Below are 56852 nucleotides of genomic sequence, written 5' to 3'. Positions count from 1 at the left end.
CGGCGTTCCCTACTGCAAACCGCCGATGTACAAGCTGATCGCGGCGATGGCCAAGCCCGGATTCTCATGGCCGATTTGCCCCAGCTCCGGAACCGGCAGACCCGGCCGAGAAAATTATGAAGACTGCCCTGCGGGCTTCAAAGTGGCCTATTCCGAATCCGGACATGACGGCAATCGCTCGGAACCGAACCGTTGCGAAAAAATGGTCAATGTTTGCCAGGATAGGAATGCTTTGAAGAACTTCAAAAGGATCCAGTATCGCACTACCGCCGGCGCCGGGGAAAACAGTTGCCTGCAGACGATTTTCCAGCCGCGCAAACGCCGCGCGGAACCCTACTTCTTTGATATCAAGAATGGCCAAGGCGTGAAAAAACGCTACTGGTTCAATCTAGACCATTAACCATCAGCCGGTCGGGAAATTCAAGGTGCGGCGCAAGGTATTGTCGCGGCATTCTTATTTGCCCGTTATGAGATTGAGAATTGACTACCAGTCAGTATTCTGTGCCAGGTTCGCCCTTCTTTCCTTCCGCGCATCTTCAAATTGTAGCAGGGATACGGCCATTGTGACCGATGGCTGACACAGGTCCTGCACAGTTTTTCGCAAGTTCTCGTGCTCGGGATTTAAGACGTTCAGTCCCATTTCAGCAAGATGGACATTGACCGCGCTACGCGCCCGCAAAAAGGATAACCGCCATGTCGCCATGATCTCGCGGTGGGCGTCTTCGACCTTTTCCCAGCGCTCGCTTTGTTCAGCCAGACTTTCAGCGGCCCTATAGTCATCGAGACGTCGTTGAAGCTCGTCAGACAGGTCGATAAGCGGCCCCAGCTCTTTTCGGAATGCAGCGTCGGCGCCAGTGAACAGACCGTTGTGGTTTCTAAAATCCATGAAAGTCCACTTCGGTACCACATGTCACCGTTTTTTGCGTCGGAGCGCCAGCGATTGCAACAGGGCATCGAGTTCGTGCCTGTCCAGTGCCTCGTCGCCATCTGAGAGAAGGAACCGGACGTGCTTCACCTTGAGAGCCACATCTTCAAGCGTCGTCGCCGGATGATGCAAAAATTCCGATCGTGCCAGCTGTTCAGCATCTGTCGCGGCGTTTAGCCGTCTTTCGAGTTCCAGGCACCGATCGCTCAATTCATCACAATCAGCCCATTCCCCATAGAGCCGATCGATCTCTTGTCTCGTCAGGGTGTGCCGGCGGATGACCATCAACACCGGCTGTTCTTCACCTTCCACAAGGACACCATCTGAGGCCAGGATCGATAACGTCACGCTTAGCCTTCCCCGAACAGCCATTCATGGGTTAAGACTAATCCAAACGGATTATGCGTAAAAGGGGACACGACTGTCCCGAAGGGGGACACGAATGTCCCCTAGCTTTCTCTTTCGAAAGGCCACAAAACGTCTGTTGGAGACATCGACGGTACAAATTGTTGCGGCACCGAGGGCAATGCAATGATGGAAATGACGACAGAATACGTGCAAAATGTGCTGGTTGTTGAGGATCAGCACCTTATGCGCACAATTCTCGTTGACGAGTTGAAAGCTGCTTTGGCCACTTGTTTTGTACAAGGTGCCGCCAATATGTCTCAAGCCATGGATATGCTGGAGACTAATCAATTCGATTTAGTCGTCATTGACCCCGGTTTGCCCGGGTTTGACCCGAGGTCACAGGCGGACCGCATTGCAGTGGTTCAAACAATTATGGAAGCATCGCCCGACGCGATGCATTTTGTCATTACCGGATCCGACACCGACGAAGAATGGCAAGCCCTGCAGAAACTCGGTGTTCTGGCCTATCTTGCCAAGAATGTCATAAGGCCCGGATCTATGGTGGATGTTCTGGATGATGTTGCCAATCATGGCGAAAGCGTTCGTTTTTCCGACGAAACAACTGGGCCACCCGAATTTGTCTATTCCGAACTAACCCCACGGGAACAGGAAATCCTGAATTGGGTGCGGCAGCGACCAGATGGCAAGACCCGGAGGCAAATCTACGACGAACTGGGCAATCGCTTCGGCATCAATGGAGAATCGGCCGAGAGGCATTACAAACGCGCCCGCGCCAAACTTCTCAAGCAAGGCGCACTACCGAAAGGATTGTAATGCCGAGCACTTTCAGGCTGCATGGGCTTCACGTCCCGATTTCACCCGATGATGTATCCGACGTTATATGGTCAGCTCTAAAAGACGGATCCTACGAAGCGAAGGAAGCCCGGTGGGCGCTGAAAGCCGCAAAACCAAATGACCGCATTCTCGAACTCGGAAGCGGAATAGGGGTCATCACCTCCCTTCTCGCGGGGGTTGAGGGCGCCCACGTCATGGCTTTCGAAGCCAATCCCCACACTGTCCGTTTGGCCAAGAGAGTCATCCGTGCCAACAACCGGAACAATGTGGAATTGGAGCATGGCTTGCTAACGGCAGGACCGTCGCGCGATTTTACCTTCTATGTGCGTGAAGACTTATGGATGTCGTCACTGATCAAGCATCAAGGACCCTACATCGACTCGATCCAGGTCAAGTCCTCCAACATCGACGAGGTTATCACGCGCGCTGATATTGACCTCGTCGTCATGGATATAGAAGGGGCAGAGCTGGATTTGCTTACCCGTGCCAGATTGCCCGGCGTTGAACGCGTTTTTCTGGAATTTCACGACCATCTATATGGCCTGGAGGGTGTCAGGGCAGTCACAAGCGCGATGGCCGACAAAGGCTTTGCCTACGATCCACGCGGATCAAGCGGTCCTTGTGTGCTGTTTTCTCGCAATACCGACCCGCGAGAGTATCAACCGGAGGACATCCATGCAATTGCCTAAACTGATCCCGGCCAGCTTATGTGCGATCGCAATTATTTCCGCCCCTGCATTGTCTGCCGGGCATGATCCAGCCGCCATCAGCATCGAAAACAAAGCCGGCGACAAACTTGCGACCTACGCGTTTGATCAGCTGAAACAGGATTTCCCTCAACACGAGATCGATACAGAGACGCCCTGGAGCAAGGCCGGCGAAAAATTCACATTCCGCGGTCCGTTCCTGAAAGATGTCGTCGCCAAGAACAAGATCGACGGACGCGACGGCGTTGAGGTAACAGCATTCGATAATTTCATTACCAAAATCACAAACGAAGAAATCACTGCCTACGCGCCGATCGTGGCGATCGAAAGATCCTGCAGCGATGCGGATCGATCAAGTGGCGCTTGCACTGAAGGCCAAGATTTCAAGCCGCTTTCGCTTGATGATGGCGGGCCTTACTACATCGTTTGGCCGCTCGATCAGCTTCCGAAATCCTATGTTCCCGCCCGCAACTCGATTTGGGTCTGGTTCGCCGTTAAGCTGAGGCCTGCTGACTGATGATGAAATGGGGCAAATACCTCACGACCATCGTCTACGTTGTGCTGGTCGTTGCGGCCGGACTGTGTTTCTGGTCGTTTTTGCGCGCTGACCTCTACCGCGTGCAGACCGATGAGATCATGAGCCAAACCTTCGAGATTCAAGACCGCGCATCGCAGGCACGCGAGAAGCTCGCCACGATCAAGGGATATCTCTATATCGCTAACGCCACCAATAAACCGCAACCACGCCTCCTGCCTGAAGTCATGTTGCTGGCCTTCAACCTGAAGGCATTGTTGCAACTGGAATATGTAGACCGCTTTCTCGACACTTCAGAAATAGATATGCTTGAGCGGACTGTGGCGCAGATCAATGAAACGCTTTTGCCTCATATCAAAGCAAATGATGAGTTGGATGAAGCCCTGCAATCCATTGCAAAATTTGAAACCGACGTCTTCCGCATCTCCGGCGTAACGCTCGCCCACAGCCTCACGTTGCGTGCCACTGCCGCCATTGAAGCCAGGGCAATCAGAAACAAGCTGTTCTTCGCCGTGGCCATTCTGGTTTTGAGCATTGCGCTGCTTTTTATACTGCAGCAGAGTTCCGTTGCGCGGCGAAAGGATCATCATATCCGATCGTTTGCGTCGCTGTTCGCGCATATGACGCGATCGCGCATTGCAGCGCTGCGCGTATTCCTGAACCGCGATTGTCCTCAATCGCCGGATGCCTTGGCCGCCGCCCGCAGCACGATCGCTGAACTTGATGAGATCAACGAAGGCATGATGACCATGGGCCATGCGCGGACGCGGTCCAAAATCGCTGCACTTGGCGATCTGCTCGGCGATATCGAGAAAAACTGCCCGGTCAGATTGCAAATGGAAATTGAAGATGACGCGGGTGCTGTCATCGTCCCCGCATACCAATTTCATCTGCTTATTGACGAACTGGTTCGAAATTCCGTCAACGCCGTTGCACGGAAATCGGATCCGTTGATCATGATTAAAGCACAAGTCCGGCATCGGTTCTGGCGACGCGCGCAGCTCGTTCTTACCGTCATCGACAACGGGGTTGGCATGCCCGCTTCCATTCTCGCCAAGGCCCGGGAGCCGTTCTTCTCGACAAAGGCAGGGGTTCATGTTGGGCTTGGGCTGACCAATTGCGTGGAGCTCGTCAGGACAATGGCCGGCAAATTAAAAATTACCTCGGCGCCCGAAAAGGGCACGGTCGTGCGCATCGTTTATGTGCTGTAACCGCCAAGGCGATTACCTCAATAAAGGACTGGATCATAATCTTTCCGGCCCGAATCCCGGCGATCATCCTCCTTTACGCTCTCCGGGATTTCGGTCGACCCGTCGGCCCACTTTCCAATCAGGTCGGTCACTGGAATATCAAGTTCCTTGCAAAAACAGTAAAGCAGGCTCAGGGAGATATTCGCCTGGCCTCGCATTATTTTCGTCATATGGGTACTTGATATGCCGACGCGTCTGGCCAAGTCCTTCATCTTGATGCGGTCACGTTTGCGCATTGCCTTCAAGGCGGCGGCCATGCGCGTTGCGAAGATTGCCAGCTCCACACTTTTCTCCAGCTGGCCTTTGTATATTGGCATCTAGTTATCCTCTAGCTCACAGCTGATACTGGTCTATTTATTGAACGCCGCCATGAGTGGCGGATGATGACTCGTAACTAACGGAAAAGAAAGAGATTGGGACCGTCACAAATGCCGCATTTTCCAATCTGCGCTTTTTCGAAAAAAACATACTCTAGTTGGATTTAGTGGTCACTTGTGGCAGGATGATTTTTATGCGCCTGTCCGCTTCGTGCGATACGCGGCCACCTTGGCTTCGCTGAAAAACGTGGACGAGACCCTATGAAAGTCGTTCTTCGCCAGCACCCGACCTACACCATCGCCGATATTGACGATTTCGACGCGTTGTCCTTGCGGCGATGGTATGACAATTCCTCCAGCGACAAGGACGATGAAGCGGCCCTCGGTGTGATCAAGAGTGCGCACAGCAACGACGGCTGGATCGCCTGTGACTGCCTGCAGGGAGACCATAGACCGCTCCTCGCTCCCGTTCGCCAGTCCCACACCTACACGCTTAAGCGGCTGTCGCGCGCCGTTGGTGATCCGCTTGCTCGTTCAGACAGACCCAACCACGCTGAAGGTTGTCCGTTTCGGTTCGACAGGGAATACGGAGCAACGAAGGCCGATATAAGGTTCTTTCTGCGGCCGGTAATCCCGAAAAACACATCATATTTCGATGGACTGCCTGCGGTTGCCGACAAAATTGCAGATCGCGATGCCTCAATCGCTCCGGTTGCACCGACGCGCAGCGACAGACCGTCAGCGCTTGGCATACAGCTGTGGCGGCTGCTCGACGGTGCGGGCCTCAACAGGATACCGCCAATTCAGGATCAGGAACAAATCCCTAAACTCACCGATCAGGCCAAGCGCATCAAGGCGCACGCAAAATCGCTGAAGGCGCTGCGGACATGGCGGCTTTCCAGCCTGCTCTCGACCTGGGCGACCGATTACTTTGACGAAACGAGCTTCTGGCAACGGAACTTTAAAAAGTCCAAGCCCGATTGGCCGTCAACGCAGCGGCCCACTGCTTTCATGACAGTTTCTGCGACGGGCATCACGGAAAGCAAGATCTATCCAGCTTCCCTTGCTGGCCACATCGATGTCGCGACTCGGGTTCGCCGTCCCTTGCGCGGCGATCCAAAAAATCGCGGGCCGTTCCTCACGATCATCAATTTCGACGACGGCGACGACAACGAAGGGCCAATGCGGGCGGTCCAGGCCTATGCACAGCCCGTCTATAGCGGCGATACACTCTATCCCGTCGAAAGTGGTTTCGAGCGCTCGGTTCTCGATTTTCTGATCTGGGCGCAGGCCGCCCTCGCCAAAGCCGCCCCGTTCATGAAGATTGCCATTCACAAGCCACTCTTTGCTGTCTCGACGGAAGATGGTCCCTGCCGGCCGGATTTCATTCTCGATATCAGCATCCGTGATCGGCCGGCACCGCGGTTGATCATAGAGGCCATGGGATTTGACACCGATGACTATGAAGCGGCAAAGGCCGCCACGGTGCCGCGCATGCGACGAATTGGTCCTGTCTTCGAGATCAGACCGCCTCAGATCAGCGAGAAGAACGCAGCGGCGACAAGCAAGCTGTTGCTCGACTGGATCCTCGCCAACACCAGCCTCGCCTGACCGCCTCATTGCCCCCTTCCCGCAGCGTTCGACCGTCATGGTTCTTTGATCGTGAGCGAAAGCGACCCAAGGGGGCCTTTCCCCCTTGCCGTCGCAAAGCGCCTGCTCAGGGCTTGCGATGCAGCAAGTCGGTCGCACCCCGGAAGGCGCAACCGCGTTGCGCACCGCGCCCCCTCCTCGGGCGCTTTTAGCCATCCCCCGCGTCCCTTCGACAGGCGGGAGCAGGCCAGGAGCCTGCCCACGCCCAATTGAGGAGAGACAATTCATGACCAAAGAACAGGATTTTTTCACCACCCTCGACAAACTGGTGATGAGCAAGAATAACGTTCGCGCCGATGATGAAAGCCCCGTTGATACCCTCGCCGCATCGCTGCTCAATCACGGCCAGATCAGCGCGCTTGTGGTCGAGCCGGACGGCAAAAGGTATGGCGTTGTCGCTGGCGGCAGACGCTATCGCGCCTTTCGTGACCTTCTCAAGCGCAAGCTCATCACCAAAGATTTCCCCATCAAGGTCATGTTCCGCAGGCAAGGAATTGACGCGGCTGAAATCTCGCTGGCCGAAAATGTCGAGCGCAAGCAGATGCATCCCGCCGAGGAGGCCGAGATTTTCCGCCGCCTGATCGAGGAAGAACAGGCGAGCCGCGACCAACTGGCCGAGCGCTTCGGCGTTCCGTTGCATCACATCAACCGCCGCTTGAAACTGGCGAAGGTCGCCCCGCAGATCATCGCGGCCTACAAGGGCGGCGAACTGACGCTGATGCAAACCGAAGCCTTTGCGATCACCGATGATCATCAGCGGCAGGTGGATTATTTCGAGCGAAGTCAGGACTGGAACCTGCGTCCCGATCTCATCCGCAAGGCACTGACGGACAGCGCCGCGAGCCTTGACGGCAGCAATATTGCGAAATTCGTTGGCCGCGCGGATTACGAAAGCGCTGGCGGAGAGATTGTGACCGACCTTTTCAATGAGGACGTGTTCTTCAAGGATAACGCCCTTTTAACCCGACTGGCCGAGGAAAAACTTGACCGTGCTGCAAAAGCAGTTGCGCGGCAGGAAGGCTGGAAATGGGGCCTTGCCTGTCTCGATTACGACTATCGGGTGATGGAGCGTTTCGGCAACATTCACGGCGAACTGGTTCCTGTCGAAACGCCGGAAGCGCTCGAGCTTAAAGGCAAGCAGGATGAACTTAACGCGCAGATCGACGCACAGGAAAGGGCACTTGCAGCCCCCTATACGAATGATGACGGCGAATTTCTCTCCGATGAGGCCGAGGAAGCCTATTCCATGGTGTATGAGAACGACGAAAAATTGTCGGAACTCTATGATGAGCGTGACACCATCGCCCAACTGATCGGGCGGGCTGCCACCATCCGGCGCTACAAACCCGACGAAATAGCGCTTGCGGGGATTGTCTGCACAATCGGGCATGACGGCTCGGTCGAGGTACGGCGCGGATTGGTTGAGCCGGAAGACAAACCACGACTGGCCGAATTGCAGGAACGCGCGCGTATCCGCAACAACATCATTGCGGACCGGCAAACGGCTGGCGAAGAGGAGGCAGCGGACAGCGGCAGCGCCGAAGCGCCGGATGAAAGCGAGATAACCGCCGAAATCGAGCGCCGCAAGGCCGAACGTGCGGCCACGGAAGAAGCGGAAAAGGAACAGCAGCGGGAGTTGACCGCCGACCTCAGCCAAGCCCTTCTTGGCAGCTTGTCCTTGGCGCGTACTGCGGCGCTGCGCGCAACCCTTGCGGACAATCAGGATGTGGCCCTGCGGTTTGGTGCCTATGAGTTTGCCTTGCACATGCGCACGGCGCCGATGCGCGAGCATTGCCCGATCACGGAAATGCACATCGGCACGTCCCATCTTGGGGAACAGGCGGAAAGCCTGGCCGGTCGGGCTTACGAGGCGCATGTCGAACGTCTGCGTGGCGGCTTGCCCTGCGACGAGCAAGCCCTTTGGGACACCCTCATGGACGCATCAACCGACGAGATCATGGATATCATTGCCGTTGGTGTTGCCGGAACCATCGACGCCCACACCCCGCAGATCGACACTTTTGCTCGCAGCCGCAAAAAGTGGGCGGACAATCTGGCAGACCGCCTGAACCTCGATATGCGCGAATGGTGGACGGCAGACGCCGCGTTTTTCGGGCGCGTTTCGAAAGGCGTTCTCGTCAATGCCATGGCGGAAGCTGCACCGGAAATCACCGGCATCCAGAATCCGCAAAAGCGTGACATTGCGCTCGCAGCGCTCGCCAAGCTGCCGAAAAAAGAACTGGTCGACAAGGCAGCAGAGGCCATGAGCGGGTCCGGGTGGCTTCCCGCGCCGCTGCGCACACCGAAGCTCGAAAGCCAGGTTGCGACGGCGGCTTCTCTCCCCGCCGCCAACGAGGAAGCCGCCTGACAAGCGGCCCAAGAACCGCGCCCTTCGGCGCGGTTCCCTCCTCCTCCGTTCACCTGGCTAAAGGTTCATCATCATGTCCGTTCGTCTTTTTTCGCTGGGCGAGCTCGCGCGGCTCGGCGCACTCGTCATTACTCAATCAGGTACCGGCTTCAACGACCGCGCACTTGTTCAAAGCATGGCCTACGTTTTGCACCGCATCAGCGTCCACAACTATATGGCCCACCGAAAACATTATCAGGAGCGAAGCGCCAGATACTGTGACAACAGCGGCGCCCCGCGATCCGCGTTTTCCGAAACAGAAATCGCCGACTATTTGTCGACGATCAGCGCGTCCGGCATCCACACCGACGAAGCCCGCTATGATGCGGACTTTGTTCCCTACCACTGTGCCGATTTCCCCGAGGCCGATGAAGCTGCAATCCGCCGCTTCCTTGGCTTGGTGCACGCTGCTGTAAGAATGGTGGAAGAGCAGCGGCAGCGCGCCGACACCAGAGCAAAGTTGACTGTGATCGAGGGAGGACGCCATGCCACCCCGCGATCCTGACGGCTTTGCGGCCCGCGTCAACTACGCCGCGCGTATCATCGCCGAGGGCCGCAAACCGCAACGTGCGTTTGACGCTTGCTTTGAACAACATGACGGTGATGAAGTCGTAACGGCTTTGGTTCGTAGAGCAAGACGCAATCCAAAACTGTCAGCAAATCTCTATCGCTACCTCAACGAGACATCGGTACAGGAGGCGGCCGAGAGATTGCAGGCTGTCAAGTCGCGCCAACTGGCACGCATCGCGCGAAAGAAGCGCGAGGCGGCTCAGGCCGCCTTTGATGAGTGGTTTTTGCAGATCAAGGACCCTTCCAAGGATGGTCAGTCATGAACCAGACGATCAATTGACTAGCGCGACCTTAGCCATGCACCTGGCCACCTTGCCGTGCGATACGCTACTGACTTCGCCGGCTGCGCGACGATTATCCTACTCTCGCACCGCATTCAGCTCCTTTTCAAGCCCCCCTTTCTTCCCTTCCAGTGGAAGCAGGGCAGGCCTCGTCCTGCCCCTGCCCGTCAGGCGAGGACCGGGAGAACGGGGGACAAGCTGAGAACCGGAAGGGGGATCACACCCACCCGTAGGGCCGACTGGTGTCCGCAACGAGGACGGTGCTGCAGGCAAGGTCGAAGCATGGGGAAGGCCGGCTTTCTGCTTGTGGGGGAGAGAGGGCAGAGCCCTTTCTTCCCTCTCAGTGAGTTGAAATTTGGTTGAACCTGTTCTGCCGCCGCATGTGGGCTCACGTGCAGCGCGCGACGAGTACTGCGTGTCACCTGCGCGCTTCTAATTCTGATTCATGCTTTGGCATTCAATACGTGGCTATCTCACTTTCGCTGGCTTAGGTTGCATTTTATTAGCACCTCGATTGGGCGTTTAGGGTTTCATTACTTACGCTGCAACGATGTTCTGCCCAAACACGTTTGACCTGGCTTTCGCTGCATCCCGCCAGTTTGGCGGTGCGAGCAATGCTATTTCTGCCCGTTCAATAATATCTGACATCCCAATTGTTCATTTGACCTGTGTGCCTGTTGGGAAAACGCCGCCCTTGGCAAAATTTTATCCAATTAAATCAATCACTTAATTGCATAAGCCTTATTATGGAACTATCCGGTTCTGTCGCGGTCGCTCTTGCCATTTATAGCGGCGCCATCACATGAGCTCGAACCGCTTCCTTCCAAAGCCAAAGCTCGCCATGCGCAGAGAGCGCGTCGGCTCTCTCTTCTACATATCGCGTCGCGACCTCAACGAAGACTTCATCTCCGAACTTGGAGCGAAACGCCGCGATCTGATCGAGGTCGAAATGCATCGAGATGGTATCTCCGTCTTTGACAACGGAGATACCGAAGTCCGGTCGGTCTGAATTGGCGCGAGTAAACCGCATGAGTGGCTACCTATCTTAAAAACCGCTTTTCCTGTTTCTTGACCTGGTCCATCTTTTGAAGCCGGAAGATTTCTTCGACGGGCACGATGTCCTTATGGACGTTCTGGACGCCGCCATCGGCGATGATCCGCCGGAATGCATCCTGCATTGCTGTCGTGGCGGCACGGATACCATAATTGCCGTAGATCGTCATCTTGATGTTGCCGAGCGAGCGGACGCGAGTAGCGTCGAGTTCCGGATAAGCATTGGGGACGATGACCAGCGGGACAGGCCCGTCCCACGCGCGCGAGAAGCTCTCGATTTCGGCCGGGTCCTTCTTCTTGGAGTGGATCAGGACCATGTCCGCGCCGGCCTCGGCATAGGCCAGGCCGCGCTTCAGCGCCTCGTCTTCGCCGAGGCCCGCGATCAAAGCTTCCGTGCGGGCGATGACGAGGAAATCCGGATCGCTGCGAGCGGAGACCGCAGCTTCGATCTTGCCCTGGAACTCCTCAATTCGCAGTAGCTCTTGCCTCCCATCAGCGGCAAGGCTGGTGACTTTGGGGAAGGTCTTGTCCTCGATCACGACGGCGGCCGTGCCCGCCTTTTCGTATTCGCGGATGGCATGGATGACGTTCAAGGCATTGCCATAACCGGTATCGATATCCGCAACGATGGGCAGCGACGACTGACCGGCGATCGCCCGCAGCATATCGAGATGCTGGGTCATCGTGATCAGGCTCATATCGGCAAGACCGTAAAGCGCCGAAAGCTCGAAGCCGGACGCCCAGAGACCGTCGAAGCCGGCCTCCTCGGCAAGGATCGCCGACAGTGGGCTGTGGGCGGCCATGATGTGGACGAGGCCGCGTTCGGCCATGCGGTCACGCAGTTTTCTTGCTTTGCTCATAGATCTTCTCACTTTCGGATAGGGCTTCGCAGGCGGCAAGGATACGGCCGCAGGCGTGCTGCAGGTCCTCGATCGACGCGGCATAGGAAATACGGATATAGGGTGAGGCCATGAAGCCGCTGCCCGGCACCACGGCAACGCCGAACTGCTCCAGCAGGTACATGGCGAAATCCATGTCGGTCTCGATCACCTTGCCCTGCGGCGTGAGCTTGCCGAGCACGCCGGCGCAATTGACGAAGACATAGAAGGCGCCATCCGGGGTGCGGCATTTGAGGCCTTCTGCCTCGTTGATTTTCTCGACCACCAGGTCCCGGCGCTTGCGGAAGCTCGAGACGAAATCGCCGATGTAGTCCTGGTTGCCGCCGATCGCCTCGATCGCCGCATATTGCGAGATCGAGCTGGTGTGGGACGAGGTCTGCCCCTGGATCGTATTCATCGCCTTGATCAGATGCTTCGGCCCGGCGCCATAGCCGAGGCGCCATCCGGTCATGGCGCTGGACTTGGAAACGCCGTTGACGGTGAGCGTCCGATCGATCAGGTCCGGCGCGGCCTCGGCCATCGTGGCAAACGTCACACCATAAACGAGCTTCTCGTAGATATCGTCGGCAAGCACGTGTACCTGATCATAGCGACGGAGGACACCGGCCAGTGCGGCAAGTTCAGCCTTCGAATAGACCGCACCGGTCGGATTGTTGGGTGAATTCAGCATCAGCCACTTTGTGCGCGGCGTAATCGCCGCCTCCAGCTCTTGCGGCTTCAGCTTGAAACCGAAACGTTCGTGGCAGGCAACGAGAACCGGCTCGCCGCCGGCAAGCCGCACCATATCGGGATAGGACACCCAGCAAGGCGTCGGAATGATGACCTCGTCGCCCGGATCGAGACTTGCGAAGAGCGCATTGAAGACGACCTGCTTGGCGCCGCAGCCGACGGTGATCGCGTCGATGTCGTAGTCGAGGCTGTTGTCGTGGAGCAGTTTTTCCCTAATCGCTTCGCGCAGTGGCTTGACGCCGGCAACAGGGGTGTAACGTGTCCTGCCATTGCGAATGGCGGCGATACCTGCATTGCGAACCGCTTCCGGGGTGTCGAAATCCGGCTCGCCCTGGCTAAGCGTGATGACATTGATGCCCTTTTCCTTCAGGGCGGCGGCAGCTGCAGTCATAGCCTTGGTTTGAGAGGGACGGACGGCTTGTAGTCTTTTGGCGATGAGTGACAATGCAACTCTCCTCGAAACACTGGGTTTGACCCAGAATTAGCCAAGGTAGCCGCAACCTGCCAATTGCAGCATCGCGTAAAACGTGTCTGATGATCGCATTTCCCGATGAAACCGGCTGCCACCTATTTGATCGGGACTTCTTCCTCTGTCATTTTGCGGCAAAGCCTCGTGAGCCAACGGCAGAAGGCGCGGGCGATATCCGGGTTGTCGCTGCGATCGATCGCATAGGCACGGTACTGCATGCCGCTTGGCGCGCGTGACCCGGCAAGCACTTCCAGGAGGCCCTGCCTGATCAGATCAGCAACCACGATATGTGGTGTCACAAGCAAGCTCTGCCCGGTGGTTACCGCCGGCAGGGCGAGATAATGGTGATCGTAGCGGGCACCTGTGGTGATATCGGATGTCTTCAGGTCCATTCCTCGCAGCCAGGTCGGCAGAATGTCAGGCCGCGAGGTAACGGCAATAACCGGGGTGCTCCGCAAGGCCTGCAGACCGCGCCCAGCGACACAATCCGGGGCACCGACGCAGACGAGTTGTTCGTCATGGACGTCCCAGCGGTCGGCAGGCTCGGTCAGCATCAGGTCTCGGGTCAACAGTACGTCGAAGCTGTCGGTCGAAGCGGGGGCGGATAAGGTGCTGATCACGTCGACCGTAACGCCGCTCATTTCTTTCGAGAATTCGCGCAAGTTGGGGATGAGCACCGTATAGGCGAAGGTGGAAAGCGACGTCCGAACGACGAGACGATTGGCGTCCTTCCTGCCGTTGCGGCGCATCCGTTTTGCGGTAAAGAGGATCGTATCGAGCGGCTCGGCCACGGCATCGGCGAACAGTCGCCCGAAGTCCGTCAATTGGCTTTGGCGGCCCCGCCGCTCGATCAGCGTCGCCCCGAAATATTCCTCCAGCACCGCAAGATGGCGGCTGACCGAGCTCTGGGTGATGGCGAGAGTTTTGGAAGCCCGCGTAACACTGTTGTCGCGTGCGACCTGCACGAATGCCCGCACCGCATTGAGTGAAAGATCTTTTTCCTCGGTCAAATTTGTCTCCCATGAACCGGATGGATACACATCCAGAATCGCTTATCTGACATCGTAATATTCGATAATTGTCACAACCATGTAACAAAACCATTCAATGGTCAGCCTCAAGTTAAACCCATCAAGGCGATGCTTTTTCACATTGCCGACGAAACGAGGGAACCGATGTCAGCGATAACCATCGAAAAAATAGAAAAGTCGTTCTGCGCGACGCCCGTTCTGCGCGAAGTGTCGCTCAGTATCGCTGATGGTGAGTTCCTGACGCTGCTCGGCCCGTCGGGTTGCGGCAAGTCGACACTATTGCGCATCCTCGCAGGCCTCGAGGTGCAGACCGGCGGTTCGGTTTCGATCGGCGATCGCGTGGTGGACGGCGTGCGGCCGAAGCGCCGCGACGTGGCGATGGTGTTCCAGTCCTATGCACTTTACCCGCATATGACGGTTGCCCAGAACATGGCGTTGCCCTTGCGCATGCGGCGGCTTTCTTCCTGGCAGCGGCTGCCGCTGCTGGGTCGGTTTATGCCGGGCACGAATGCGGTGGTCGAGGAGATTGACAAGGTCGTCATGCGTACCGCGAAAGCGCTTGGCATCGGCCATCTACTGGCCCGCAAGCCCGGCCAGTTGTCGGGAGGGCAGCGCCAGCGTGTCGCCGTCGGCCGTGCGATGGTGCGGGAACCCGCCGTCTTCCTGATGGATGAACCGCTCTCCAATCTCGACGCCAAGCTCAGGGTGCAGATGCGGGCCGAGATCAAGGAATTGCATCATCGGCTCGGTGTCACCTTCGTCTATGTGACCCACGACCAGTCCGAGGCCATGACCATGTCGGACCGGGTGGCGGTCATGCTCGACGGCGAGTTGTTGCAGGTCGCTCAGCCACAGGAGATCTATGACGATCCCGACGACCGGCGTGTGGCCGAGTTCATCGGCTCACCCAAGATCAACATGCTGGATGCGAGGCTGCGCGAAGGCGGACTGGCCGATACGGCCGGCACGAGCTTTTCCATTGCCGGCAATATCGGACCGGGTACAGCCCTGACCCTGGGTATCCGCCCCGAGGCGTTCCATCTCGTCGATGCCGGTGGCAGGAATGTCCTGACTGGCGCGGTGCGGCTGGTCGAGCACATGGGGTCCGATCTCTATGTCCATCTCGACGTCCCGGGTACCGACCACCCAGTTGTTGCGCGGCTGTTGGCCGAACGTGCGCCGCAGATCGCCACGGGCCAGACCCTGCATCTCGGCGTCAAGCCGGAGCGCCTGTTGCTGTTTTCCGCCGACGGTAAGCGCTTGCGCCACGATCATCATCGAAACGCAACCGTGCTGCGGATCAAGGAGCGCGTGCAATGAGCCGCGCCGCTTCCACTGCAATCAAACCTGCTGGCTCTTCGGCAGACCGGCACGGCACCCGCAAGGCGCTACGCCATCACCGGCTTGCCGAAACATTCGCGGCCTGGTCATTGGCCGGACCGGCGCTCGTCCTGCTTGTCGTCCTGTTCTTCCTGCCGGTCTTTGCCATCTTCGCCATTGCCCTGACCGACTGGCAGTTCGGCGCCAGCAACCTCTCTTTCGTCGGGCTCGGCAACTTCAAGGAGGTCTTCGCCGACGAAGGCTTTCGCGCTTCGCTCGTCAACACCATTCTCTATGTCGTGATCGTCGTCCCCGGCACGATCGTACTTGGCCTTACGATCGCGCTGCTGATCGAAAGCGGCAAGTCTTGCAGAGCCTTCTACCGTGCGATCCACTTCCTGCCCTTCATGGCAACCTTGACCGCCATGGCGATTGCATGGGAGGCGTTGCTGCATCCCACCATTGGTCTCGTCAACCAGACACTCGCCGGCCTCGGATTGCCGACGGCCAACTGGCTGCGCGATGAGAACACCGTGCTGCCGGCGCTGGCCATGATCGGTATCTGGCAGAATCTCGGCTATGCAATGGTGCTGTTTCTCGCCGGGTTGAAGTCGATCCCGCAGGATCTCTACGATGCTGCCGACATCGATGGCGCCGACCTCTGGCTCGACCGCTTGCGTACCGTCACCCTGCCAATGCTTGGGCCGGTGACCATGTTCGTCTTCATCGTTGTGGCGCTGAAAGCCTTTGAGACCTTCGATACGGTGCAGGTGCTCACCCAGGGCGGACCGGGGCACGCTTCCGAGATGCTGCTCTACACGCTCTACCGCGAAAGCTTCGAGTACCTGCGCACCGGTTACGGCGCCTCCGTTGCCGTCGTCTTTCTCAGTATCGTCGTCGCGCTGACCCTCATCCAGGCCCGCGTCATGGACAGGAAAGTTCACTACCAATGAGCACCCCTCACTCCCAGGGTCTCTCCGCGGTCCTACGCCATTGCGTGCTGCTGATCACCGGCGCGCTGATCCTCATCCCCTTCGTCTGGATGGTCTCACTGTCGATCAAGCCGCCGGGCGAGATCTTCCGCGCCTCCTTCTCCTTCTGGCCGCAGCAGTTCTATGGCATCGAGAACTATACCCGCGCGCTAACCGAAGCGCCCCTGCCGCAATACATGCTGAACGGCGTCTTCGTCTGCACGATGATCGTCGTGCTGCAAATTGCCGTCTGCGCGCCGGCGGCCTATGCGCTGGCCAAGCTCGACTTCCCCGGCAAGAACCTGCTGTTCGCCATGGTGCTGATCGCGCTGATCCTGCCGCACGAGGTGCTGTCCCTGCCGCTGTTCATCCTCGGCTACCAGATCGGCATTCTCAACACCTATGCCGCGCTGATCTTCCCCTATGTCGTCTCACCCTTTGGCATCTTCCTGTTCCGGCAGTTCTTCAAGACCATTCCCGACGACGTCATCCATGCCGCCCGCCTTGACGGCCTGTCGGAACTTTCGATCGTCTGGAAGATCATGGTGCCCATGGCCCTGCCGGCCATCATCGCCTTTGGCATCTTCTCGGTCGTCAGCCACTGGAACAGCCTGTTCTGGCCGCTGATCGCGGTGCGCGACCAATCTCTCATGCCGCCGCCGCTCGGCATCATGGCTTTCAAGAACGAAGAAGCCGGCAACGACTACGGGCCGCTGATGGCGGCATCAACCCTCGTCGTCGCACCCCTCATCATCGCATTCCTCTCCGCTCAAAGATGGTTCGTCGAAGGACTGACAGGCGGGGCGGTCAAGTAAAGACCCAGTCTACATAGGCGACAAAATCACCGGTACATATATTCTCTATTTCAAGGAAGCACCTGATGAACTTCAAACGACGCATTCTTTGTGCCATGGCAGCGGCTAGCTTTGCCCTTTCGATGACGACGCCAGGTTGGTCGCAGGAAAAGGTCACGCTGCGTGTGACGGCGGCGCCGTCCACGGTTGCCGACATGTACGAGATCATGGGAAAGGCTTTCGAGGCAAAGCATCCCGGCATCGCCGTCAAGATCGATGCGACCCAACGCGACTACATCGCCCTGCTGGACACCACGCTGCGCGAAGCCTTGACTGGCCAATTGGCCGATGTTTCCATTCAAGGAAACAACAAGATCCGGCTCCTTGTTGACCGTGGCATGGCAGTGCCCCTGGACGACTATCTTGCCGCTGAGATGAAATCGCCGGAGACGACTTTGTCCCCGTCGGTCGCATCGATCGGCCGCTTCGGCGGAAAGGTTTACGGTCTGGGGCTTTCTGTTGCCACCCCGCTCGTCTTCTACAATCTCGATCTGGTGAAAAAAGCCGGTGGCGATCCTGCTAATCTGCCGACGACATGGGAAGGTATTCTCGATCTGGCGCGTAAGATCGATGATCCGAACAGTAGCACGCTTGGCGGCGACTTTACTTACGATAATGCTGATTGGCTCTGGATTGCTCTGATCGAGAGCCAGGGAGCCAGCATGATGACTGCGGATGAGAATAAGGTTGGATTCAGCGGGCCGGAGGGCCTGAGGGCGATGCAGCTTCTGAAATCCTTTGGTTTGGCGGGACAGGCAAAGGTGGACATGCCACGTGACCAGGTGAGGCAGTTGTTCGCTTCCGGCAAGCTCGGCATTCTTGTCGACTCCAGTAGCAATCTCGGCAATTTCGAAAAGCTGTCGGCCGGCCGCTTCGGTGTGGCGACCCGCGCATTTCCGCTTCTTTCTCCGGAAGCGCGCCTTCCAGCGGGCGGCGCGCTCGGCGTCGTCTTTGCAAAGGATGCAAAACGCCAAAAAGCCGCGTGGGAGTTCCTGAAGTTTGCCGCCGGCGCGGAGGGTCAGATGATTATTGCGAAGAACAGCACTTACATACCCGCAAACAGCCGTGTCGCCACCGATGCTTCCATGCTCGGTCAATTTTACGCCGATCGACCGAACATGAAGCCCATCGTTGATCAACTCTCCATACTGGATGGCTGGTATGCATTTCCGGGGCAGAACAGCAGTAAAATCATCGATGTGCTGATCAATCACATGCGTTCGGTGATAACGCTCAAGGTCGAACCGGAGGCGGCGTTGGCTGCAATGACTCGCGAGGTCACAGCCCTGCTTCCCCAGTAATCAACCAAGTCAATTGCCCTCCAACTCAGAAACTACAATGAAACACTTCGTCCCTTTCAAAGGCGCGCTATACGGCAGAGCTCGCTCTTCAGGGCATCGTTAAGGAGGTAAGGCCGCTTCTGCCCTGAGCGGGGCATACGAGACGAGTGACTGCACTCATCGCCGGCCACTCATCTAGGCTTGCGAAATATCTGCGACGCTGCCGGTGCAGCTCTTCCAAAATAAAGGCAAGAAAAATGACCAAAAGCAAGGTTTGGACCGACATCGACCTGGACCGGGAAGGTCGATCGACGGGCTATCTCAGGGTTCCTCATTCCGTGAACGACTCGGGCTATGGATGGATTCCCGTACCGATCGCCGTCCTGAAGAACGGCGATGGTCCAAGCGTTCTCTTGATGGCGGGTAACCACGGAGACGAATATGAAGGCCAGGTACTGCTTATGAAATTGGTGCAGAACCTCTCGCTACAGAACATACGTGGGCGACTGATAATTCTGCCGGGTGTCAACGCCCCAGCGGTCGCGGCGGGAACCCGTATTTCTCCGATCGACAATGGTAACCTCAATCGGCTGTTTCCCGGTGAGCCGGACGGCACGCCGACTCAGATGATCGCCCACTATATCGACAGCGTCTTGCTCCCGCAGGTCCGATACTGCTTTGATTTCCATTCCGGGGGATACTCTTCGGAATACTTGCCAGCGGCTCATTTGGTCGCACCGGATAACCCTGATCTTCGGAAAGAGGCGATTGGTTTTCTTAAAGCTTTTGGGATGCCCAATTCCATCTTGATCCAAGGTTTGATTGGGGGAGGAACCCGCCTCCTGGGATCATGTCAGCGTCTGGGCGTCGGTCATATGTCGACCGAGTTAGGGGGTGCCGGAGCATTCTCAATTCAGGCATATCGGGCTGCTGAACAAGGGCTGCAACGCCTTTTGCACCACGTCGGGGTCTTGGCCTATGGCCAAGAGGATTCACCACCCGCAACGCGCTTTTTTTTGCGGCAGTCGACGCAGGATTTTGTCTATGCCGAGGCGACGGGCGTCTTTGAAGCGTATGTCGGACTCGGTGAGACGATGGAGGCCGGGACACAGGCGGGGGTCGTGCATTTCACCGAAACGCCATGGCGTGACCCTCATCCTGTTTTCTTCCGTCACGGCGGGGTCGTTCTTTGCAAGCGAAGCCCGGCTCGCGTGAAAATCGGCGATTGCCTGTTCGTGACGGGAACCGCCGTGGAGGCCATCTGACGATGTCGTTCTCTCAACTGCACCCCATCTCATTTGAATCCCATTGGTACTGATTATGAGAAGCATCGACCCAGATATGCTCGCCGCAATCAAGAAGCATAAGGAACTCCAGGATGCGGACAGCGGTGTGCCGAGCACACTTTCGGAAAACCGTCTTCAGCAAGATCGTCTTGCCCCGCACTGGTCCGCGGGCGCTCCGCAGGTCGCGAGCGTTTCCGACACGACTATCCAAATCAACGGCGTGGAACGCCATATCCGAATCTATCGGCCTCTTACGGTAGATCCTGCAGCCGTCATTCTTTTCCTTCACGGTGGCGGATGGGCACGGGGAACGATATCAACGGGCGATTGGGCGTGCCATACTTTTGCCGCCGAGACAAATCTGACCGTTATTTCGCTTGCCTATAGCCTTGCACCGGAGGCCCCGTTCCCAGCAGCGATTAATGATATCCGGGCGGCGATGGATTGGTGCGCGGAAAATGGTTCGGCGCTTGGTTTCGACGGCCGCCGAATATTCCTGACGGGAACGTCCGCAGGAGGAAACCTGTCGCTGACAGCGGCGCTTGCCAGGCGTCAGCATGGCGAGTTCATGCCGATAGGTCTCGGTCTGCTCTTCGGAATCTTCGGCGACAACCTCGATACTGACAGCTACAGGCAATACGGACCTGGGCAATATGGTTTGTCGCACTCCAGAATGGAGCAGTACTTCAAATGGTATGTTCCGACCGGGACGGTATCAAGGGATCCTTTGATTTCGCCGCTCTATGCAGATCTCTCCGGCTTGCCTGCCACGTTTATCGGAATCGCGGAATTTGACGTGTTGCGAGACGACTCCTTTTTGCTTGCGGGAAAAATGGCTGCAACGTCGACGCCACTCACTGTACGTTACTATGAAGGACTCGCGCATGGTTATGCAATGTATGCCCGCGCAGTGCCTGCTGCCCAACGAGCGCTTTCAGAAACAGCAGTATTCTTCCGCGATGTCACGTCGAATTGCAGAGAACGCTGAGGTTCTGCCATGAGCGACTCCGGCAAAATATGGGATGGACGCAAGTTTTCGGACGTGGGCGTGGTGGACTGCCATGTCCACATATTCGGTTCAAGCCGCGAAATGGCGGTGCCTAGGTTTCCGCACCCGGAACAGCCGGCGTCCTTGGTGAATGTGGAAGAACTCGGCAATGCACTCGGTATCCAGCGTTACGTGTTAACGCAGCCCAGTTTCCTTGGATTCGACAACACTTTGATCCTGGATACGATCCTTGCGAGGCCATCGGACCTTCGAGGCGTCGTATGGCTGGACCCAGCTCAGGATCCAGCTGCAATCGAGGCGCTTGCCGCAAAAGGCGTTGCTGGGCTGAGATTTCCTTTGAAATATGCCAGCAACCTGCCCGACTGGTCAGCGTATGAGGATATCTTTATGGCCGCAGCCAGGCACGGCATCCACGTCGAACTCGGCTTGACTGGACAATATCTCGTTGACGCCATGCACAAGATTCTCGATCACAGCGCGAACGTGGTGATCGCACATCTTGGCATGTTCGACGCTGAACTTGGCCCTGATCGCGATCCGGCCTTCGATGCCGTTCTGGAAGCTGCTCAATCCCGACGGGTCTGGATGAAACTGTCTGCGCCGTACCGATCCAGTGAAATATTTGCGAATCGGGCCTGCCAGCGTATTCTGGAAAGGATAGGCGCTGAACGGACCGTCTGGGGTTCGGACTGGCCGCATGTCGGACCGAAGCTCGATCGGCAGACCACCTACGCCCAAACATTGCGATGGCTGTTAAAGACGGTGACCGTTGATGCGACCCGACGGCAAATCTTCGTGACATCGCCGCAGGAACTGTATCGGTTCGGCTGTCAGGACAAGACAACATAAAGGTCGAACGCCTTCTCTGGCGAACCAATTGGTCGCCCGCCGTCGGCCCGCTTGTTTTCATCGCTACCGACGCGCCGGAGAAACGCTAGGCATCTTGCCATGCTGTCAGTTTTCCTAACTGGCTAATTGCAAGGTCAATGTAGGGCCGGATTCAAGTTCATAAGCTGCGGGTTGATGCGATCAGCTGCCAAGCCAAGCAGTCGAGTGCACTGCTCTCTCATGAATAGAGGGGCGTTTCAGGCTGTGACGCGTGTCCGATCGGAAAGGGTGTGACTGTCCAGCTCAATTCCAAGTCCGGCTATAAGGCACACGCTGAACATGAAATAAGCAACTACTCCGACAAGATCGAGGATCTCGATGTCGGAAAGACCCGCGTCTCTCAGTTCTTGAATATCGCGCAATTGCACCAAATGCGACGATCGAATTAATTTGGACGCGAACTCACCCATTTCTAGCAAACGAGACGGTAGATTTGCCCGACGGAAATTAATTTCCACGCGGGCGGCAAATAGCGGATCACCGCTCAAAGCCGCCAATTTGCCAGTATGGCTGACAAGAGAACTCGTTGCCCGACATTCGCTGGTGACCACCACTGCGACGAACTCGCGCTCTAGTGGGGTTAGGCTGCTAGTTTGATTCCTGATTGTCGCTTTGCCGGCAAAGTCCATGGCCTCCGCGAGATCGGGGCGAAAAGAGAGCACCTGCATTAGAGGAGAAACGCGCCCCGCCCTGGCACTTGTTTGTCCGACCAACTGTTGGTCGTCACGCGGTGAATCGGCTAAAGGTAACTCCAGCCAGCTTGGCGGGCTTTCCAAAGAATTCGAATAGGAGCGCATTTCCAGTCTTCCTCGTGACTAATCTACAGTAGGCTAAATCGCTATGTTGTTGGAGGCAACGCACGCCATCGTCGATTGCATCGTTTCCATCGGATTATTCGATGCTATATGTTGACCGGTCTGTTCCTTACAACTAGAGAATTTGCGCAATTGCTGATGTATCGCGACTGGACCACACCGATTAGAAACGCCGCGGACGCCCATTATCCTTTATAGAAAACTGCCAGCGCCGCTGGGCAACAGTCAATCGTCCCAAACCATCCGCTTTCTTCGTTGCCGCAGGCGCGGGCATCAATCAAATAAGGTAACCAGACATGACCGAGAATAATACAGAAGCGAAATACTTCGATAGCGGGAAATTTCTCCACCGTTCAGATGCGGTTGTTTTTAATGGGGTCGTTTACGTTTCGGGCATCAAATCTCCCAATAAGTCATCGTCGGTAGCGGAGCAAACAAAGGACATCTTGGCCGAAATTGACAGACGTTTGAATGAAGTAGGTTCAGATAAAGCTCGCTTGCTATCCGCCACAATTTGGATGCATGACGTTGTACGAGATGTTGCGGAACTCAACTCGATTTGGAATGCTTGGCTGGTACCTGGTCGGCGCCCTGCCCGCTCTTGCGTCCAATCAACCCTTCAAGGCGGTTCAATGCTTGAGATCGCGGTTATTGCTGCAGTATGATTGCTTGCAAGGCGACGGATCCCGCGATTGCTGCCTCAATAGCGTCTTTTACGAAGATTGATTTCGTCCGGAAGCAATCACGGACTTATCGTCAGTATTACAGGTAACAATCTCACAGTTGATCCCATCACATGACCGGTTCAACGTTATGGAGGCAGGCCACAATTGCATTAGTCCAGGGCATTATGTAACCTCGAGCCGAGCAGTTCCACCTCTTCGGATTCGCCGAAACCACGTTGATCATAGGCGATTAGAGGAGACCTGTTGGCGAGTGGAAGGAGCGCCTCGAACTCAAGTTTTCGGTCAGAGGAACCGCGTCCAATTCCGCGCGGTCCTGACCATGGTAGTATCCTTCGTGCAGAGATGCGGCCGAGTGCCTCATCTCGGCCGCCGCTGTATATTAATTGGAGGCATTGCAGGCTGGCAGCATCGCTCCGACTTCCTTGGTCAGCTTCGGAACCGTCTGCTCGGCTGTGGCTTTACCGCCGATGATGTTGTCGATGTGATTCTGAACGACAGCAAAGATCTTGATCCCGTTTTCTCCGGGCCACATATACCATCTGGACAGCGCGTTCATTTGCGATAGTTGAGTTGTCTGATTTGGATGATTCTTGAAGTAATCTCCGAGGAACTCCGACTTTTCGACGGCCGTCCGGCTGACGGGAAGATATCCGCTGTTCTTCACCATGATGGTTTGGGCTTCCGGGCTGGTCGCGAACTTGATGTACTCCCAGGCGGCTTTCTGCTTTTCGGGATCCTTGGTTGTCGCGATCACGACTGACCCTCCAGCTGGCAAGGTGCCGTTTGGACTCTTCATCGGGAATGGCAAGGTCTTGTAGCGGAACTTTCCGTTTGCTTGTGCTCCGATTTTGACGATCGAGGAGCCCGATGCAGCTGAAATACCGATTGTGCCGGATGCGAAGGCTTGTGGGACCTGTTGCCAGGACATCGCCGGCATTCCCTTGTCGTGGAACATCTGAAGCGTCTCAAATGCCCAGCGACCTTCAGGCTTGTCGAAACCGGTCCCGCAGCCGTTTTTCTCATCCATGCGGCCACCGGCGCTTGCGATTAGACCGTTGAGGGTCCAATTTCCCCAAGCATCATATTGAAAAGTAAAACCGATTGGTTTGCCGTCCAGCTTGGCGATTTTCTGGCCAAGCTGGTTTATGCCTTCCCAAGTCGTCGGGAAATTTTCGAGAGAGCCGCCTGCCCTTTCGACCAAGTCGACATTGACATGCAAAACCGGTAACGAGACCGCGAACGGCACGCCATAAAGCTTGTCCGCCTTCCGGCCCAGTGACAGAATTTCGGGATAGTATCCCAGAGCGCCGAGCTCCTTGTCATCCTTCACCAAAGAGTCAAGAGGAACAGCAAGGCCGCGCTCCGCAACGAGATCAACGTGATTGGCCCCCACGAAAGCCACGTCAGGGCCTCCGCCCGTCACGTTTGACCGCAGGAGATCGCTCACCACTTCGTCGTAAGTCGTGAGCGGAGTTCGCAATGCGATTTTTATTCCGGGATGGGATGCTTCAAATCGCCGGGTGATATCTTCTTGCGTCGCCTTGTAGGTACTCGGTAGAGCGTAGGAGATATTCAAAACTGTTTCTGCGTGGGCGACGCCAAATCCGAAAGGAACTAGCGTTACAGCCACGAGGTATGACCACGTGCGCATGATGTTGTCTCCGATGGCTTCGACTTACAGCTGAGGCTGAAGTCCTTGAACTGCCCTAGGATGTGCAGGGGTTTGCAAAGGATCGGTGACACACCGGCAACAGCAGAATGACAGATGCTGGACGTTTTCGGCAAACGCACATTGGTTATTCAAAGCGGACAATGAGTTCCATCTGTTGGGGGGCGATGCGTGTGTATGAGACGACAATCGGCACATCGTCAGCGTCGACGTTGATGTTGGTGACGAAAATCGCCGGATGATATCGTGGGAGGTCCAACAGCGTCGCGTCCTTCTGGGACAACGCAACAGCGGAGATACGCGATTCGCTGCGATGATATTCCAGAACACCAAGCTGCGCCCAAGCCTGACTGAAACTCCCAGTCTCAGCGATAAGTTTTTCGATGCCATCAAGGCGCGGTAATGGGAAGTAGTTCGACGCAATAGACACCACGATGTCATCGATGACCGTGAGTGTATCTACGCGTCGAGCAAAGCGACTGCGGGCCAATCTTAAATCTTTTGCCAAGTCTCTGGTGACACGAACCCGTTCCGACCCGATGATGCGACGCTCACCCACTCTTTCCATATCCTGTAGCGCGGCCGTCAGTCGCGTTTTCGGCCCGAGCTGATGGCGAACCTTTCGCTCTCGCACAAACGTCCCGCGCCCTTGTTCGATCCGCAAAAGATCACGCTCCTTCAGAACGGCCATTGCGCGTCTGACGGTGTTCCGATGAACATTGAGTTCTGAAGCTAGCTCGAACTCGGTCGGCAAACGATCTCCGGGTTTGTATCGGCCCGTTTTAATATCCTTCTCGATCCGTTCCGCCACCAAACGCCATAAGACCGAGGCGCCGCGCCTTTCGTGCAGACTAAGGTGTCCAGATGCAGGGGATGACATTTGCTCGCTCCATCGTGGACCCGTGGCCGGTCCCTAGTTTTCATCAATATGGACCTGAGCAACGCCAGGAATGTCAAGGGTTTCGCCCAAGCGAGGGCATGATGTTTGAGGATGTCTTCGGGAAACGTACCGGTATTGTCACCGAACCGTCATGGAAATGTAGCCGAACCATCACGTGACCTCCCTACCTCTCGCTCAGCCGGACAAAGCGCGGCCAGATCGATAAAATTCAGATGGAGCGGGCGTTACCCAGACGCCCAAGCAGTGTGGACACGTGGAAACAATCATCACCAATGCCCGTATCGTAACAGGCAACGATGAATTCGTCGGTACAGCACGAATAGAGGACGGCATTATTGCTGACCTGGATTCGAAGAACTCGAACCTTGGAAATACAATCGATTTCGAGAGAGAGTATCTACTTCCAGGTCTCGTCGATGTTCACACGGATCACCTGGAAAGGCAGATCATGCCGCGTGTGGGGGTCTTCTGGAATGCAGTGAATGCCGCTGTAACCCACGACGCAGTTCTCGCTTCCGCCGGGACGACAACAGTTTTCGACTCTCTTATCGTCGGTGCCGTCGGCAATCCCGATCGGCGCAAGCTGCTACCATTGATGTTGTCGGGTCTGTATGACGCACGACAGGCAGGGCTGCTTAAGGTAGAACATCTCCTGCACTTGCGATGTGACGCGCGAGAAGACGACCTCATCGATCTGATCGCTCCATATATCGACGATCCTCAACTGCGCTTCGTCACGATTATGGACGACAGTGCGCGCAGAGACCCGGACCGATTTCGACGTCTGGAGCGCAGTAGGGGCAAGCCGCACACTGAGATCGAAGCTGCGATTGCAGCTGTACCGACTACAACAGACTGCACGGTTGAAAACCGCAGGCGTCTCGTCGATCTCTGCAAGTGCAGCAACGTCCCGCCCGCAAGCCATGATGATACGACTGCGGAGCACATTGCGGAAGGCGAGGCTTTTGGCCTCAGAATTTCTGAATTTCCTATCACCTTGGAATCGGCCAGAGCCGCACGCGCGGCCAAGATGAAAACGATCATTGGCGCTCCGAATATCGTCGCAGGCCGCTCGCACATAGGCAACGTCTCCGGCATGCTCCTCGCAGAGGAAGACCTCATCGACGTTATATCTTCGGACTACATTCCGACAAGTCTACTGCACGCGGTGTGGCGCCTGGGATTCGGTCCGAAAGGTCCGGGTCTGGTCGACGCCGTCGCAATGGCCAGCAAGCAGCCTGCCGAACTTTTCGGATTGTTCGACCGTGGAGAGCTATCGGTCGGCCGCCGGGCCGATATGCTTCGCGTGGCTGAAGTCAAGGGCTCACCGGTGGTCCGCAGCGTTTGGGTCGCCGGGGGTAAAATCCTATGAGTGCCGAGATCAAAGCTTTCCCCAGCGACGACGTAAATTCATCCTCCCGGGCGCGGTGGATGACACTGCTCGCCGAAGCACCGGTGGCTGACATCGAGCATCACTGGCAGACACTCCCTCATCCTTCTTTCAAATGGATACGCCGGCCGGAGTTTGGTTCGGCAATGGTCCGCGGACGCGCCAGCGGAACGGGCGCGCAATTCAATCTGGGTGATGTAACCATCACAAGGTGTACCCTGCAGCTTATCACGGGGGAAATCGGGGTTTCCTACGTGATGGGACGTGACAAACGCCATGCTGCGCTGGCTGCACTCTTCGACGCAATGCTTCAGCATGAAAAGGCTACCAGCGAAGGTGTAGTCGGCAAATGCGTTCGCGCTATTGCCGAACAAGAGCTCCGTCGACGGCAGAACATCGCCCGCGAAACGAAAACCACCAAAGTCGATTTCACTATGCTGACGCGAGGAGATGATCAATGAACGACAGCATTATCGCTTCACAGTTTCGCGAACCAGTTCATGACTCGCAAGCAACTTTCCGCGCTTTGCTGTCTGCGACGTCGCGTCCCGGAACTATTATCGATATTCCATCGCCAACTACGTCTCCTGCCCCTCTCGGATCGGCGTTGACGGCGATTGCACTTTCGCTTCTCGACGACACAACCCCGCTTTGGCTTGATGCCGCTCTCAATACGGATTCCGTCACGAATTATCTCCGCTTTCATTCGGGAGTACGTACGGTTTCGGATCCTAGGGAAGCCATGTTTGGCTTCTTCTCGTGCGCTGACACCCTTATCGATTTTGACCGCTTCAATCGCGGTGACTCGTTCTATCCAGATCGCTCGGCAACCCTTGTCGTTCAGTTGCCCTCACTGACTGGCGGAAGGCCGGTTTCACTGTCCGGCCCTGGGATTGAGACCGAAACATCGGTGGCACCAGCAGGCTTGCCAGAAGGTTTTTGGACTCACTGGAATGAAAATGCGGCGAGTTATCCCGTCGGTATCGATCTCGTTTTGGCGGATCAACGCTCTGTCCTGGGCCTTCCTCGAACCACAAAGGCGAGCATTTCATGATTACTTCCATCAAAGGAGGGGAAAAGGCGATTGACGCCTCGCATCGCCTTCTCGCCAAGCGCCGCCGCGGCAACCCGGCAATCGCAGAGCTTTCGGTCGACCAGATCCGCGAGCAACTGACGCTGGCGGTCGACAGAGTCATGAACGAAGGCTCACTCCATGACCCGACCCTCGCGGCACTTGCCATCAAACAGGCAGAAGGCGACCTCATTGAGGCCATCTATCTGCTGCGAGCATATCGCACCACAATTCCGCGCTTCGGCTACACGAAACCTCTTGAAACATCGGAAATGATCGTCCGGCGGCGTATCTCCACCACCCATAAAGATATCCCTGGTGGACAGTTTCTTGGCCCAACCTATGACTACACCCATCGACTGCTCGACTTTTCACTTCTTGAAGAAGCCGAGGATGAAGATGGTCTTCCGGTGTCGACAGACGATACATTCGAAGAAATGAACCTGTGTTACGGCGCCGGCTTTCTCTCAAGGACAGACGTCGTTGAGGCAGAACTTCCCAGCGACGGGATCGCTGTCGCCGACCTCACCCGCGAACCTATGAAATTTCCGTCAAAGCGCGACCAACGTCTCCAAAATCTGACGCGCGGCGACGAAGGGTTTCTGATGGCGCTTTGCTATTCCACGATGCGCGGTTACGGCAGAAATCATCCCTACGTCGCCGAGATGCGGCATGGCGATGTTTCAGTCGTAATGGAGATTCCTGAACTCCAATTCGAGGTCGGTATCGGGACGGTTAGGGTCACGGAATGCCGGACGATCCATATGACTGTGAACAAACCAGATACGCCGGCCCATTACACTCGCGGCTACGGACTGCTTTTCGGCCATTGCGAGCGCAAGGCTTTGTCGGTCGCGATTGTCGATCGTGCGCTTCGCGGCCCAGAGTTCGGCGAGGAACGACGTCATCCTTCCCAAGACGAAGAATTCGTCCTTTCCCACTCGGACAGTGTCGCCGCGTCGGGATTGGTTCAGCACCTCAAGCTTCCCCACTATGTCGATTTTCAAGGCGAACTGCAGTTACTCAGACAGTTGCGTGACGAGTACGAAAAGCGTGCGGGACAAGCAGACAGCGCGGAGAACGAAAATGCTGGATGATCTCGGTTTGGACGCTGCGCAAGAAGATTACAGCTTTGCCTTCCTCGATGAACAAACAAAGCGGATGGTCCGCCGCGCCATCCTGAAAGCCGTTGCCATTCCCGGCTATCAGGTGCCTTTCGGCGACCGAGAGGTGCCACTGCCTCCTGGTTGGGGCACAGGCGGCATTCAAGTCACGGCGAGTATCATAGGAAGGTCAGACCGCCTCAAAGTGATCGACCAGGGCGCTGACGACACGACGAATGCGGTCTCCATCCGGCGGTTTTTCAAGCGCGTCACTGGCATATCCACAACGGAAAGCACAGGCGAAGCAACCATTATTCAAAGCCGCCACAGGATACCTGAGCGGCTTCTTGAAGACGCTCAAATCCTGATAATGCAGACGCCACAGCCTGAGCCAATGAGGCGACTGATCAACTCCGAGGAACAGGCCAGGAAGCTACACGCGTTTGCACGATACGGACTTATGCAGGTGCGCCTTTACGAAGACATTGCGCGCTTCGGACATGTCGCTGTTTCGCACGACTACCCGGTGCGCGTCCACAGACGTTACCTCTCCTCACCATCGCCTATTCCCCGGTTCGATAATCCCAAATTGCATCGCAACCGCGCGTTGATTATTTTTGGTGCGGGAAGAGAACGACGGATTCACGCGATTCCGCCTTTCACCGAAGTTCGCAGCCTGGATTTCGAGGACTATCCGTTTGAAGTTCAGAAGTGGGAACAATGCTGCGCGCTTTGTGGATCTGACAACAGCTACCTCGACGAGGTTCTTCTGGACGATAAAGGCAGCATTCAGTTCATTTGCTCCGACACATCTTATTGCAATGATCGTCGTGTGGAGAGCCGTCGCAGATGACCCCTATTTCTGAAGAGATCCTCCAGGTCGAAGACTTGAACAAATCATTCGGACGTCTTGCGGCCTGCCGGGACATCTCCTTTTCTTTGCACCGAGGCGAAGTTCTGGGTATCGTCGGTGAAAGTGGCTCCGGCAAATCAACGCTGCTCAAATGCCTTGCCGGTATGCACGCGCCGGACAGGGGTAGCGTTACAATCTCTGTATCCGGTGATCGTCGAAGCCTTTGGAATATGGACGAAGCGGAACGCGAGCAGTTGCTTCCGTCCATGCTCTCCCTGATCCACCAAAACCCTCGCGATGGACTGCGGCTAGATGTCAGCGCGGGCGGGAATATCTCCGAACCGCTGATGACGAGCGGCGAGCGCCACTATGGCTCACTGCGCAGTGTGGCGCTCGACTGGCTCAGGAATGTGGAAATCGATCCCGGCCGCATCGATGATCTTCCCAAAACGTTTTCCGGGGGCATGCAACAACGTTTGCAAATTGCCAGGAGCCTGGTGACCCATCCGCAGCTGGTTCTGATGGACGAACCTACCGGAGGTCTTGATGTCTCAGTTCAAGCAAAGCTGCTTGACTTGCTGCGTCGGCTCGTTCGCGAGTTCAATTTGGCAGCCGTCCTGGTGACGCATGATCTCGGCGTAGCCCGCCTGCTGTCAGACCGCCTGATGGTGATGCAGGCTGGCCGCGTGATCGAAACCGGCTTGACCGACCGTGTCCTTGAAGACCCTCGCCAAGCCTATACCCAACTTCTTGTCTCATCCGTACTGCAGGTATGATCCATGGCTATTCTTGACGTAACTGGCATCGGCAAGCATTTTGTCATGCACCTTCGTGACGGCATACGCATCCCCGTCATTGCCAACCTGTCCTTCAACGTGAAACGCGGCGAATGCGTCGCGCTGAACGGGCCTTCCGGCGCCGGCAAAAGCTCCGTGCTCAAAATGATCTTTGGCACCTATGCGGCGGAAAATGGTGTGATCCATGTCGAGCACGGCAACGACATCGTCGACATTGCCAGTGCGGACCCCATGACAATGAAGCAGATTCGTCGAAACACGATTGGATATGTCAGTCAGTTCCTTCGCGTCGTCCCACGCGTATCAGCCCGCGACCTCGTCGCGGAACCTCTTATCGCGACTGGATGGGATTCCAGCGTCGCGACACAACGCGCCGAGGTCCTGCTGGAACGGCTGAATATTCCGAAGGCTCTATGGAGTCTCCCGCCTGCAACATTTTCCGGAGGTGAGCAGCAGCGCATCAACATCGCCCGTGGTTTCATTACCGAGCACCCGATCCTTTTGCTCGATGAGCCTAGCGCCTCCCTGGACGCTCAGAACCGACAGGTTGTGATCGATCTCATCCGCGACAAAAAGCAACGAGGCGTCGGCATACTCGGCATCTTCCACGATCAGGAGGTTCGCGACGCGGTTGCCAATCGCCTGGTCGATGTGGCGGCGTTATCCAGCAAAAACCAGCAGCCCGCAACCGCAGCCGCTTAGAGGAAGGAAAAACTATGTCGCATTGGAACCTATCCAGCTACCATAGCCGCGGAAGGCCATTGGTCATCGGTCATCGTGGGACGCCGATCGTTGTGCTGGAAAATACCCGAGAGTCATTCCTGCGCGCGATGTCCGGCGGCGCAGACGTGGTCGAGACGGATGTTCATGTCACCGCGGATGGAAAAGCGGTCTGCCTCCATGATGATGACCTTCTTCGCGTCGCAGGCGTCGACGTGAAAATAGAAAAGCTTACCCTTGCCGAAGCCCAGACGCATTTTCCTGCGTTACTGCTCTTTTCTGACTTTCTCGACTTGACGCAGAACTTTCCGGTTATTGTCGATGTCAAGAATGCAACGACCGCCGATCTAGACGTGTTCGTCCCGCAGGTCAAAGCGCATGGCGCGATCGGAAGGTCCCTTTTCTCGGCCTATACTCCCGCCATCGCACGCCTCATCAAACAACGTTGTGCCGATGCCACGATCGGCACGTTTTTCCCCGAAGGCGGTGATTGTTTGGAGGAGGCGAAGCAAGTGGGAGCAACCTGGATACGTGTTTTGCCAAAGGACTACCGACCAGAAACGATTCAAGGAATTCATGACCAAGGATTCGGCACCATAGCAGTGGCTGCACCTCTGTCGAGCTTCAAGACAGCAAGTGACACAAAAGCTTTTGAGCACATCGCACAACTCGGTATCGGAAGTGTCATCACTGATACACCCGAGCTCGCAGCTGCCGATTTCCGGAAGATCGCGGCAGCCATGGATCGCTAGGCGGCAAAGCCGAGATAACTATAGCGCCTGGAGTCTCGGAGGCCGATCTCTGGCTCGCAGGTATCTGCAAGGATTGCCGTTCATTCAATCAAGTGCGGCGGGGAACTTTCTTCGCTGCACAGCCGGTCCGCTGGGCGGCGAGCGTCGTTCCGATTTCTTTCAAGCGCAGCAGACTGGGTGTGCGAGCCTGATCGATCAGGTCGGGACGTAGGCCATCAAAGCTGACGATGAGAAATTTTGCGGGGAAATATCATAGGCTGTCTCGCTTTGTACGGCTAACGCTGGTTCCGCAGCGCGATTTGGTTGGCCTCAGTCACACCTAAGCGCCGGCGCAGATTCAATAGGGGCAAGTTTCTCCACCGCTCGGACGCCGCAATCTACAACGGCGTCGTCTACGTTTCGGGGAGTGAAGTCCCCAAAGCGCATCTGTGTTAGATCAGATCAAGTCCCTGGAGGATAATCGACCGCCGCCTAGCCGAAGAAGGAACTGACAATTCGCGCCTGCTTTCGGCAACGATCTGGATGCACGCGCTCATCCGTCACGTCGCCGACATGAATTCGGTTTGGAACGAGTGGCTCGTGTCCGGTCGCCGCCCCGGCGCGCTCCCGCGTTCCTTCAGGGCAATTTGCTTGTCGAGGTTGCCGTCATTGCATCATTCTTTTTCACACACCCACTTGTCTCGCGGCGGCGGCCTCGCGCTAGGAGAATCGTTGCGGCGAGAAAGACGACGCCTTTCCCAAAGGTTGCTTTTGTTCGATCAGGCGCATAACGAGCCGCGCTGTTTCCGGAGCCGCAGCGAATCCCGTGTGGCCGTGGCCAAAAGCGTGAACGATGTCGGTTGAACGGCGACTGTGGCCAATAGCTGGCATGCTGTCCGGCAATGACGGTCGCCGTCCCATCCAGGTCGATATCTTTCGCTCCGGCCCTTCTCCCAGCATTGGAAAAGCGTCGACGACGAGCTCACGCAAGACTGCAAAGCGCAAGGGGTTCGCTGGCGCCTCGAGGCCCGAGAAGTCTACCTGACCCGTGATTTTCGTGCCTGCAGCGACCTTTCTTACCGTTATCTTGCGATCCGTTAAAAGTAGCGGGTGCTGAAGTTCGGGTCCGTTTCCAGGGATGACAATATGATGTCCCCGCTCCGCTTCGAGTGGTATCCGGTCGCCTACCAACGCTGCAAGCGTCGAAGACCACGCCCCGGCTGAGATTACTGCCTTGTCGCATTCGATCTGACCATGATCCGTTGTTACCGCATTCAGTCGATCGCGGCCGAAGATAAAATCGAGTGCGGTCGCCCGGTGATAATGAACCCCGTTGGCAAACAGGAATTTAGCAACTTCGGCAACGAACAGGCCCGGATCAAAAGTATGTCCGCCCGCCACCAGGACCCCGAACCGATATCCTTCCGGCGTGCAGGGTTCGGTTATCCGCAACTCTTGTTCATCGAGTTCAGTCCAAGTCGCGCCCAATTCGCGGCGAAGAGCCCACGGTAGAACTTCCCCCTCGTAGGCGTCTCGATTACGGTACAGGAACAGCAATCCGCTCGCTTCCACCAGATGCGGGGCTCCGATTGTCTTGGCGATCTCGATATGAAGACCGGGACAGCTTCCGACCAGGGAGCTCAGCGCCGCCGCAGTGGGACGAACACGCCTTTCCGTCGCGCCATTCCAGAGAAACCGCAGCAGCCATGGGGTAAGTTTCGGAAGGCGTCGCATGTCGATCGTCAAAGGTCCTTTCGGGTCGAGGAGGAACTTCGGCACCTTTTTCCATAGCCCCGGCAGGGCGCCGGGCACTACCATGCTTGGGCTGAGCCATCCACCGTTCCCATAACTCGATGCTCGCGTGCTGCCCGGCTCAGCAGGATCAATCAAGGTGACGCGATATCCGGACTGAAAAAGCGAGTACGCAGACATCACGCCAACGACGCCGGCTCCAATCACAGCTACATGAGGCATTTGCTAATCTCTATACTGCCGGCGTTTGTGGCGCGGCTTCTACGTTGTATTTGACGAAAGTGGCATGATACTTGTCGTCTGTTGGAGGAGCATGCCTTACTCTTAAACCGAGACGGGAGGAGCCAGGAGGCGATATGAAACGAAGCCCGCGGTGCGCTGCCGTGCGGTATGGCCAGTGGAGGGGCGGCCGAAGCAAGCTCAGGCCACTGCCCCCCTTGGTGAGTGGCGGCGGATTTACGCCTTTGGAAGAAGCGCCCTGATCTCTTGAGACATCGATTTCAACATGGCATCCGGAGCTGCTTTCAAGGTCGCCACCTGACTAAGCCGGTCGATCATGATCTCGTTGATCTTCACCGCGTTTTCACCAGGATAGCTGTACCATCCCGTAAGATGCTTGGCTCGAGCCAGGCCGCCGGAATGGTTCTTGTGTTCTTTATAAAAACCACCCAGATACTTGTCGTCTTGAACCGCATCAGGGTCGAGCGGGATGGCGCCGGTTGCCTTCACCACCAGAGTCTGAATCTCCGGGCTCGTCATGAACTGAAGGAACTGCCAGGCAGCCGCCTGACGATCTGGGTCCTTTGTGAAGACTACGCCCGTTCGGCCGCCGGCCGGCAACAGACCGTTCGGCGATGTCAAGGGCCAAGCAATGGTGCCGATCTCAAAATTTCCAGCGGCTTGTTTTTCCAGATTGGACAGGACGTTGTTGGAGGTAGCGTAGATACCGATCGTCCCGGCGCCGAATGCTTGAAATGCCTGCTTGTCACTCATGCTGATCATTCCAGCTTCGCCGAATCCTTTCAGAACCTCCATGGCCTTCATGCCGGTCGGTCCCTCGAATGCGACGTCGCGTCCGTCCGGTGTCGCCATCTGCCCACCGTCCGCGGTGATCAGAGCCTGGAATGTCCAGGCGGCGCCCAGGTCGAAGAAGCCTCCGACTATACCATTTCCAAGCGCGGAGATGCGCTTGGCGAGAGCGATTATCCCCGGCCAGTCGCTCGGAAGCGCCCTTGGATCCGCACCCGCCTTCTCGGCCAATGCAAGGTTGACCATGCATACGGGAACGGAAACCTGAAACGGAACACCGTAGAGGTGGCCGTCGACCTGGCCGATGCGGCCGACCGTCGAATGCCCTTGCATCTGCGACCATGCGCTGTCTGTCGCTGCCAACTTGTCCAGCGGCTGAGCCAGGTTCTGGCTTGCCAATCGCTGGACATAGTTGTTCGCGCTGAACGAGATGTCTGGCAATCCACCCGCAATCGCATTCAGCAAGGTCTGCTTGATCAACTCGCCACCGGATGCCGGCGCTGGCTTCTGGAAAGTTACCGATACTCCTGCATGCTTTGCGTACAGGTCAGCGGCCTGAGCCATCAGCGCATCGAACGCGGTTGTGGCATAGTTGGCTGTCAAGGTCGTTTGCGTTTGAGCGAATAGAGAGGTTGACGACAGGACGACAGGCGCTGCGAGAAGAGACTTCACCAGGCTGCGGCGGCTAATTTCGATCATGGCTTATCCTAAGGTTTTGGGGTTGTTAGAAGCTGTTTCATTCGACGCCAGTGTTACTTGACCGCCCCGCCTGTCAGTCCTTCGACGAACCATCTTTGAGCGGAGAGGAATGCGATGATGAGGGGCGCGACGACGATGGTCGAGGCGGCCATGAGCGGACCGTAGTCGTTGCCGGCTTCTTCGTTCTTGAAGGCCATGATGCCGAGCGGTGGCGGCATGAGGGACTGATCACGCACCGCGATGAGCGGCCAGAACAGGCTGTTCCAGTGGGAAACGACCGAAAAGATTGCGAAGGCGATGATGGCCGGCAGCGCCATGGGCACCATGATCCTCCAGACGATGGCGAGTTCGGAGAGACCATCGAGACGCGCGGCATGGATGACGTCATCGGGGATGGTCTTGAAGAACTGCCGGAACAGGAAGATGCCGAAGGGCGAGACGACAAACGGTAGGATCAACGCCGCATAGGTGTTGAGAATGCCGATTTGGTAGCCGAGGATGAACAGCGGCAGCGACAACACCTCATGTGGCAGGATCAGCGCGATCAGCACCATGGCGAACAGCAGGTTCTTGCCCGGGAAGTCGAGCTTGGCCAGCGCATAGGCCGCCGGCGCGCAGACGGCAATTTGCAGCACGACGATCATCGTGCAGACGAAGACGCCGTTCAGCATGTATTGCGGCAGGGGCGCTTCGGTTAGCGCGCGGGTATAGTTCTCTATGCCATAGAACTGCTGGGGCCAGAAGGAGAAGGAGGCGCGGAAGATCTCGCCCGGCGGCTTGATCGACAGTGAGACCATCCACACGAAGGGGACGAGGATCAGCGCGCCGGTGATCAGCAGCACGCAATGGCGCATGACCGCGGAGGGCGCGGAGAGACCCTGGGAGTGAGGCGTGCTCATTGGTAGTGTACCTTTTTGTCCATCACGCGGGCCTGGATCAGCGTCAGCGCGACGACGATACTGAGAAAGACGACGGCAACGGAGGCGCCGTAACCGGTGCGCAGGTACTCGAAGCTTTCGCGGTAGAGCGTAAAGAGCAGCATCTCGGAGGCATGGCCGGGGCCGCCTTGCGTCAGAACCTGCACGGTGTCGAAGGTCTCGAAGGCCTTGAGTGCCACGACGATGAAGACGAACATGGTCACCGGCCCAAGCATTGGCAGGGTGACGGTACGCAAGCGGTCGAGCCAGAGGTCGGCGCCATCGATGTCGGCAGCATCGTAGAGATCCTGCGGGATCGACTTCAACCCGGCGAGAAACAGCACCATTGCATAGCCGAGATTCTGCCAGATACCGATCATGGCCAGCGCCGGCAGCACGGTGTTCTCATCGCGCAGCCAGTTGGCCGTCGGCAATCCGAGGCCGGTAAGCGTCTGGTTGACGAGCCCGATGGTGGGATGGAGCAGCGCCTCCCAGGCGATCGCCATGGCGGTCAGCGTGGCCATGAAGGGCAGGAAGTGGATGGCACGATAGAAGGCGCGAAAGGACTTGCCGCTTTCGATCAGGAGCGCGATCACCAAGCCGAGGATGATGGTGCCGGGGACGACGATCGTGACATAAAGGATGGTGTTGACCAGCGAAGCACGGAAGCCCTCGTCGGCGAAGACTTCCTTGAAGTTGCCGAACCCGACGAAGGACAGCGTACTGGCGCCGAACTGCCAGTCGGTCAGCGCGATGGCGAAGATGGCAAAGACCGGCAGGAAGAACAGGACGACAAGCAGGACAAGCGCCGGTCCGGCGAGCGACCATGCGGTGAATGTTTCGGCAAGCCGGTGATGGCGCAATGCCTTGCGGGTGCCGGGCCGGTCTGCCGAAGATGCGGCAGGTTTGGTTGCGGTGGAAGAAGCGCTGCTCATTGCACGTGCTCCTTCATCCGCAGCACGGTCGCGCCTGCATGATCCTCAGGGCGCAGACGCCGTCCGTCGGCGGAAAAGAGCAACAGGCGCTCCGGCTTGACGCCGAGATGCAGGGTCTGGCCCGAGACGATCTGCGGTGCACGTTCGGCGAGGAGCCGGGCAATGACCGGATGATCGGTTCCCGGGACGTCGAGATGGACGAAGAGGTCAGACCCCATGTGCTCTACCATCCGCACGGAACCAGTCAGGACGTTCAGGCCATGGCTATCGACGACGTGGAAAGCCTCGGGGCGAATTCCGATCGTGATGGTCGTGCCCGAGGCTACCTGTACCGGGACCGAAAACGCCGCGCCAGCCATGTTGGCAAGCCCAGCTTCCAGTACCTTGCCCTCCAGCATGTTGATCTTGGGTGAGCCGATAAACTCAGCCACCCGTCGGTCGTCAGGATCGGCGTATATCTGTTGCGGCGGTGCGACCTGCAGCAGCTCGCCGTCGAGCATCACCGCCACCCGGTCCGACATGGTCATGGCTTCGGCCTGGTCATGGGTGACGTAGACGAAGGTGACGCCGAGCCGGTTATGCAATTCCTTGATCTCGGCCCGCATCTGGACTCTGAGCTTAGCGTCGAGATTGGAGAGCGGTTCATCCATCAGGAAGACGGCGGGTTCCCGCACCATCGCACGGCCGACGGCGACACGCTGGCGCTGGCCGCCAGAGAGCTGGCCGGGCTTGCGGGCCAGCAGATGGCCGATACCGAGCGCCTTGGCCGTGCGGGTGACGTCCCGCTCGATCTCCGCGGTTGTCGCCGTCGTTCCCGGCATAAACCGACCCAGCAGCGGCAGCCGTTGCCAGGAAGAAAGCCGCCGCATGCGCAAAGGCAACGCCATGTTCTGGGCGACTGTCATATGCGGATAAAGCGCATAGGACTGGAACACCATGGCGACGTCGCGCCGCTTCGGTCGCACGCCGTCCACGATGCGCTCGCCGATCGCAACCGAACCGCCGGTCTGCACCTCGAGGCCCGCGAGGATCCGCAACAGTGTCGACTTGCCGCAACCTGACGGACCGAGCAGCGTCAGGAACTCACCATCAGCAATATTGAGCGACACTTCGCGCAGAACCGACGTCGCCTGGAATGACTTTGTGACATTCCGTATCGAAATTTCCGCCATTTCGTTCCCCTTCATTATCAACCGTTCAACGGCTAGAAGTTTTTATTCGGCGTTGATAGCAATCTAATCAGCGCTTTTTGCTACAAGTAAATGACAGTCATCGAAAATTTCGATATTAACGCAGCTATTTTGCGATTGGCGCTTCGCTTGTCTGAATGGATGGAATGATCAAGATGTCGGAAAAGGAAGATTTATCACTCAACGCTGTACGCGCATTCGTGCAAATTGCTCGCGAGAATAGCGTGACGCGCGCCGCCAAGAGTCTGGGAATAACACAGAGTTCTGCCAGCCGGCACTTAGCCGTACTGGAAGAATATCTCGGAGCCAACCTTGTAGAGCGTCGCGGCCGCCGCAGTGAGTTGACCGATTTTGGACGTCTGTTTGCGGATGCCGTGTCCGAGCCCTTGGAAACAATACTATTTACGGCAAACCGAATGCGACGTGGCGACCGGAAGGAAGCAAACCGGCTGATCGTGCGCACATCACTTTCTACCTTTTCTTATTCGCTGTTGATTCCCAATCTTCAGCACTTCTCCAAAGAACTGGGCGGGGTGACGGTGGATATCGTCACTTCGCTGTCCGCCCCAACCGTGACGGACAACTTCGATGTGCTTTTGACACGCGATCTGGAACTTACTCAAGCATCCGACCGCTGGGACGTCTACGACGAGCAACTCGTGTGTGTCGGCGCACCAAGGTTTGTCGCGGGGCTCAGTCTTGCGTCTTTGCGTACGACGCCGCTGATTACTGTGACCTCCAGGCCTGATATTCTACCTATATGGACGCGAGCTCTAGGCCTGAAGACGTCTGATATACTTTCTGGAGCACGATATGATCATCACTATCTGGCGTTGCCGGCGGTCACGACCGGTCAGAGCCTGCTAGTAACGCCTCAGATCCTGGTTGCTGAACTAATTGGTCAAGGTCTTCTGGAAGTCTTGCCGGGCTCGCGGATCAACAGTGGTAAACAATACCATGCATATGCCCTTGATCGGAGCCACAACCCCGATCTAGCTCGGGCCTTTTGCCGCTGGGTCACCAGGTTGTGCCGAAAAGCAGGAGCGTTGGACAGTTCCAACGGAAGCGGGGTTTGAAAGCGTTTCGAGATTGCCTCGCTTGAGGACGTTTTTCCCTAGACGTTATCTTTATCGAAAAATCCGATTTCAACTCCCTAGAAAAGCGATGGCTCAGCTGGCTGATTCTGATCGCGCAGCCTAAACGTGCTTCGACTGTGCGCCGAAGTGGCGCGACAAGGAGGCCAAATTGACTGCCATCTCGAAGCGGCTCGGTTCCGTGAAGCCCTCGGCGACCAAGGCAATGACTGCCAAAGCGCGCGAACTGAAGGAACGAGGAAAAAACGTTATCGCGCTTAGTGCGGGAGAGCCGGATTTTGACACCCCCGAGAACGTCAAGAACGCGGGGATCGAGGCGATCCGCTCGGGAAAAACGAAATACACGCCCGTTCCCGGTATTCCTTCGCTTCTTAAAGCCATTCAGGAGAAGTTTAAGCGCGAAAACGATCTGCGATACGACATCAATCAGATAACCACCGCTTGCGGCGCCAAACAGATCCTCTTCAATGCCCTGTTTGCGACGCTCGATCCCGGTGACGAGGTTGTCATTCCCGCGCCCTGCTGGGTGTCGTACCCCGACATGGTGCATCTTGCTGGTGGTTCTCCGATCGTCATTTCCTGCAGCGAACGAGATGGCTTCAAGCTCAGGCCTGAAGCCCTTGCAAAATATATTACGTCCCGAACCAAGTGGTTGATGTTGAACTCTCCCTCCAATCCCACCGGTGCGGTTTACACGGCCAAGGAACTGCGGGGGCTGGCGGAAGTCGTGAGAGACCATCCGCATGTCATGATCCTTGCGGATGATATCTACGAGAAGCTCGTATACGGGGGCGCCGAATTTTCGACCATCGCCGCGGTCGCCCCCTGGGTCTACGACAGAACATTGACGGTCAATGGCGTCTCGAAGGCTAATGCCATGACAGGCTGGCGTCTCGGATATGGGGCCGGGCCGGCAGACCTCATCAAGGCCATGAACACCATTCAAGGTCAAACCGCCTCCCATACGAGTTCAATTTCGCAGTACGCGGCGGTGGAGGCAATCCAGGGCGACCAGTCGTATCTGCAGCGGTTTTTAAAAGAATACGAGGCCCGTCGGAATCTCGTGGTCAATAAGCTCAACGAGGCGCCCGGAGTGCGTTGCAGCACCCCTGATGGTGCGTTCTACGTTTTCGCATCCTGCGAGGGCCTGATCGGAACGACGACGCCATCCGGACAGGTCGTCAAATCCGACGAGGACGTGGCGATGTTCCTGCTGGAGGAAGCTGGCGTAGCGGTTGTTCCCGGCTCAGGCTTCCTGATGTCTCCCTACTTCCGGGTGTCGTACGCCTCTTCCGAGGATGAACTGACAGAGGCGTGCGATCGGATCATTGCGGCTTGCCAAACACTTGTAAAAGGAAAGGCCGCATGAACAAAGCAAAGCAACTGCGTGACCGCATGGCCGAACGCGGCCTCGTCCACATCATGGCCGCCCACAGTCCCCTGTCGGCGATCCTCGCCGAAGAGGCCGGTTTCGACGGTCTCTGGGCTTCCGGCTTCGAGCTTTCGGCGCTTTACGGTCTTGCCGACATGAGCCTGATTTCGATGACGCAGCATCTCGACATGCTGCGGGCCATCGCCGCTCAGTCCTCGCTGCCGATCGTCGCCGATATTGATACCGGCTACGGCAATGCCTTGAACGTCATCCACGCCATCCGGGAATACGAGAAGGCCGGCACGGCCGCTGTCGTCATCGAGGACAAGACCTTTCCGAAGGTCACCAGTCTTGCCGCTGATGGCCGGCAGGAATTACTGCGCATCGAGGAATTCCAGGGCAAGATCGAAGCTGCGGTCTCCACGCGCCGCGATCCGGATTTCCTCGTCATTGCGCGCACGGAAGCCCTGATTGCGGGCCTCGGCGAAGACGAGGCGCTGAAGCGCGGCCTGGCCTATGCCGAGGCCGGGGCCGACATGGTCTTGATCCACTCCAAGAAGAAGGATCCAGCCGAAATCGAGAGCTTCTCGCGCGCGTGGAAAGGGCCCGTTCCGCTGGTCATCGTCCCCAACGCTTATCCGGAACTCGACGCCACGCGCATCCGCGCGCTCGGCAACATCAAGATGACGATCTATGGCAATTATGGTATCCGCGCCGCGACGACAGCGATGCAGGATGTATTCCGGCGGATCATCGCCGATGGCGGCGTCCAGAACGTCCATAAGGACATCGTGCCCGTCGAAGAAATCTTCCGGCTTCAGAAGATGGACCAGGTCAAGGCCGACGAAAAGCGGTTCCTGAGATGATCTCAATGCGGGCGAGCGCAGTCAAGGCTAAATCAGATTGCAGCGAGGACGGCATAGATGCTTGATCTCATTGGTGCTGTGGCGCTGCTTCTTTGGGGCCTCCGGATGGTGAAGACCGGCATGCTTCGCGCATTCGGAGCACGGCTGCGACGGTGGATCGGATCAGGTACCCGCAACCGCTTTTTAGCGTTCGGCATCGGTCTGCTTGCAACGATTGCACTGCAAAGCAGCACTGCCACCGCGCTCTTGGCATCGTCGTTTGCCGGCATGGGCTACATGGGGTCGATGATGGCGCAGGCCGTTATGCTGGGCGCCAATGTCGGAACCAGCATCGTGACGCGCCTTCTCGCACTTGATCTGCATTTTCTGGCACCCTTGTTGATTGCCGGCGGCGTCCTTGCTTTCAGCCTGAGCCACTCGAAACCTGCGAAGAGTTTGGCCCGCGTTCCCTTAGGGCTCGGCTTCATGCTTTTGTCACTTCAACTCCTCGGGCACGCAACCGAGCCAATGCAGCATTCGAAGGTGCTAATTGCGCTCATGCAGGCATTGGATGCGGTGCCCCTCCTGGCGGTGGTCGTGGCTGCGGTACTCGCGATGGCGGCTTCGTCCAGCTTGGCGGTCGTGCTTTTGGCCATGTCGCTTACGGCAGGCGGGACGGTGACGCCGACACTCGGGATTGCGATGGTTCTCGGCGCTAACCTCGGCGGCGCGGTTCCGCCTGTCCTGGCGACGTTTTACCACGGGGCAGTGGCGCTGAGAGTGCCGCTTGGCAACCTTCTGGTCAGGCTAGTGGGGTGTGCCGCCGTATTGCCGTTACTCGATACATTCGTAGACATGCTTACGAACGCAGGACTGCGAGGGGTTCCGCTGGTTGTTGATGCCCACGTTTTGTTCAATGTGGCACTCGCAATCCTCATGCTTCCACTGCTCAAGCCATTCTCAAACCTTGTTAGTCGGCTTCTCCCGGAAGCCGACACGGCGGACGACGGTCCCCAATACCTTGATCCAGACAATTTGGGCTCACCCGCCCTCGCTCTTGCGGGCGCCGCCCGCGAAACGTTGCGGATCGGTGATCGGGTTGCCGGCATGATCGAGGCAAACCTCGACGCGCTGCTGAACAACGACACGGCCCGTTGCTCAGGTATTGCTGTCTTGGAAGATGAGGTCGATCGGCTCAACAGTGCCGTAAAGCTCTATCTTGCCAAACTCGATCGAACAGCTCTCAGCGAGAGGGACGCGGAGCGCTCGGACGAGATCATCAGTTACGCCACTAATCTCGAACATATCGGCGACATCGTCGACCGCAACCTGCGCGACCTCGTTCAGAAGAAAATCCGTGCTCAATTGAGCTTCTCCGCAGAGGGCGCGTCGGAGATCGAGGAGCTTTATGGAACGACACTGAGCAATCTGCGTCTTGCCCAGAGCATCCTCGTATCGGGAGACGCTCAACTTGCGCGCCAGTTGGTGGAGGCCAAGCTTGGCATTCGTCATTTGGAAGAAAAATCGGCGGCAAATCACATTGCGCGGCTCCGTAACGGCTTGGTCCAAAGCGTCCAAACCAGTCCGCTGCATTTGGATATGCTGCGCGACCTCAAACGCATCAACGCCCATATCGCAGCGATCGCCTATCCAATCCTGAAAAGCGGAGGCGCTTTGAGGGAGTCCCGCTTGATCGGTTCGGAAGAGGGCGAGGCGGTGCGCAGCAACAGTTAACGAATGTGTCCCACGGGGCCAACTGCTGCAGCAAACCTGGAAGGAGAATGGAAATGATCGTGCCCGCTGAGGAGGCTCGAAATCTGGCGACGCGGGTTCTCCGTCTACACGGCGCACCAGAGGCCCACGCCCAATTGCAGGTGGACTTGCTGCTGGAGGCCGAACTTCGTGGATTCGCATCCCACGGGTTGCTGCGGCTTCCAAGAATAGTGGAGCGGATTCGTAATGGTGTCGCTGATCCAGCAGCCATCGGGTCGCCGGAGTGGATCCTGCCGGGCTTTTTAAGGATCGACGGACAAATGGGTCTTGGCCCTGTCATCGCTCTCAAGGCCTTGGATGAAATCTGCGAACATGCGCGGCAGGTCGGTGTTGCTGTGGCGGCCATCCACAACAGCAACCACCTGGGGATGCTTGCATGGTACGCGGAACGCGTCGCGGAGGCAGACCAGATCGCTCTCTGCTTTTCCACGAGCGAAGCTCTCGTCCATCCCTGGGGTGGCCGCGAAGCGATGATCGGAACGAATCCGATTGCCATCGGCATCCCAGCAAGACCGTTTCCATTTGTAATGGACATGGCGACCAGCCTCGTCGCGATGGGGAAGATCCATGATTACGCAAACCGTGGCGAAGCAATTCCGGATCAATGGGCGCTCGATCGAAACGGCGAACCGACGACGGATCCAGAAGCAGCAAAATCCGGAGCAATAGCTCCTTTCGGTGGAGCGAAAGGCTATGCGCTTGGCCTGGCGTTCGAGCTGTTGGTCTCGGCGCTCGCGAGGAGCGCCCTCGGCAAGAGCGTGCAAGGAACCCTCGATTCCACGAACGTCTGCAACAAGGGCGATGTTTTCATTGTCCTTTCCCCCGGTACCGACTCGGGCTGCAACAATGAACTGTCCCGGTATCTGGATGCAATTCGCAACTGCGCGCCGATTGAGGGTTTTTCTTCTGTGTCAATTCCGGGTGACCGTTCGCGCATGTGTCGCGCCGAACGGCTCAAGTCCGGAATTTGCCTTCCGGATGACGTGTGGCGTGAACTGCAGGCACTTGCGAATTGGGAAAATCATCAGGGAGGTTTATGATGTCATTCGGTCTAGTCAGGGCGCCCAGGGAGATCATCTTTGGCGCCGGTCAGCGCAAAGTGGTCGGGCGCGCCGCACGCGCGCTGGGACGCCGAGCATTTATCTGCACCGACAAACGACTTGGCGGTTCACCTGAGATCCACGAACTTCGACAGAACCTTGAAGCCGCTGGCGTTACCAGCGCAACCTTTGATGACACCCAGCCGGACGTGCCGCGCGAGTGCATCGATCGGTGCGTTGAACACGCCAAGCTGTTCAACCCCGATCTTGTTATCGGCTTTGGCGGCGGAAGTTGTATTGATTTGGCTAAGGTTTGCGCCCTGTTGCTAAGCCATCGGCGGGAACTTAGTTCCTTCTACGGGGAGTTTCAGGTCCCTGGTCCCGTCTTGCCGCTCATCGCTATACCAACGACGGCCGGAACCGGATCGGAGGTCACGCCCGTGGCCGTTATCAGTGACGCCGAGCGCACGCTGAAAGTCGGGATCTCGAGTCCGCATTTGATTGCACACACTGCGATTTGCGATCCTGAACTGACCTACAGCTGCCCCTCAGAACTGACCGCAATGGTTGGTGCAGATGCGCTCACACATGCGATAGAGGCCTTTACCGCAGGGCGTCGATCGCCAGACACCGACCTGGCCCATGCGCATGTTTTCGTCGGGAAAAACACGCTAAGCGATCAATTCGCCTTGCGAGCGATCTCCTGTATCGGACCCAATCTCGATACCGCGGTTCGCGATGGTCAGGACAAAGAGGCCCGATCGCAACTGATGCTCGGTTCGTTGTTGGCGGGCCTCGCATTCGGCACTGCGGGAACGGCGGCAGCTCACGCACTTCAATATCCGGTCGGCGCATTAACCCACACGCCTCACGGCGTCGGGGTGGCTACTTTGATGCCTTACGTGATGGAGTTCAATCGGCCGGCATGTGAGGAAGAGATGGCGCAGATTGCAAGGGCGCTTGGTGCTGGCAAGGCAGGAATGCCCGTCGCAGAACTGGCGTCCCTTGCTATCGAGGCGGTTCAGTCCCTTTTTACCGCAATCGGCATACCACGGTCATTGGCTGAGTTGGGCCTGCCGAATTCAAAGCTGCAGTGGACGGCCGAACAAGCCGCCACGGCCACACGACTTGTAAAGAATAATCCCCGTGCCCTGGACGTCGACAGCCTCTTTCAAATTGCCTCAGCGGCATTTGCAGGCGACCGGCTTCCCCTTCGTGTTTCTTGAACGTTCCAGTCGAAAGCGAATCTCCAATGACGAATGACCTTCCTGATTTTGATCTCAAGACACGGCTTTATATTGGCGGCGAGTGGAAAGACTCATCAGATCGATTGACCTTCGAAGTCACCAATCCGGCGACATCTCAGGTCATCGCGAGCGTTGCCAGCGCAACTCCGCAAGACGGTTTGGCTGCCTTGGACGCGGCGCAGGCCGCATTCGCTGGCTGGTCTCAGCGCCAACCGAGAGAGCGTGCTGAGATCCTGCGGAAAGCATTTGAGCTGATAATACAGTACAAAGAGCAACTGGCTCGTCTGATTACAATTGAAAATGGAAAGGCCCTGCCGGACTCCCGGGCGGAAGTCGCCTATGCTGCTGAATTCTTCAGATGGAACGCTGAAGAAGCTGTCCGCAACATTGGTGAGGTATCCAAAGCCCCATCCAGCGGTGCCCGTATGTTGGTTCACCACAAACCCGCGGGTATTGCCGTGCTGGTCACGCCTTGGAACTACCCGGCAGCCATGGGAACGCGAAAGATTGCACCGGCGCTGGCAGCGGGTTGTCCTGTAGTGATCAAGCCGGCATCCGAGACGCCGTTGACCATGCTCGCGTTGATGCCACTTCTCGAGGCGGCAGGGGTTCCGGCCGGTGTTGTGAACGTCCTGCCGTCCAGGCAGGCCGGACCGCTTGTTGATACGTTACTCCATGACCCTCGCGTTCGCGTCGTCTCCTTCACTGGTTCGACCGAGGTTGGGCGCAAGCTCCTGCATTCTGCCGCAGATAACGTGATCACTCCGGCAATGGAGCTCGGCGGAAATGCACCGTTCGTGGTTCTATCCGATGCCGATGTCGATGCAGCTGTAGAGGGTGCTTTGGTGGCCAAGATGCGCAATCTCGGAGAGGCGTGCACCGCCGCCAATCGCTTCTACATCCATGACAGCCTCTACGATGAGTTCGCAGGAAAACTCGCAACCCGAATGGCGGCACTGAAGGTTGGAAACGGCCTGCACGAAGGCGTCGAGGTCGGAGCGCTTGTCAATGCTCACACGCGAAACAAAGTTGTTGGGCTCGTCGACGATGCGCTCTCCCGGGGTGCCAAAGTCTTGTGCGGGGGCAAAATTATTGACGGGGAAGGCCTCTTTTATACGCCGACTGTTCTCGTCGATGTCTCAGATGATGCGCAGTGCTTCAGAGAGGAAATTTTTGGGCCCGTCGCGGCTCTCACTCGATTTTCGAGCGAGGACGATCTGGTACGTCGTTGTAATGACACTGAGTACGGCCTGATCGCTTACATCTACACCAGAAACATGCGCCGGGGGCTGGCTCTGTCCGAGCAGCTTGACTTTGGTATGATCGGTCTCAATCGCGGGCTAGTATCGGATCCGGCTGCTCCTTTTGGCGGTATGAAGCAAAGTGGCATCGGGCGTGAAGGCGCCCATGTGGGAATGATGGAATTCCTTGAAACACAGTATGTTTCAGTGGAGTGGTGAGGTCGAACTTGGCCGACAAAAGCTGTACTACAGCACAACTGCTCTCTCTTGCCCAAATAGCGCAGCTTCGTGCTGGGTGGCACTCAATACTGACCAATGACCGCGGTGAGTTGGCCTCTCCCGCGGCGCTCTCCGTGGGAGACCTCGCCAGATGGCTGACCCAGCCTCAAGATTGCGGAAAAGACCGCATGCAGAGTTTCATGTTGGGTCGCGTAGCAACTGATCGTGTTAACGTGAGTCCTCCGGAAGGGGCGACAACCAGTCCGCCGATTTCACGCAGAAGCTCGGCGCCCGTGTCCTGCTCCCGCCGTCGCCAAAGCTCATAAGACTCAAGTACGAGCGGAGCGTATTGCTCGTCGCGGACATTCGCCTTGCGGTTGGCACGGGTGTCCCCGTGGATCGAGCCCTGGTTATGTGCGTGCAAGTATTGCTCAAAGCCAATCATTTTGCAGCCGCGCCGCGCCAAAACCGCCGCAGCGGCACTGCCCATGGCTCCCAGTCTGAGAACCGCAACCTTCATCTGACTCAAGCTCGCCTCCACTTATACAGCTTTTGAAATGTTCATTGAGAGATTGAAGTGCGTGTCAACGTCGACAACGGCGTCAGGGCCGACGATTGTCGTCGACTCACGCTCTTCGATGATCGCCGGACCAGCGATCTTGCTGCCTGCCGTCAATCTTGAGCGCTCATACACGGCGCAATCGACAAAGCCGGACCCTTCGAAGAGGGCCTGGCGATGTCCTTTAAGCGCCTCGCCGGCCTTGCCCGACGTTGCAAATGCCAGATTTTCTTCTCGCTGCGGGATGCACACATGCAGGCGCCAGGTCAACGCTTCTATGCCGACGCCGTCTACACGTCGCCCGAACCGCGCCTCGTAGGCGTCGATGAAGTCGTCTTGGATCCGAGCAATCTGGTGCTCGCCCAACTCCTCAGCAGGCAACGGAGACGATATCTCGAAACCTTGTCCGATGAAGCGCATATCGGCGGAGCGGACCTGGACCACGTCTTCCCAGGCAACGCCCAACTCGCTGAGCAGCACCTGCGCCTCGCGCTCCATATCCGCGAACAGGTCGTTGACGGTCTTCCAGTCAACAGCAGATAATTGACCGATATAACCACGTGCGAGATCGCAAGCTGGTGCAGCGGTCAGCAATCCCAATGCGGACATGACACCGGCGCCCGGCGGGACGATGATTTTCGAGATGCCCAGCGATTTCGCCAGTCCGTAGGCATGCACCGGACCGGCACCGCCGAAAGCGAGCAGCGTATAATCGCTCGGATCTTCGCCCTTCTCCGTCAGATACATGCGTGTTGCTGACGCCATCGTTTCATTGACAATCTCATGAATGCCAGCGGCAGCGCCAGTGATGTCCATTCCGAGCGGTTCAGCGATTTTCTCTTTTACCGCGTTGCGCACGGCTGCTATGTCGAGCTGCAGTTCCCCGCCAAGGAAGTAATCGGGCGAGAGATAGCCCAGCATCAAGTCGGCGTCGGTTACGGTTGGCTCGCCGCCGCCCCGGTTGTAGCAGACAGGCCCCGGTGAGGAGCTTGCGCTTTCGGGTCCGACCTTGAGCAGCCCCATCGCATCGACCCTGGCGATGGATCCGCCGCCCGCACCGATCTCGATCAAGTCGATCACCGGAACTTTGAGCGGCAACCCGGACCCCTTTTTGAATCTTTGCACCCGCGCAGCTTCAAACTCCGTAGAGCGCTCGGGTGTGCCGTTACGCAGAAGGCACATCTTCGCAGTGGTGCCTCCCATATCGAAGGAAATGAGGTTCGGGGCGTCGACCAGCCGGCTGAAGTATCCGGCGGCGATTGCTCCCGCTGCCGGCCCGGATTCGATCAGATGGATCGGCTGCTTCTTCGCCGTGTCAAGCGACGTCAGCCCGCCGGCGGAAAGCATCAGATGAACAGCTCCATCGAAACCACGGCGGAAAAGCCCAGCCTCGAGTTCCGTCAGATATTGATCGACAATAGGTTGAACATAAGCATTGGCGCTGGCGGTGTTCGATCGTTCATATTCTCGGATGACGGGAGCAATTTCGCTCGACAGCGTGACCGGAACGCCCGGAAGGAGATTGCGGAGCTGCGCTGCGATCTGCTGTTCGTGCGAGGGATTGCGATACCCATGCAGCAGGCACACCGCAACCGCTTCGACGCTATGCCCGCGGAGCACTCCGGCGGCTGCCGCAACGTCGCTTTCGTCCAGAGGCGTGATCACTCCGCCATCGACGCCTATCCGCTCGCTGACTTCCAGACGCAGTTGCCGCGCGACCAAAGGAGCGGGCTTCTCGAATGACAGATCATAAAGTTCGTAGCGGGTTTCGTTCCCGATCTCCAGCACGTCCCGAAAACCCCGTGTCGTGATCAGGCCGACCTTCGTGCCCTTCCGCTCAATGATTGCATTTGTCACCAGCGTCGTGGCATGGACGATATTTGCGACATCGGTCCAAGCTACGCCATGGGCGTCGAGCAGCTTTTGCAGACCTTCAAGCATGCTGCGGCTGGGATCGTCTTGGGACGTCAGTTCCTTGCCGAAAATCGTCGTTTTGGTGCGATCATCGACAAGGACCAGGTCGGTAAATGTTCCGCCCACATCGATTCCGACACGAATCTCATTTCTTTTGTTCATTTTTTGTCGCTCGAAATTTCTGCAAGCATGTGCTCTGCCGCGGTAATATAGTCATTCTCGATGTCGTTGCGGATGTCCGCTTTGCTTCGTTCGGCGGGGTTTCCGAAACCGCCACCGCCGCCGTAGCGGAGGGTCAGGCGATCGCCGGGCAAAAGGGTCGTTCGCGCCTTTGGATGCAATGTCCTGCCGCTGGCAAGAGAAACACTGACAGGTCGCCCTGTGCCGCCACCTTGAAGTCCTTGCGCCGGATTGAGGATACGGTCGGCCATCAATGACATGTTGACGGCTGCTGAACCGGTCACTTCGATCTCGACTTCCTGACCGAGGCCGCCTCTACGTTTTCCGTCCCCGCCCGACCCGCTCACAAGCTCCTTTCGGCGCACCAGCAGTGGCGCCAGCCCTTCGAAAGCCTCGATGCTTCCGGAACCCGTATTGGTTGGGAAAGGAGTGCAGGAATGCCCGTCGCGATGAGCGCTCGCGCCCATGCCACCGCTGCACATCAACATCTGGGAAAAGCGTTTGCCAGTATCGTCAGCGCCGCTGAAGACTGCACGCAATGTCGGCGCGGTCCCGGATTCGGCAATAACCTTATCCGGCACGATTAGCGCCAGGCACTTATAGATTGCGCCGGCGAGCAACTGGCCCGTCAACTGCCGTGCGTTGCAGGGCGCCGGGAAGCGCGGGTTTAGGATCGAACCAAGCGGAGAGTTGATCGTGACCGACCGATATGATCCGTCGTTGTGGGGTGTTATTGGATCGAGCGCGCATTTCAGCGGATAGACCGTATAGGCATAAGTATAGTTGAACACCGAATTCAGGCCGCGATCGATCTGCGGCGAGGTGCCGGTATAGTCGATATCGAGGTTCGACCCCTCGATGCGGATGCAGCAATGGATTTCGGTCTGTTTGTCATCGTAGCCATCCGCCGTGACGACAGAGCGATATTCGCCATCCGGCAGCTTGGCGATGGCGGCGCGCATCGCCGTGTCGGCGCGCTCGTGAAGTGCTTGCGAAATGCTGCTAAGGTTCGGGAAGCCCGACCTGCAAAGAAACTTCTGCACACCCTGCGCAACGACGCGGTGAGCGGCCACCTGGGCATATATGTCCCTGATGACCATGTCCGGCAGGCGGACATTTCCGCGGATGAAGCGCGCGACCTCGGCATTCTCCTTGCCACGGATCATGAATTTGGTCGGCAGGATGCGCGTTCCTTCCTCGAAGAAGTCTTTGCAATCCGCGGAGAAGATCACGCCTCCAATATCGGGAAGATGCGCGACCGTGGCGCAAAAGCCGACAAGCCGGCCTTGAAGGAATATCGGCGATGCCATGACCAAATCCGGCAGGTGGCCAGCGCCCAGCCATGGATCGTTGGTGACGATACAGTCGCCCTCGTTCCATTCCTCGATCGGGATTTCCTGCAGCAGGCTTTTCACGGCACGCGGCAGCACTCCGAGGAAGGCCGGCACGCCGATTGTGTTCTCGGCGACAGCAGCGGCGTTCTCATCGAGGATCGTCACGGCAAAATCGTTGGACTCCCGGACGATGGTCGAGAATGCCGTGCGACGCAGCGCCGTCGCCGCCTCGTCGGCGATCGAGATCAGTCGCGACCATAGAATTTCGAGATTGACGCCGTTAATTGCGCTGTTGGATGTCAACGACATTGGATGCTCCTGGTTCCGCAGTTTCGCGCTCGGGCCCTGCGTTTATCGGCCATTGGCAGAAATTACTTCGCTTGGATCAGCGGTTTGACCGCAGCCATTATGTCAGTCATGACGACCTCGGGCTTTTCATGGTCGATGAGGACCCGGCGGAGCTGCTCACGGATTGCTTCGCTGACCTTGATCGAGTTCTTGCCGGGATAGGAGAGCCACTTGGTCAGACGCGAAGCTGCCTCAAGCGCAGACTTTTGATTGGGTTTGTCTTCGTAGAACGCGGCAAGCAGGTTCGGGTCACTGACGGCCTTGCTGTTGACCGGCACCGCGCCGACGCCCTTCACCAGGATGGTCTGGCCAACCGGGCCGGTTAGGAACTTCGCATATTCCCATGCCGCATTCTGCTTTGCTGGATCCTTCGCGTAGATCATCAGCACACGGCCACCGGCGGGGACCTTGCCATCCTTTGCAGGGATTGGCCACGGTGCTGTCTTGATTTCGAATTTGCCGGCGACTTGCTTTTCAATCTGGCCAAGCGCGGCGCTGTAGGAGGCGAAGACGCCGGCGGTTCCCGAGGCGAAGGCCTGCAGCATTTGCGCCTGGGACATGTCAACGGTGCCCGCCGCACCGAAATCATGCAGGATCTGTAAAGCCTTCATGCCCTCGGGGCTGTTGAAGGCGATGTCGGAGCCGTCATCCGTCAGGATCTTGCCGCCGAGGCTGGTGATGATCGCCTGGAAGGTCCAATTGCCGGTCGAGTTATAGTCGAATAGGCCGCCCACGGCATTACCGCCCAGTTCGTTGACCTTGGCGACCGCCTCGGTCAGCCCCTGCCAGTCCGACGGCAGTCTCGTGGTGTCGACGCCGGCCTTCTTCAGAAGGTCCAGATTGAAATAGATAGTCGGTACCGAAGTTGCATAGGCAAGCGCATAGGTCTTGCCGCCGATAGCACCCACCTCGCCGATCGAGGGCGAGTAGCCGAGATCGCTCCAGTTCTTCTCGGATGCGATGCGGTCGTCGAGCGCCACGGCGATCCCGGTCTGCGCCACGATGCCGACATTCTGGCTGCCCTCCAGCGAGATGTCCGGGAGCGTGCCGACCATCGACGAACGCAAGGTGGATTGAAGCAGCTCGTCATAGGTGTTCGCGACGGGCGCGACATACTTGATCTTGATGTCGGGATGCGTCGCCTCGAACTGACGCGCGCTCTCCGTCATGACGTTCGTGTAAGCGCCGGACGAATAGGCAACGCTGATGGTTACCGGATCGGCGCAAGCGGCCGAGGATAGGCTCGTGGCAAATGCGCCAGCGATCACAAACGCAACTTTAATCATGACAACTCCGTGTCGGCTGAAGTGGGATGGGGATTGATCGGTCTTATGGATCTTCCGCGTCACCGGTGACGGCGAAGGAGCTCGCCGTGGCTGTCGGCGATAATCCGGATAGCCTCGTCAAGTTCGGAATGGGACTTCGCATGCCCGATGCCGATGCGGATCGCTTGCGGCGCCGTTTCTCCCGGCAAAGCATAAGGATCGCCGGTTCCGATATTGACGCCGCGCACTCGGATATTGGAGGCCAGATCAGCCGCCGAAATGGCTTCCGGCAGGCGGATCCAGACCTGTAGGGCACCATCCTTCGTGTCGAAATCCGTCCCCGCTAGCATCGGCCGGACGATCCGGTGGCGGACGACCATTTCCTGCCTGACCGCATCGATCACGCGCTCGGCGCCGCCCGTCTCGATGAGTTGTGTCGACACTGCGGCGCTGATCGGTGCTGCCATCCAGAACGTTGCCCTGACGCCCGGCCAGAACTGCGCTTCGGCAAGCGCGGCGGTCGGCGCAACGACGTAAGCGATCTTCATGCCTGCGGCGATTGTCTTGGCGACGCCTAGCATATACCAGGAACGCTCCGGCGCGATCGCGGCGATCGGCGGCGGAAGATCGTCTGGCAACAGGCTGTAAATGTCGTCCTCAATGATCTGCAGATCGTATTTTCGGGCGACATCGGCGATCGCCTGGCGGCGCGCAAGCGACATCGTTGCAGTTGTCGGATTTTGAAGTGTTGAGAGCAGGTAGAGAGCCTTGGGCCGGTCTTTCTGGCACAGTTCCACGAGAGCTTCCGGAATGATGCCCTCTCCATCCATCTTGACGCCCTTCGGAATGAAGCCGAAACGCTTTGCCAGGACGAGGATCGGCGGATAGGTCAGGCTTTCGACGGCCAGGACATTGCCCTGCCCGACGAGACCGCCGAGCAGCATGTTGAACGCACTCTGCGTTCCGTTAGTGACAATAACCCGCCCAGGTTCGGGTTGGGTTCCAAGCCTGCGGCCAGTAAAGACCGCCCCGGCGCTGCGGTCTGCGTCGGTTCCCATCCATCGATGGGCACCCACCATTTCACTCGGGGTGTAGCGGGAGAGGACAGCCTGCATCGCCGCGCGATACTCGGGATCGAAGACCGCCGGCACCAACGGCGGATGGGTGCGGCTCATTTCGATGATCTTCGTCATGTTTGTTATCCTTCTTCCAAATGAAGCCAGGCCTCACACAGGCGGTTGCTGGGCACCGGCGATCGGCCATTGCGAGCGACTGCGAGCTCCCTGGAGAAAGACGCCAGCCCGTTTCCCACGGCCTCGGTATGAATTCTTTACAACAGTATGATGACAATTATCGAATTATTCGATGTAATACTGCTGAGTTTGGATTGGACTGTTTGGGTTACTCCCGTGATGAACTATTGGGCTCAGTTGCAGTCCAGAAGTGATGCAGACAAACTGCTGGACGCCTCGATTCCGGGAGCCAGCCGGTTGCGAGTGGCATGAGCATGAAACGAAGCACGCGAAAAACAGAAAAACACGCAGTACGCTGGCCGCAGCTATGAGAGAGGATGCCAGGAGCGATCGTGACATTCCGAGTTTTTCGTTGTCCCGCTGTAGGGCCTCGCGACACCGGACACAGGTAGTTGCATCGCCATGGAGGGACTTGTATTTGCCGACGCGCGTGACAGGAGCCGATCACTCCGACCACGTCAGCAACCAACGGCTCTGATGAACGGCTTATGGGCAGACACGGCGGCCGGCAGCCGATCGTGACTCCCGAGAAGCCAGCCAGGGCTCGCCAGCATCTGGCGGCCGGCCTCAACGTGTGAAAAGCTGCCCGCGTAAGAAATTGAAAGAAGAAGAGCGTCCCCAAATCCTCACGTCGGCTTCAACCCAATTAAACACGCTTTGAAAGGTGCCGACCCTCTGACGATATGGCCGCCGTTGATCATCGTTAACTGCGACACGCCCGGCCAGGAGATAATACGCAATGGCAAATTGTGCGATCATCTTCAATACGAAGCTGGGATCAATCGGAATTGCGAGGTAAGTGATCGCATTTTGCGATGAACGCGATTGATTAGTTAAAGAAAGGCGATAATCATAGCGAGAGTGCGACGGTCGGCTTCCTTGCCGCCCTCTACGTCATTCAAGGTTATGGAGCACACCTTTAATGTTCACCAGGCGGTTACTTTGCGCTAACGCCCTTTTGGGTCAGGCACTCACCTTTTCGCCTTCTGGTGCCGCACAGGACAAAATCGCCCTGCGTGTCGCTGCGGCAGCGTCAGTTATTGCCGACGCCGACAAGTTCGAGGAGACGGACCCCACTATCAAGGTCGAGATCGACGCAACGCAGCGCGATTACAAAGCCCTGGAAGAGGCGACGCTCCGCGACTCGGTGACGGGCCACCTCGCAGATGCCTCAATCCTTTTCGACCCAAGACGCTTCGGAAGCGGCGAGCGGACTCAATGATTCCCGAGGAATACAAGTTTCTAATCGTCAGCTTCGACGGTCTGCGCCCCGACCTGATCAACGAAAGCCAGACTCCCAACCTCGCCCGGCTGAAGCGTATGGGAACGACGCTTGCCGCTCACCGCACGGTCTATCCGAGCGAGACGCGCGTCGCCTTCCCAAGTCTTGTCACCGGCGCGACATCAAGCCAGCACGGAATGGTCGGGAACAAGTATGTCGAGCGCAACGGGGCGTCGCACCGCTACGTGGACACGGCGGATTCCGTCCTCCTCGATCGCCTGAACCGCGAAAGCGGTGGGATGCTGATGACCGCACCAACACTGGGCGAGATCCTCGGCAGAGCCGGCCGGAGCATGGCAGTGATCGCGACGAACACCCCCGGGACGACGCGCTTCTTCCACCATAAGGCGGAAGACTTCGGTCATATACGCGTTTCTGGCCATTTCCCTGAAGCCTGCACGCCGGAAGCGACGTTGTCGGAAATCGTTGGCCGCTGCGGGCCGTTGCCCCCGCTTCCGCCCCAAGGCGAGCCCGATATCGAGGCGCAAACCCTTATCACGTCGATCTTTCTGGAACATGTTTGGCCCAAGCACGCACCGGACGTCACGGTGCTTTCCTATGGCGAGCCCGATACCGCCTCGCATTTCAATGGCACGGGCGGGGCGAAGACGCGCCAAGCGATCGCCCATTGCGACGCGGAGTTTGGCCGGGTCCTCGACTGGTGGGAGGCCGAGGGCAGGGCGAAAGGGGTTCAAGTCTTCGTGATCTCCGACCATGGCCACATTACAGCCCACACCCGGGTTTCCATCGCCGACCATCTTGGAGCCTCCGGTTTCAAAACGGCAGCAGCACCCGGCTCGGGCGTCGATGTCGTCGTCGTTCCAGGCCAGGTGGGCTCTCTCTATCTCGCCGACCGCTCGACGGCGCAACTCGCGCGGCTAGTCGAGGCTTTAGTCGAACAACCCTGGGTCGGGCCGATCTTCGCGAGGGCCAAAAACGAAGTGGAGGGCACGGCGCCCGGCAGTTTCGCCGACCATCTGGTATTTGCCGATC

At 57.5% G+C, this 56852-nt stretch carries 54 protein-coding genes (2 of these 54 running past the window's edge); 35 read left to right on the top strand and 19 right to left on the bottom strand.

Going from position 1 to position 56852, the window contains the following annotated elements; genetic code table 11:
• Nucleotides 1–400 carry the 3' portion of a hypothetical protein gene (locus CU103_RS25350; protein ID WP_106666806.1) on the top strand. The gene continues 134 nt to the left of window position 1, outside the view, so only the last 400 of its 534 coding nucleotides appear in the window; its start codon lies off the left edge, out of view; it ends in the stop codon at nucleotides 398–400.
• A gap of 84 nt (nucleotides 401–484) precedes the next feature.
• On the opposite strand, the gene CU103_RS25345 is transcribed toward CU103_RS25350, so the two are convergent.
• Nucleotides 485–886, bottom strand: coding sequence for a hypothetical protein (locus CU103_RS25345; protein ID WP_106666805.1), 402 nt, complete (start codon nucleotides 884–886; stop codon nucleotides 485–487).
• Between the two features lie 24 nt (nucleotides 887–910).
• Nucleotides 911–1273 (bottom strand): hypothetical protein, encoded by a 363-nt coding sequence (locus CU103_RS25340; protein ID WP_106666804.1) that lies wholly within the window; start codon nucleotides 1271–1273, stop codon nucleotides 911–913.
• Between the two features lie 183 nt (nucleotides 1274–1456).
• Here CU103_RS25340 and CU103_RS25335 point away from each other — a divergent pair, with 183 nt between their 5' ends.
• From CU103_RS25335 to CU103_RS25320, 4 genes are read left to right on the top strand one after another with little or no spacing between them, the layout of a single operon-like run.
• Complete coding sequence (locus CU103_RS25335; RefSeq protein ID WP_106666803.1) at nucleotides 1457–2107, top strand: response regulator transcription factor; 651 nt, start codon at nucleotides 1457–1459, stop codon at nucleotides 2105–2107.
• Nucleotides 2107–2817, top strand: coding sequence for an FkbM family methyltransferase (locus CU103_RS25330; RefSeq protein ID WP_106666802.1), 711 nt, complete (start codon nucleotides 2107–2109; stop codon nucleotides 2815–2817). Before CU103_RS25335 ends, CU103_RS25330 begins: the two co-directional genes overlap by 1 nt.
• Nucleotides 2804–3352, top strand: a complete 549-nt coding sequence (locus tag CU103_RS25325) for a putative pterin-binding protein (RefSeq protein WP_106666801.1) — start codon at nucleotides 2804–2806, stop codon at nucleotides 3350–3352. Before CU103_RS25330 ends, CU103_RS25325 begins: the two co-directional genes overlap by 14 nt.
• The gene (locus CU103_RS25320) at nucleotides 3352–4581 is read left to right on the top strand and encodes an ATP-binding protein (protein WP_106666800.1); all 1230 of its coding nucleotides are present in this window, start codon (nucleotides 3352–3354) and stop codon (nucleotides 4579–4581) included. The genes CU103_RS25325 and CU103_RS25320 overlap by 1 nt, the downstream gene beginning before the upstream one ends.
• A gap of 17 nt (nucleotides 4582–4598) precedes the next feature.
• Here the strand turns inward: CU103_RS25320 and CU103_RS25315 are convergent, their stop codons facing one another.
• The gene (locus CU103_RS25315; protein ID WP_106666799.1) at nucleotides 4599–4937 is read right to left on the bottom strand and encodes a helix-turn-helix domain-containing protein; all 339 of its coding nucleotides are present in this window, start codon (nucleotides 4935–4937) and stop codon (nucleotides 4599–4601) included.
• 261 nt (nucleotides 4938–5198) lie between these two features.
• Between CU103_RS25315 and CU103_RS25310 the strand changes: the two genes are divergently transcribed.
• The 5 genes from CU103_RS25310 to CU103_RS31200 all read left to right on the top strand — a co-directional run bounded on the left by CU103_RS25310 (nucleotide 5199) and on the right by CU103_RS31200 (nucleotide 10854).
• Nucleotides 5199–6548, top strand: a complete 1350-nt coding sequence (locus tag CU103_RS25310) for a hypothetical protein (protein WP_106666798.1) — start codon at nucleotides 5199–5201, stop codon at nucleotides 6546–6548.
• A 265-nt stretch (nucleotides 6549–6813) separates the two neighbouring features.
• Complete coding sequence (locus tag CU103_RS25305; RefSeq protein ID WP_170117125.1) at nucleotides 6814–8955, top strand: ParB/RepB/Spo0J family partition protein; 2142 nt, start codon at nucleotides 6814–6816, stop codon at nucleotides 8953–8955.
• 73 nt (nucleotides 8956–9028) lie between these two features.
• A complete protein-coding gene (locus CU103_RS25300; RefSeq protein WP_106666796.1) occupies nucleotides 9029–9499 on the top strand; it encodes a hypothetical protein in 471 nt (156 codons plus the stop codon).
• Entirely contained in the window at nucleotides 9480–9827 is a 348-nt protein-coding gene (locus CU103_RS25295; RefSeq protein WP_106666795.1) for a hypothetical protein, read from the top strand. Before CU103_RS25300 ends, CU103_RS25295 begins: the two co-directional genes overlap by 20 nt.
• Before the next feature lie 820 nt (nucleotides 9828–10647).
• Nucleotides 10648–10854: a hypothetical protein gene (locus tag CU103_RS31200; RefSeq protein ID WP_146147864.1), complete on the top strand. Its 207-nt coding sequence runs from the start codon at nucleotides 10648–10650 to the stop codon at nucleotides 10852–10854.
• 31 nt (nucleotides 10855–10885) lie between these two features.
• Here CU103_RS31200 and CU103_RS25285 read toward each other — a convergent pair whose 3' ends face one another.
• From CU103_RS25285 to CU103_RS25275, 3 genes are all read right to left on the bottom strand, one after another.
• The gene (locus tag CU103_RS25285) at nucleotides 10886–11758 is read right to left on the bottom strand and encodes an isocitrate lyase/phosphoenolpyruvate mutase family protein (RefSeq protein ID WP_106666793.1); all 873 of its coding nucleotides are present in this window, start codon (nucleotides 11756–11758) and stop codon (nucleotides 10886–10888) included.
• A complete protein-coding gene (locus CU103_RS25280) occupies nucleotides 11733–12971 on the bottom strand; it encodes a pyridoxal phosphate-dependent aminotransferase (protein ID WP_170117124.1) in 1239 nt (412 codons plus the stop codon). The genes CU103_RS25285 and CU103_RS25280 overlap by 26 nt, the downstream gene beginning before the upstream one ends.
• A gap of 122 nt (nucleotides 12972–13093) precedes the next feature.
• Nucleotides 13094–14005 carry a LysR family transcriptional regulator gene (locus CU103_RS25275; RefSeq protein WP_106666791.1) on the bottom strand — a complete coding sequence of 304 codons (912 nt, stop codon included), beginning with the start codon at nucleotides 14003–14005 and terminating at the stop codon, nucleotides 13094–13096.
• Nucleotides 14006–14170: 165 nt separating this feature from the next.
• Between CU103_RS25275 and CU103_RS25270 the strand changes: the two genes are divergently transcribed.
• From CU103_RS25270 to CU103_RS25240, 7 genes are all read left to right on the top strand, one after another.
• Nucleotides 14171–15346, top strand: a complete 1176-nt coding sequence (locus CU103_RS25270; RefSeq protein WP_106666879.1) for an ABC transporter ATP-binding protein — start codon at nucleotides 14171–14173, stop codon at nucleotides 15344–15346.
• On the top strand, nucleotides 15343–16299 hold the full coding sequence (locus CU103_RS25265; RefSeq protein WP_245448999.1) for a carbohydrate ABC transporter permease: 957 nt from the start codon (nucleotides 15343–15345) through the stop codon (nucleotides 16297–16299). The genes CU103_RS25270 and CU103_RS25265 overlap by 4 nt, the downstream gene beginning before the upstream one ends.
• Nucleotides 16296–17132: a carbohydrate ABC transporter permease gene (locus CU103_RS25260; protein WP_106666790.1), complete on the top strand. Its 837-nt coding sequence runs from the start codon at nucleotides 16296–16298 to the stop codon at nucleotides 17130–17132. Before CU103_RS25265 ends, CU103_RS25260 begins: the two co-directional genes overlap by 4 nt.
• Nucleotides 17133–17197: 65 nt before the next feature.
• Nucleotides 17198–18472 carry an ABC transporter substrate-binding protein gene (locus CU103_RS25255; RefSeq protein WP_106666789.1) on the top strand — a complete coding sequence of 425 codons (1275 nt, stop codon included), beginning with the start codon at nucleotides 17198–17200 and terminating at the stop codon, nucleotides 18470–18472.
• 146 nt (nucleotides 18473–18618) lie between these two features.
• A complete protein-coding gene (locus CU103_RS25250) occupies nucleotides 18619–19716 on the top strand; it encodes a succinylglutamate desuccinylase/aspartoacylase family protein (RefSeq protein WP_245448998.1) in 1098 nt (365 codons plus the stop codon).
• A gap of 55 nt (nucleotides 19717–19771) precedes the next feature.
• On the top strand, nucleotides 19772–20725 hold the full coding sequence (locus tag CU103_RS25245) for an alpha/beta hydrolase (RefSeq protein ID WP_106666787.1): 954 nt from the start codon (nucleotides 19772–19774) through the stop codon (nucleotides 20723–20725).
• A 9-nt stretch (nucleotides 20726–20734) separates the two neighbouring features.
• Entirely contained in the window at nucleotides 20735–21595 is an 861-nt protein-coding gene (locus CU103_RS25240) for an amidohydrolase family protein (RefSeq protein WP_106666786.1), read from the top strand.
• 236 nt (nucleotides 21596–21831) lie between these two features.
• On the opposite strand, the gene CU103_RS25235 is transcribed toward CU103_RS25240, so the two are convergent.
• Nucleotides 21832–22431 carry a peroxidase-related enzyme gene (locus CU103_RS25235; protein WP_106666785.1) on the bottom strand — a complete coding sequence of 200 codons (600 nt, stop codon included), beginning with the start codon at nucleotides 22429–22431 and terminating at the stop codon, nucleotides 21832–21834.
• A gap of 314 nt (nucleotides 22432–22745) precedes the next feature.
• Between CU103_RS25235 and CU103_RS25230 the strand changes: the two genes are divergently transcribed.
• On the top strand, nucleotides 22746–23114 hold the full coding sequence (locus tag CU103_RS25230; protein ID WP_106666784.1) for a RidA family protein: 369 nt from the start codon (nucleotides 22746–22748) through the stop codon (nucleotides 23112–23114).
• Nucleotides 23115–23514: 400 nt separating this feature from the next.
• On the opposite strand, the gene CU103_RS25225 is transcribed toward CU103_RS25230, so the two are convergent.
• Nucleotides 23515–24786 (bottom strand): extracellular solute-binding protein, encoded by a 1272-nt coding sequence (locus tag CU103_RS25225; RefSeq protein WP_106666783.1) that lies wholly within the window; start codon nucleotides 24784–24786, stop codon nucleotides 23515–23517.
• 145 nt (nucleotides 24787–24931) lie between these two features.
• The gene (phnF, locus tag CU103_RS25220) at nucleotides 24932–25684 is read right to left on the bottom strand and encodes a phosphonate metabolism transcriptional regulator PhnF (RefSeq protein ID WP_106666782.1); all 753 of its coding nucleotides are present in this window, start codon (nucleotides 25682–25684) and stop codon (nucleotides 24932–24934) included.
• A gap of 274 nt (nucleotides 25685–25958) precedes the next feature.
• Between phnF and CU103_RS25215 the strand changes: the two genes are divergently transcribed.
• From CU103_RS25215 to CU103_RS25180, 8 genes are read left to right on the top strand one after another with little or no spacing between them, the layout of a single operon-like run.
• Complete coding sequence (locus CU103_RS25215) at nucleotides 25959–27077, top strand: alpha-D-ribose 1-methylphosphonate 5-triphosphate diphosphatase (protein ID WP_106666781.1); 1119 nt, start codon at nucleotides 25959–25961, stop codon at nucleotides 27075–27077.
• Nucleotides 27074–27556 carry a phosphonate C-P lyase system protein PhnG gene (gene phnG / locus CU103_RS25210; RefSeq protein WP_210203840.1) on the top strand — a complete coding sequence of 161 codons (483 nt, stop codon included), beginning with the start codon at nucleotides 27074–27076 and terminating at the stop codon, nucleotides 27554–27556. The genes CU103_RS25215 and phnG overlap by 4 nt, the downstream gene beginning before the upstream one ends.
• The gene (phnH, locus tag CU103_RS25205) at nucleotides 27553–28149 is read left to right on the top strand and encodes a phosphonate C-P lyase system protein PhnH (RefSeq protein ID WP_106666780.1); all 597 of its coding nucleotides are present in this window, start codon (nucleotides 27553–27555) and stop codon (nucleotides 28147–28149) included. Before phnG ends, phnH begins: the two co-directional genes overlap by 4 nt.
• Nucleotides 28146–29264 carry a carbon-phosphorus lyase complex subunit gene (locus tag CU103_RS25200; RefSeq protein WP_106666779.1) on the top strand — a complete coding sequence of 373 codons (1119 nt, stop codon included), beginning with the start codon at nucleotides 28146–28148 and terminating at the stop codon, nucleotides 29262–29264. The genes phnH and CU103_RS25200 overlap by 4 nt, the downstream gene beginning before the upstream one ends.
• Nucleotides 29254–30123, top strand: coding sequence for an alpha-D-ribose 1-methylphosphonate 5-phosphate C-P-lyase PhnJ (locus CU103_RS25195; RefSeq protein WP_210203839.1), 870 nt, complete (start codon nucleotides 29254–29256; stop codon nucleotides 30121–30123). The genes CU103_RS25200 and CU103_RS25195 overlap by 11 nt, the downstream gene beginning before the upstream one ends.
• On the top strand, nucleotides 30120–30899 hold the full coding sequence (gene phnK / locus CU103_RS25190; RefSeq protein WP_106666777.1) for a phosphonate C-P lyase system protein PhnK: 780 nt from the start codon (nucleotides 30120–30122) through the stop codon (nucleotides 30897–30899). The genes CU103_RS25195 and phnK overlap by 4 nt, the downstream gene beginning before the upstream one ends.
• Nucleotides 30900–30902: 3 nt before the next feature.
• Nucleotides 30903–31622: a phosphonate C-P lyase system protein PhnL gene (gene phnL / locus CU103_RS25185; RefSeq protein WP_106666776.1), complete on the top strand. Its 720-nt coding sequence runs from the start codon at nucleotides 30903–30905 to the stop codon at nucleotides 31620–31622.
• Nucleotides 31623–31636: 14 nt separating this feature from the next.
• Nucleotides 31637–32392, top strand: coding sequence for a glycerophosphodiester phosphodiesterase (locus CU103_RS25180; RefSeq protein ID WP_106666775.1), 756 nt, complete (start codon nucleotides 31637–31639; stop codon nucleotides 32390–32392).
• A gap of 699 nt (nucleotides 32393–33091) precedes the next feature.
• On the opposite strand, the gene CU103_RS25175 is transcribed toward CU103_RS25180, so the two are convergent.
• The 5 genes from CU103_RS25175 to CU103_RS25155 form a co-directional block, all read right to left on the bottom strand.
• Nucleotides 33092–34345, bottom strand: a complete 1254-nt coding sequence (locus tag CU103_RS25175; RefSeq protein WP_106666774.1) for an NAD(P)/FAD-dependent oxidoreductase — start codon at nucleotides 34343–34345, stop codon at nucleotides 33092–33094.
• A gap of 234 nt (nucleotides 34346–34579) precedes the next feature.
• Nucleotides 34580–35851, bottom strand: a complete 1272-nt coding sequence (locus CU103_RS25170; protein WP_106666773.1) for an extracellular solute-binding protein — start codon at nucleotides 35849–35851, stop codon at nucleotides 34580–34582.
• Nucleotides 35852–35904: 53 nt separating this feature from the next.
• On the bottom strand, nucleotides 35905–36750 hold the full coding sequence (locus tag CU103_RS25165) for a carbohydrate ABC transporter permease (RefSeq protein WP_106666772.1): 846 nt from the start codon (nucleotides 36748–36750) through the stop codon (nucleotides 35905–35907).
• A complete protein-coding gene (locus tag CU103_RS25160) occupies nucleotides 36747–37703 on the bottom strand; it encodes a carbohydrate ABC transporter permease (RefSeq protein WP_425350651.1) in 957 nt (318 codons plus the stop codon). Before CU103_RS25160 ends, CU103_RS25165 begins: the two co-directional genes overlap by 4 nt.
• Nucleotides 37700–38875 carry an ABC transporter ATP-binding protein gene (locus CU103_RS25155; RefSeq protein WP_106666875.1) on the bottom strand — a complete coding sequence of 392 codons (1176 nt, stop codon included), beginning with the start codon at nucleotides 38873–38875 and terminating at the stop codon, nucleotides 37700–37702. Before CU103_RS25155 ends, CU103_RS25160 begins: the two co-directional genes overlap by 4 nt.
• Before the next feature lie 173 nt (nucleotides 38876–39048).
• Between CU103_RS25155 and CU103_RS25150 the strand changes: the two genes are divergently transcribed.
• From CU103_RS25150 to CU103_RS25120, 7 genes are all read left to right on the top strand, one after another.
• Entirely contained in the window at nucleotides 39049–39969 is a 921-nt protein-coding gene (locus tag CU103_RS25150) for a LysR family transcriptional regulator (RefSeq protein WP_106666874.1), read from the top strand.
• A 169-nt stretch (nucleotides 39970–40138) separates the two neighbouring features.
• Complete coding sequence (locus tag CU103_RS25145) at nucleotides 40139–41356, top strand: pyridoxal phosphate-dependent aminotransferase (RefSeq protein WP_106666771.1); 1218 nt, start codon at nucleotides 40139–40141, stop codon at nucleotides 41354–41356.
• Nucleotides 41353–42225: an isocitrate lyase/phosphoenolpyruvate mutase family protein gene (locus tag CU103_RS25140; protein ID WP_106666770.1), complete on the top strand. Its 873-nt coding sequence runs from the start codon at nucleotides 41353–41355 to the stop codon at nucleotides 42223–42225. The genes CU103_RS25145 and CU103_RS25140 overlap by 4 nt, the downstream gene beginning before the upstream one ends.
• A gap of 57 nt (nucleotides 42226–42282) precedes the next feature.
• Nucleotides 42283–43938 (top strand): Na/Pi cotransporter family protein, encoded by a 1656-nt coding sequence (locus CU103_RS25135; RefSeq protein WP_106666769.1) that lies wholly within the window; start codon nucleotides 42283–42285, stop codon nucleotides 43936–43938.
• Nucleotides 43939–43991: 53 nt separating this feature from the next.
• A complete protein-coding gene (locus CU103_RS25130) occupies nucleotides 43992–45017 on the top strand; it encodes an Ldh family oxidoreductase (protein WP_106666768.1) in 1026 nt (341 codons plus the stop codon).
• On the top strand, nucleotides 45014–46243 hold the full coding sequence (locus CU103_RS25125) for an iron-containing alcohol dehydrogenase (protein WP_106666767.1): 1230 nt from the start codon (nucleotides 45014–45016) through the stop codon (nucleotides 46241–46243). The genes CU103_RS25130 and CU103_RS25125 overlap by 4 nt, the downstream gene beginning before the upstream one ends.
• A gap of 26 nt (nucleotides 46244–46269) precedes the next feature.
• Nucleotides 46270–47724, top strand: coding sequence for an NAD-dependent succinate-semialdehyde dehydrogenase (locus tag CU103_RS25120; RefSeq protein ID WP_106666766.1), 1455 nt, complete (start codon nucleotides 46270–46272; stop codon nucleotides 47722–47724).
• Between the two features lie 166 nt (nucleotides 47725–47890).
• Here the strand turns inward: CU103_RS25120 and CU103_RS25115 are convergent, their stop codons facing one another.
• The 5 genes from CU103_RS25115 to CU103_RS25095 form a co-directional block, all read right to left on the bottom strand.
• The gene (locus tag CU103_RS25115) at nucleotides 47891–48244 is read right to left on the bottom strand and encodes an FAD-dependent oxidoreductase (RefSeq protein ID WP_342588915.1); all 354 of its coding nucleotides are present in this window, start codon (nucleotides 48242–48244) and stop codon (nucleotides 47891–47893) included.
• 21 nt (nucleotides 48245–48265) lie between these two features.
• Nucleotides 48266–50359, bottom strand: coding sequence for a hydantoinase/oxoprolinase family protein (locus tag CU103_RS25110; protein ID WP_106666764.1), 2094 nt, complete (start codon nucleotides 50357–50359; stop codon nucleotides 48266–48268).
• The gene (locus tag CU103_RS25105; protein ID WP_106666763.1) at nucleotides 50356–52020 is read right to left on the bottom strand and encodes a hydantoinase B/oxoprolinase family protein; all 1665 of its coding nucleotides are present in this window, start codon (nucleotides 52018–52020) and stop codon (nucleotides 50356–50358) included. The genes CU103_RS25110 and CU103_RS25105 overlap by 4 nt, the downstream gene beginning before the upstream one ends.
• A 62-nt stretch (nucleotides 52021–52082) precedes the next feature.
• The gene (locus CU103_RS25100; RefSeq protein ID WP_106666762.1) at nucleotides 52083–53345 is read right to left on the bottom strand and encodes an extracellular solute-binding protein; all 1263 of its coding nucleotides are present in this window, start codon (nucleotides 53343–53345) and stop codon (nucleotides 52083–52085) included.
• 59 nt (nucleotides 53346–53404) lie between these two features.
• On the bottom strand, nucleotides 53405–54517 hold the full coding sequence (locus CU103_RS25095; RefSeq protein WP_106666761.1) for an aminotransferase-like domain-containing protein: 1113 nt from the start codon (nucleotides 54515–54517) through the stop codon (nucleotides 53405–53407).
• Nucleotides 54518–55499: 982 nt separating this feature from the next.
• On the opposite strand from CU103_RS25095, the gene CU103_RS25085 reads away from it, so the two are divergent.
• Nucleotides 55500–55799 carry a hypothetical protein gene (locus CU103_RS25085; protein ID WP_106666760.1) on the top strand — a complete coding sequence of 100 codons (300 nt, stop codon included), beginning with the start codon at nucleotides 55500–55502 and terminating at the stop codon, nucleotides 55797–55799.
• Nucleotides 55796–56852, top strand: partial view of an alkaline phosphatase family protein gene (locus CU103_RS25080; RefSeq protein WP_106666759.1) — the 5' portion only. The gene runs 440 nt beyond the window's last position; the window shows 1057 of its 1497 coding nt (coding positions 1–1057); it begins with the start codon at nucleotides 55796–55798; its stop codon lies beyond the right edge, outside the window. Before CU103_RS25085 ends, CU103_RS25080 begins: the two co-directional genes overlap by 4 nt.

Origin of the sequence: Phyllobacterium sophorae (assembly GCF_003010965.1) — a bacterium.
GTDB classification, from domain to species: Bacteria; Pseudomonadota; Alphaproteobacteria; order Rhizobiales; family Rhizobiaceae; genus Phyllobacterium; species Phyllobacterium sophorae.
The sequence above is the reverse complement of the archived record's forward strand: the minus strand, read 5'-3'. Positions and strand labels throughout refer to the sequence as shown.

What these genes read in the sequence shown, in the direction of transcription:
- CU103_RS25345 (WP_106666805.1), bottom strand. Translation starts at nt 886, where the DNA reads ATGGATTTTAGAAACCACAACGGTCTGTTCACTGGCGCCGACGCTGCA.
- CU103_RS25335 (WP_106666803.1), top strand. Translation starts at nt 1,457, where the DNA reads ATGATGGAAATGACGACAGAATACGTGCAAAATGTGCTGGTTGTTGAG.
- CU103_RS25330 (WP_106666802.1), top strand. Translation starts at nt 2,107, where the DNA reads ATGCCGAGCACTTTCAGGCTGCATGGGCTTCACGTCCCGATTTCACCC.
- CU103_RS25325 (WP_106666801.1), top strand. Translation starts at nt 2,804, where the DNA reads ATGCAATTGCCTAAACTGATCCCGGCCAGCTTATGTGCGATCGCAATT.
- CU103_RS25320 (WP_106666800.1), top strand. Translation starts at nt 3,352, where the DNA reads ATGATGAAATGGGGCAAATACCTCACGACCATCGTCTACGTTGTGCTG.
- CU103_RS25315 (WP_106666799.1), bottom strand. Translation starts at nt 4,937, where the DNA reads ATGCCAATATACAAAGGCCAGCTGGAGAAAAGTGTGGAGCTGGCAATC.
- CU103_RS25310 (WP_106666798.1), top strand. Translation starts at nt 5,199, where the DNA reads ATGAAAGTCGTTCTTCGCCAGCACCCGACCTACACCATCGCCGATATT.
- CU103_RS25305 (WP_170117125.1), top strand. Translation starts at nt 6,814, where the DNA reads ATGACCAAAGAACAGGATTTTTTCACCACCCTCGACAAACTGGTGATG.
- CU103_RS25300 (WP_106666796.1), top strand. Translation starts at nt 9,029, where the DNA reads ATGTCCGTTCGTCTTTTTTCGCTGGGCGAGCTCGCGCGGCTCGGCGCA.
- CU103_RS25295 (WP_106666795.1), top strand. Translation starts at nt 9,480, where the DNA reads ATGCCACCCCGCGATCCTGACGGCTTTGCGGCCCGCGTCAACTACGCC.
- CU103_RS31200 (WP_146147864.1), top strand. Translation starts at nt 10,648, where the DNA reads ATGAGCTCGAACCGCTTCCTTCCAAAGCCAAAGCTCGCCATGCGCAGA.
- CU103_RS25285 (WP_106666793.1), bottom strand. Translation starts at nt 11,758, where the DNA reads ATGAGCAAAGCAAGAAAACTGCGTGACCGCATGGCCGAACGCGGCCTC.
- CU103_RS25270 (WP_106666879.1), top strand. Translation starts at nt 14,171, where the DNA reads ATGTCAGCGATAACCATCGAAAAAATAGAAAAGTCGTTCTGCGCGACG.
- CU103_RS25265 (WP_245448999.1), top strand. Translation starts at nt 15,343, where the DNA reads ATGAGCCGCGCCGCTTCCACTGCAATCAAACCTGCTGGCTCTTCGGCA.
- CU103_RS25260 (WP_106666790.1), top strand. Translation starts at nt 16,296, where the DNA reads ATGAGCACCCCTCACTCCCAGGGTCTCTCCGCGGTCCTACGCCATTGC.
- CU103_RS25255 (WP_106666789.1), top strand. Translation starts at nt 17,198, where the DNA reads ATGAACTTCAAACGACGCATTCTTTGTGCCATGGCAGCGGCTAGCTTT.
- CU103_RS25245 (WP_106666787.1), top strand. Translation starts at nt 19,772, where the DNA reads ATGAGAAGCATCGACCCAGATATGCTCGCCGCAATCAAGAAGCATAAG.
- CU103_RS25240 (WP_106666786.1), top strand. Translation starts at nt 20,735, where the DNA reads ATGAGCGACTCCGGCAAAATATGGGATGGACGCAAGTTTTCGGACGTG.
- CU103_RS25235 (WP_106666785.1), bottom strand. Translation starts at nt 22,431, where the DNA reads ATGCGCTCCTATTCGAATTCTTTGGAAAGCCCGCCAAGCTGGCTGGAG.
- CU103_RS25230 (WP_106666784.1), top strand. Translation starts at nt 22,746, where the DNA reads ATGACCGAGAATAATACAGAAGCGAAATACTTCGATAGCGGGAAATTT.
- CU103_RS25225 (WP_106666783.1), bottom strand. Translation starts at nt 24,786, where the DNA reads ATGCGCACGTGGTCATACCTCGTGGCTGTAACGCTAGTTCCTTTCGGA.
- phnF (WP_106666782.1), bottom strand. Translation starts at nt 25,684, where the DNA reads ATGTCATCCCCTGCATCTGGACACCTTAGTCTGCACGAAAGGCGCGGC.
- phnG (WP_210203840.1), top strand. Translation starts at nt 27,074, where the DNA reads ATGAGTGCCGAGATCAAAGCTTTCCCCAGCGACGACGTAAATTCATCC.
- phnH (WP_106666780.1), top strand. Translation starts at nt 27,553, where the DNA reads ATGAACGACAGCATTATCGCTTCACAGTTTCGCGAACCAGTTCATGAC.
- CU103_RS25200 (WP_106666779.1), top strand. Translation starts at nt 28,146, where the DNA reads ATGATTACTTCCATCAAAGGAGGGGAAAAGGCGATTGACGCCTCGCAT.
- CU103_RS25195 (WP_210203839.1), top strand. Translation starts at nt 29,254, where the DNA reads ATGCTGGATGATCTCGGTTTGGACGCTGCGCAAGAAGATTACAGCTTT.
- phnK (WP_106666777.1), top strand. Translation starts at nt 30,120, where the DNA reads ATGACCCCTATTTCTGAAGAGATCCTCCAGGTCGAAGACTTGAACAAA.
- phnL (WP_106666776.1), top strand. Translation starts at nt 30,903, where the DNA reads ATGGCTATTCTTGACGTAACTGGCATCGGCAAGCATTTTGTCATGCAC.
- CU103_RS25180 (WP_106666775.1), top strand. Translation starts at nt 31,637, where the DNA reads ATGTCGCATTGGAACCTATCCAGCTACCATAGCCGCGGAAGGCCATTG.
- CU103_RS25175 (WP_106666774.1), bottom strand. Translation starts at nt 34,345, where the DNA reads ATGCCTCATGTAGCTGTGATTGGAGCCGGCGTCGTTGGCGTGATGTCT.
- CU103_RS25170 (WP_106666773.1), bottom strand. Translation starts at nt 35,851, where the DNA reads ATGATCGAAATTAGCCGCCGCAGCCTGGTGAAGTCTCTTCTCGCAGCG.
- CU103_RS25165 (WP_106666772.1), bottom strand. Translation starts at nt 36,750, where the DNA reads ATGAGCACGCCTCACTCCCAGGGTCTCTCCGCGCCCTCCGCGGTCATG.
- CU103_RS25160 (WP_425350651.1), bottom strand. Translation starts at nt 37,703, where the DNA reads ATGAGCAGCGCTTCTTCCACCGCAACCAAACCTGCCGCATCTTCGGCA.
- CU103_RS25155 (WP_106666875.1), bottom strand. Translation starts at nt 38,875, where the DNA reads ATGGCGGAAATTTCGATACGGAATGTCACAAAGTCATTCCAGGCGACG.
- CU103_RS25150 (WP_106666874.1), top strand. Translation starts at nt 39,049, where the DNA reads ATGTCGGAAAAGGAAGATTTATCACTCAACGCTGTACGCGCATTCGTG.
- CU103_RS25140 (WP_106666770.1), top strand. Translation starts at nt 41,353, where the DNA reads ATGAACAAAGCAAAGCAACTGCGTGACCGCATGGCCGAACGCGGCCTC.
- CU103_RS25135 (WP_106666769.1), top strand. Translation starts at nt 42,283, where the DNA reads ATGCTTGATCTCATTGGTGCTGTGGCGCTGCTTCTTTGGGGCCTCCGG.
- CU103_RS25130 (WP_106666768.1), top strand. Translation starts at nt 43,992, where the DNA reads ATGATCGTGCCCGCTGAGGAGGCTCGAAATCTGGCGACGCGGGTTCTC.
- CU103_RS25125 (WP_106666767.1), top strand. Translation starts at nt 45,014, where the DNA reads ATGATGTCATTCGGTCTAGTCAGGGCGCCCAGGGAGATCATCTTTGGC.
- CU103_RS25120 (WP_106666766.1), top strand. Translation starts at nt 46,270, where the DNA reads ATGACGAATGACCTTCCTGATTTTGATCTCAAGACACGGCTTTATATT.
- CU103_RS25115 (WP_342588915.1), bottom strand. Translation starts at nt 48,244, where the DNA reads ATGAAGGTTGCGGTTCTCAGACTGGGAGCCATGGGCAGTGCCGCTGCG.
- CU103_RS25110 (WP_106666764.1), bottom strand. Translation starts at nt 50,359, where the DNA reads ATGAACAAAAGAAATGAGATTCGTGTCGGAATCGATGTGGGCGGAACA.
- CU103_RS25105 (WP_106666763.1), bottom strand. Translation starts at nt 52,020, where the DNA reads ATGTCGTTGACATCCAACAGCGCAATTAACGGCGTCAATCTCGAAATT.
- CU103_RS25100 (WP_106666762.1), bottom strand. Translation starts at nt 53,345, where the DNA reads ATGATTAAAGTTGCGTTTGTGATCGCTGGCGCATTTGCCACGAGCCTA.
- CU103_RS25095 (WP_106666761.1), bottom strand. Translation starts at nt 54,517, where the DNA reads ATGACGAAGATCATCGAAATGAGCCGCACCCATCCGCCGTTGGTGCCG.
- CU103_RS25085 (WP_106666760.1), top strand. Translation starts at nt 55,500, where the DNA reads ATGTTCACCAGGCGGTTACTTTGCGCTAACGCCCTTTTGGGTCAGGCA.